Source organism: Halorubrum tebenquichense DSM 14210 (genome assembly GCF_000337415.1).
Lineage (GTDB): Archaea > Halobacteriota > Halobacteria > Halobacteriales > Haloferacaceae > Halorubrum > Halorubrum tebenquichense.
Map to the genome: position 1 here is coordinate 167,929 of NZ_AOJD01000027.1, position 55,219 is coordinate 223,147.

Consider the following 55,219-nt stretch of genomic DNA (forward strand, 5'->3'; position numbering starts at 1 on the left):
TTGCGGCCGCGATCCCGGACGTGTCCCCCTGCGGGCTGGCGACCGGACCGCTGCTCGACGAGGACCTGTCGCCGGACCCGTGCCCCGTCGCGGACGGGCGGATGCCGGTCCCGCCCGGTCCGGGGCTCGCCGGCGGCGCGTTCGACGAACTGCGGCGCTCGTAGCGGACGGTGCCGACGGCTTCGGCTAAACGGCAGGCCGGGGCCGGAGTGGCGAGAGGGGGAGTCGAGATCAGTCCTCGTCCGCCGAGACGACCTCGACGCTGCCGCGCATGCCGCGGGTCTGGTGGGGCGTACAGACGTACTCGTACGTCCCCGGCGCGTCGAACGCGCGTTCGTATGTGTGACCCGCCTCGGCGACGAGTTCGGACTCGAACGAGCCGTCGACCGCGTAGACGTTGTGACCGCCGCCGTTCCCGGTCCACTCCCACCTGACGGTCGTCCCGGCGTCTATCCGGACGTGAGCGGGCGCGTAGGAGAATCCGCCGTCCGCGCCGACGGCGACTTCGACGGTCGACTCGCCGGTCCGGTCGATCCGCTCGTCGGCCGGCGCGCCGGGGTCGTCGCCGCCGGAACCGGGGAGGAGCGCGCCGGCACAGCCCGCGAGGGCGGCCGCGCTCGCGGTTCCGGCGGCGGCGAGGAGGGCGCGGCGACTGCTGTCTCTCATGTCCGACCGGAGGGCGTCCGTCGTCTAAACTCCTCCGCGTCCGCTCTCGGCGCGGGAACCGACCGGCGGCGACGGGTCGAATCGGGGGGACGGACTTTTCACCGCGACCGTCGAACGGAGGCGCATGAGCGAGTGGACCGACGCCATCGTCGGCGAGCGGATGACCGTCGACAACCAGTTCAACGACCGCGTCGCGGCGTCCCGCTTCTCCAGCCAGGAGTGGGGCCTCATCATGACCGCGATCGACTTCGAGATCGAGAACGCCGACGACCCGGAGGACGCCCGCGTCGTGGCGGACACGTCGAGCCTCCCGGCGATCATGCCGGAACTGGAGAACCTCCGCTCGCAGATGGCGGGGATGGGCGGTGCCCCCGGCGGCGGAGAGGCGGGCGACTCTGGCGGCGGCCTCGTCGACTCGATCAAGGGCGCGCTCGGTCTCGGCGGGGGCGGTGGCGGTGGTCCCTCGGACGAGGAACTGGAGGCCGCGGAGCGGCTGGTACAGGAGTACGCCGACGAGCTACAGGCCCACTTGGAGGAGGTCGGCAAGTGGGAGCAGGTCCGGCTCGCGTATCAGGAGTGAGTCCGAGACCGGCGACCGGCCGGTCCGCGGACGTGTTTTCTCACTCGATGTCGCTGCCGCGGAACAGCGTCAGCTCCTCCGCCTCGTAGATGTTGATGAGCTCGGTGACGATCTCATCGTACTCCTCGTCGTCGACCCGGAGCGCGTCGAGCCGCTCGACCGTCTCCTCGCCGAGGTGTACCTGAGGCATACGCGGCGCTTCGTCGTCCGGGGAATAAAGAATGTCGGCCGGGGAGAATACGGTGCGGCGCGGGTCCCGTAGCGACGGACGGGTGCGTCGGATCAGTCGCGAAAGCACGACTCCGCGTCTGTACCCGTGGTTTCGCCGTCGTCGATGGAGTCGTCCGCGGTGAGCGCCCGCCGAGCGGACGCCTCGATCTTCTCGACGGTGAGTTCGTCGTTTTGGAGGTAGAACTCGTCTGACAGACGAATTACGGGCCCCTTCAGGTCGTGTAGCCGAAGAATTCCAGAGGGATCCGTTCGGCCGATATCGCGCTCGGTTCCGGCCAGAGACGGCGTCGGGTCGAACGGATCGGCAACCACCTGAAACTCTCTGCCAAGTAGCGCTTCCGACGAGAGGAACGACCGGCAGTGAACCCGGTGAGTATCCGGATCGAGGGGACGACACGAGTAGACCTGCGCTGTGAGTCCCCTGTCGACGGCGGCAACGGTTCCGGGGTCTCCGGCGAAGCGTGTCACCGAGTCCGTGGCGTCGGACACGAACCGAGCCGCGGCGACGATCGGACAGCCGGCCGCGAGCAACCCGATCAGCGTCCGAAGACGACTGGGTTCGATCGGGGTCTCGAAGACGGCGGCGGCCGATCCCCCTCGGTCGACTGCGGCGGCGGCAGCCGTGACGTCGCTTCCGTCCTCGAAGACGGACACCGCCGGCGCGCGGAGATCGGAGCCGGCGCTCACGTTCGTGACGTCGACGACCCCGTCCGCAGTCTCGATGACACCGTCTTCCGTCGGTAGTCCGCAGAAGACGACATCGAGCCCAGAGTCGGTGAGAATCTCTGAGACCGCGTCGCTGTTCGGGGCGGCGTACACCGACCACCGTCCGATCCCGTCCGGGACCTCAGGATTCGTCAGCGAGTTCCGTACGTCCCGGGCGCGTTCCTCCGTCTCGATAAGGAAAGCCACGGCCACGTCGCCGCGGTCGGCCATCTCGCGTCGGAGCCGGTTCTCGTACGTTGAAGGCGTTAGGACGGAACTCCAAGCCGGAATGAGGTCTGCCGCGGGGTTCGGTCTCCGACTCGTGACGCCGTCTTGCCATCCCGATGTCGCCAACGCGACCGGTTCGTCCGGGGACGTCGCGCCGTCGGTAGCTCGAACGTGGACGGGGGCGAAGGCGCGCGCGAGGTGAGGGAGTAGTTCCGCCGCCGCGGGTACGGGGCGTACGGTCGCCACGGTCGGCCACGAGGGGATGTACGGCTCGACAATCTTCGGCTCCACCTCCAGGTACTCCATGAGTCGCTCGCTCATCGAACTGTCCGCGAGGTTCGGGGGGTAGAAGGGAAGCTCCGCGCCGACCTGCTCGTACTCGTACCGGTCGGACGGGACGTACCCCTCGGTCCGCGCGAGCGTGTCGAGGAAGAACCACGTCCCGAACAGCTCCTTGACCCGCTGTTCGAGCGCTTCGCCCTCGGTGGGAAGTCGCTCCTCGTACCCGGTTTCGAGCCGGATCGCCGGCGCGTCCCCGACGGTCATCCGCGCGCCGAGGTAGTACGACAGCGTCGAGAGCCGGTAAACGTCGGCGTACGTCGGCCGAACGACGACCTCGACGCCCGTGTCGGGGACCGTCAGCGGGCTGGGGATGTCGAGTTCGTCGCCCCGCTCGATCCGCGGGGGGTATCCCCGGAGCGTCGGCCACGACCGCTCCGGCGAGAACTCCCGTATCGACGATCCGAGGACCGACACGGCCTCCGTCAGCGCGGCCGGGTCGTCCGGGACCGTGATCGTCGCTTCGGGGCGCGTGTGGAGCGAGCGCGCTCCGACCGTCACCGTGGTCGGGCGGTCGAACACCAGTTCGATGGGGCCGGAGCCGGCCATCCCACTGGCATCGATCTCCGCGTCCTCGACCCGCAGCAGCACCTTCGTCACGCCGTTTATCTCGACGCAGTAGTCGCCGCGCGGGAACTCCGACGGCTCGTCGAGCTGCGCGACGAAGTCGCCGTCCGCGCGGCGTACGTTCACGTTCGAGTACTCCGAGACCGACACGGACTCCGCCTCGAAGCTCACCGCCCGGTCGACCGGGAGCGGGAACAGCTCGGGGAGCGCCGGGGAGAGCTCCGGTTCGCGGTCCGTCCGCAGGTCGAGCCGGGTCCCCTCGATGCGGTCGCTGACGGCGAGCGTCTCGCCGTCGGCCTCGAATCCGATACGTCCGTCTGGTGACCCGTCGTTCACTGGACTATTTCTGGTTCGCCGACACGTATGAGCGTGTCGATGAAAATCTCAGTTCGTGAAACTGGGGCGTGTCGCGGGGTTTCACGGCACAGGAGTGAGAGACGATGACAGCAATCTTAACATCCAGCGAGACGGACAGAATCCCATGGATGTCGCCGACTCGGAGCCGATATCGCGGGCCCTCGACGCGGCGTTCCCGGGCCGGATCCCGGACCGGCTGACCGGCGTCGGTCCCTCGTGGAACGGGAGCAACGAGACGGTCGGCGTGACCTTCGCGGACGGCGGCCGGGCATTCCTCAAGGTCGCGCTCACGGACGACGGCAGTCGGATCGCTCGCGAGCGCGCCGTGCTCCGGTACGTCGACGCGCACGGCCCGCTCGCGGTCCCCGACGTGCTGGCCGCCGACCCCGGCGGCGACCCGGCGTACCTCGCGACGGCACCGGCGCGGGGCCGAGAGCTACTGGCCGTCTACGAGGCTGCGAGCGACGACGAGCGCGAACGCCTCCTCCGCCGCGTCGGCGGCGCGCTCGCTGCGCTCCACGCCCACCGATTCCCCCGGCACGGCGAGGTCGTGGGGGCGGGGACCGAAACCGGATCAGCCGCCGATGGCGACGCGGCCGGGAGCGACGAGACGGAGGGCGACGCGGTCGAGAGCGACGCGGCGGGAGACGGCGGCCCGCCGACCGGGCTCTCGGTCGGGTTCGCGCCGTGGACCGACGTCCTGCTCGCGACGATCGAACGGACTCGCGATATCGGGACCTCCGAACGCCTCGCTGACCACTACGACGCGGTCGTCGACTGCGTCCGCGCGAACCGCGACCTGCTCGACGGCGCGCCGGCGGCGCTGCTCCACGGCGACATCACGAAGCCGAACCTCTTCGTGACGACCGGAAGCGAGGGGACCGGTGGAACCGGCGCGGTCGGTGGGGGCGGTGCGGGCGTCTCGCCGATCGACTGGGAGCTGTCCCACGTCGGCGACCCGGCGCGGGACCTGGTGCGCGCGGAGGACCAACTGCTCAACGGCTTCGACTCGACCGGGCCGGAGCGGTTCGCCGCGGCGCTCCGAGATGGGTACCGCGAGCGGGCCGGCGGACTTCCGGCGGGGTTCGAGCGCCGGCGACCCGTCTACGAGGCGGTCAGGATGCTCGGGCGCTCGGGCTTTATCGACCAGTGGGCGACGTACCTGGACGAGCCGGTCGAGGGCCTGGTCGAGCGGGCGGACGAGGAGCTACGGGCGCGGCTCGACGCGGTCTGAGCGCGGGGACGCGAGGGAGCTGGCCGGCGAGGTGCGGACGCCAACCCCTCCGCGCGGGGTCAGTTCACCGGTTCCACGCCGCGTCGTCGGGATCGATCCGCCGTTCGCCGGAGTCGAGCGCGTCCACGGCGTCGAGGGCGGTCTCGGGCAGGTCGACCTCGGCCGCGCGCAGGTTCTCCCGGACGTGGTCGCCGCGCGCCTTCGGGATCGGGACGATCCCGCGGTCAAGCGCCCACGCGAGCGCGAGGACGGCGGGCGAGAGATCGTTCCGCTCCGCGATCGCGGCCACCTCCGGGTCGTCGAGGATCTCGCCGCGCCCGAGCGGGGAGTAGCCGACGAGCCGGTGGTCGAACTCGTCGGCGAGGTCGCGCAGCTCCCGCTGTTGGAACCGCGGGTGGCACTCGACTTGGTGGGCCGCGATGGGCCCGTCGAGGATCTCGTCGGCCTCGCGCAGGAGGTCGGGCGTGAAGTTCGAGACGCCGACGTGGTCGGTGACCCCCGCGTCGCGGAGGTCGTCGAACGCCGGCAGCGTCTCCGCCGGGTCGTACGTCCGGATCGGCCAGTGGACGTACAGGAGGTCCACGCGGTCGAGTCCGAGCCGGTCGAGGCTCTCGCGGGCCGTCTCGCGCACGTCCGCCGGCGCGAGGTTCTCCGGGTGGACTTTCGTGGCGACGACGACGTCGTCGCGGTCGACGTCGCTCTCGGCGATCCCCCTGCCGACGGCGGTCTCGTTGTCGTACATCTGCGCGGTGTCGACGTGGCGGTAGCCGGCGTCCAACGCCGCGGCGACGGTGTCGGTACAGGTCTCGGGATCGTCGAGCCCGGAGGTTCCGAGCCCGATCGAGAGGTCGAGCGGTGGCACGCGTTCCGCTTCCGAGCGCGGGGTGAAAAAGGCGCGCGAGCCGGCACGCCGGGCGTGCCTCCACAGGTTTAACACGCGGCCCCCGTAGGATCGCCCGATGGCCACCGGTCCCGCCCTCCCCTTGCTCCCGGAGCCGCTCCCGCTCCGAGCGCTCTCCGACCCGCTTCTCGTCGACCCGGGGCCCCGGCTGCTCCGCGCCGTCGCGGAGGCGTACCGCGAGGCCGCCCCGGCGCTCGTCGAACCGACCGTCTCGGACCTCGCGAGCGGGAGGGACGCGGAGAGTGGGGAGGGCCCTTCCGGCCCGGCGGAGAACCTCCCAACGCTGCGCGTGCTCGCGTGCGAGTCGGCGGTCGACGCCGCGACCGCGGGGTTCCGGTCGGCGAGCCGGCTCGCGGCGCTTCTGGACGCCGACGCGGTCAATCTCCGCGTCCTCGACGCGCCGCAGCCGAACGCGGTGCTGGCGGGCGGCGAGACCGGATTCGCGCTGGTCGAGGGCGAGCGCGGCAGCCCGGACGACGGGGGGACATCTCGATGGCACCGCGTCGGCGACGACGCCTCGCTCCGCGGACGCTACGGCTCGCGGTTCGCGGACGCCGAGCCGCATCGCCTTCGAACCCCGAGCCGACGCCGGGTGTACGAGGGGTTCGCGTCGCGGTGCGACGGGACAGTCGCGGCCGCGGTGCTCCGCGTGCTCGACGCGTCCTCCGACTCGGACGGCTCCGGAACCCCCGGCCCGAACCCGGAGGAGACTCGCATCCGGGCCTACGCGGTCGGGGTCCGCGAGGCGGCGCTTGACCGGACCCTCCGGCGTGCCTGCGAGGACGCGGGGCTCGGGAGTCCCTCGACGTTCACGCGGATAAAACGGCTCCTGGGCGAGGCGGGACTGGTCGAGACGGAGCCGGTGCCGCAGCCGGTGGGTCGCCCGCGGACGCGGCTCGTCGCTCGCGGCGCGCTCGCGGCGGCCGAGACGCCCGAGGAGACGGTCGCGGCGGTGCGGGGCGTCGCGGACTGATAAGGGAGAAGCGACGCCGAAACCGCGGCGTCAGTCGTTCTTCGTCTTGATGTCGGCCGAGAGCCCCTGTGCCATCTCGATCTCCTTCGAGTTGTTCAGGGTCCACGCGGTGCGGTCGGTGACGGCCTCGATCGCCTCGCGGGCGGAGGGGTAGCCGTTGCCGGACTTCTTCACGCCGCCGAAGGGGAGCTGGACTTCAGCGCCGATACACGGGAGGTTCCCGTACGCCAGCCCGAGTTCGGCGCGGTCGCGGTAGTAGTTGATCTGCCGGTAGTCCTCCGAGATGATCGCGCCCGCCAGCCCGTAGTCCACGTCGTTCTGGATCTCGACGGCGCGCTCGATGTCCCCGTCGTATTCGAGGAGCGCGACGTGGGGGCCGAACACCTCCTCGTGGGTACACCGCAGGTCGGCGTCCGGGTCCGCCTCGTAGACGAACGGGCCGATCCAGTGGCCGTCCTCGTGGCCGTCCGGGATCTCGTCCGGGTCCAGCTCCGTCCGGTCGACGAGGACGTTCACGCCCTCCTCGCGGGCGAGCTCGTTGTACTCGGTGACCTTCTCGTGGTGGTCCGCCTCGACGAGCGGCCCCATGAACGTGTCCTCGTCGAGGGGGTCGCCGACCGCGACCGACTCGGCGACCTCGACGAACCGCGATTTGAACTCGTCGTACACGTCGCTGTGGACGATCAGCCGCTCGGCGGAGACGCAGCGCTGGCCGGTCGTCTTGAACGAGGACATCACCGCGGAGTGGACGGCGACGTCGAGGTCGGCCTCGTCGGTGACGACGACGGCGTTCTTCCCGCCCATCTCGCAGGCCGCCCGTTTGCCGGGCACGCCGCCGAGCTTGTCCTGGATGTGGTGGCCGACCTCCGCGGAGCCGGTGAAGAGGACGGTCGGGACGTCGTCGTTCTCGACGATCGCGTTGCCCGCGTCGCCGAACCCCTGTACCATGTTGAACACGCCGTCGGGGATCCCCGCGTCGTCGAACATCTCCGCGACGATCTGCGCGCACCACGGGGTCTGCTCGGCCGGCTTGAACACGACGGTGTTCCCCTCGACCAGCGCGATGGCCATGTGCCAGTACGGGATCGCGACCGGGAAGTTCCACGGGGTGATACAGCCGGTGACGCCGCGCGGCTTCCGGCGCATGTACGCGTCCTTCGAGGGGATCTCAGAGGGGACGATGTCGCCCTTCGGGTGGCGGGCGTCGCCCGCGGCCCACTCGACCATGTGCGCGGCCTCGACCACGTCGGCTTTCCCCTCCGAGATCTCCTTGCCGCACTCCTTCGAGACGATCGCACCGAGTTCGTCCGTGCGCTCGCGAAGCTCGTGGTACACGTCCCAGAGGTACTCGGCCCGCTGAATCCGGGAGAGCTCTCGCCACTCCTCGAACGCCTCGTCGGCGGCGGCGACCGCGCGGTCGACGTCGTCGGGGGTCCCGCGCCGGAACTCCCCGAGCGACTCGCCCGTCGCCGGGTTCTCGCTCTCGAACGTCTCTGAGCCGTCGCCGTCGACCCACTCGCCGTCGATGTAGTGGTTGTAGGCGTCTGCCATAGTCGTCGTTTCGCTCCGCACGGCCAAATAACCCACCCGACCATGGTCGGAAGCGTTTTTGTCACACGATACCAAACTGTATTCCTCATGGCGATCTCAGACGCGGATCGGGACCGGGAGTGGTCGGGTACTCGGCTGACCTTGGACCTCTGGCATCCGAACTGTTGGGCTATCGAGGCGACGGAGCGGACCTCCGGCGGGGTGTTGGCTCACGCCATCTACAACACGCCGAAGGCGGACGGTGCCCCACCCAACTCGGTGAACGGGCTGTTCACCGCGTTCGCCGACACCAACGAGGGGGTCGAGGCGCTGCTGGACGCGATCCGCGAGTCGGACCGCGCGGGCGACCTGTTCGAACTGAAAGAGCGGTTCGGTCGCGCCCGGGACGCTCCCGGGAACGTCGTCCGCGAGTTCTTCCTGGAGTACGACCCGGCGGACATGGTGTGTCCGACGCTGCTCGAACACGGGTTCGTCCACAGCGCGCCGGTCAGGATCGAGGACGGCCGCGAGGAGTGGCAGGTGTGCTTCGTCGGCGAGCGGACGGAGATACGCGACGCGCTCGACGCGGTACAGGCGGACGCCGGAGCGGAGGTCTCCGTCGAGTCGATGTCCTCGACCGGCTACGCCGGACGGACCGCCCGCGAGCAGCGGCTCGACACGCTGACCCCGACCCAGCGGGACGTGTACGAACACGCTCGGGAGTCGGGGTACTACGAGTGGCCCCGAGAGGCGTCGACGCGCGAGCTCGCCGAGGACATGGACGTCTCGAAGACGACGCTGCTCGAACACCTCCGGAAGGCGGAATCGAAGCTCTTGGACCCGTGACCGCCCGCGACCGTCTGCGCGGTGCCCGCCGCTGCGCCCCCGAATCGAAAGGTCGGTCGGGTCAGCGTCCCACGACCGCGCGGAGCGCGAACAGCGCGTTCGATTTCCGCTCGCGGATCCGCCGGTAGAAGTAGGAGAACCACTTGGAGCCGTACGGGATGTACTGGTACACGTCGACGCCGTCGGCGGCGAGGTCGAACTGCGCCGACTCCCGGACCCCGGTCAGCATCTGGACCTCGTATGGCGTCCCGTGTTCGGCGTGGAGCTCTTCCGCGTACTCGATCATCGCCGGGTCGTGGCTCCCGACGGCGACCCCGTCGTCGAACGCCTCGAACATGTACGCGAGGCAGTCCCGGTACGACTCGTCGACGCGAGCCTTCTCCTTGTACGACAGCTCGGCCGGCTCGTCGTACGCCCCCTTGACGAGCCGGACCTTCCCCGGAAGCCCGGCGAGCCGTTCGAGGTCCTCGCGCGTCCGCTTCAGGTTCGCCTGTACGCAGACGCCGACGTTGCCGCCCGTCTCGACGGCGTGGCGCTCGAACGCGTCGAGCGTGACGTCCGTCGTCTCGTGGTCCTCCATGTCGATCCAGACGAAGGTGTCGGCGTCGTCGGGCGCGGTCTCGGCGGTCCCGTTCGCCGCCGCGACGATCCGGGCGAGGTTCTCCTCGAAGGCGTCGTCGCCGACGTCGAGCCCGATCTGGCTCGACTTCACCGAGACGCAGGCGTCGACCTCCCGCTCGGCGACCCGCTCGACGAGGTCGACGTACGCGTCGGCGTCCGCGTCGGCCGGCGACCGTTCCTCGTAGTGTTCGCCCAGGAGGTTCAGGATGCCGGCCACGCCGCGGTCGTTGAGCGACTCGACGTGAGCGAGCGCCGCCTCCGGCGTCTCTCCGGCGACGAAGTTGCTCGCGATTGGCGGTATCATGTGCGTACGGCGGGGCGGTATCGGTATATATGGGCACCCGACCAATTAGTCCGAGATATTCTGTCCGAAATGAACGCTGTCGCGAAAATGTCGCCGCGCCCGCCGCGGAGGAAAGTCGGATCCGACCATGGACGGGTCGGGGTTGAGATACTCTCCCAAACTGGACTCTACCGAGCGATATGTCACAAGATACCATGGACGTTACGGACCGGAGAACGCTGCTGAAACTGACCGGGGGAGCGGGCGTCCTCGCCCTGTCGGGCTGTCTCAGCACGACCGACGAGGGCGACGGAAGCGACGGCGGCGACGGAGGAGACTCGTCCGACCCGTACGAGATCGGGATGGTCGACTCGCAGACCGGCTCGCTGTCGGCGTTCGGCGAGCGCAACCAGCGCGGCGTCAACCTCGCGTTGAGCCGGGTCAACGAGGTCGGGATCGACGGGCGGGAGCTCGACATCGTCATCGAGGACTCCGAGAGCACGAACCAGGGCGGCATCGCGGCCGCACAGAAGCTCGTCAATCAGGACGGCGTCCCCTTCCTCATCGGCGCGGTCGGTTCGGGCGTCTCGCTGGCCATCTACGACAGCGTCGTCGAGGGGACCGACGTCGTCCAGCTGAGCCAGAACTCCACCGGGCTCAACCTCACGGACTTCCCGGGACTGCTCCGGATGTCGCCGTCTGGGCGCAGCCAGTCGCTCGCGCTGTCGAACATCGTCGCCGACGACGGCTACGACGAGGTGGCGATCACCTACGTCAACAACGACTACGGGCAGAGCCTCACCGACGCCTTCGTGAGCGCGTACGACGGCGAGGTGGCGTACAACAGCCCGCACGACCAGGAACAGCAGTCGTACTCCGGCGTCATCTCCGAGATGAACAACTCCGGCGCGGACGCGTGGCTGTTCATCACCTACCAGGCGGAGTTCGCGACGATGGTCAACGAGGTGTTCTCGTCCGGCTACGAGGCGCAGTTCTACGGGGCCGACTCCGTGTCCGGAGACGACGTGCTGGAGAACACGCCCGACGGGAGCATGGACGGAATGAAGATCGTCACCCCCTCGGCACCCGTCGAGGAGGAGAACTACCAGGCGTTCGCGTCCGACTTCGAGTCGGAGTACGGCCGGCAACCGACCTCGTGGGCGGCGTACGCGTACGACTGCGTGATCAACGCCGCGCTCGCGATCCAGGCCGCGGACGAGTTCACCGGCGCGGCGCTTCAGGACACCGTCCGGCGCGTCTCCGGCCCCGAGGGCGAGACGGTGACCTCCTTCGAGGCCGCGAGCGAGATTCTCGCCGACGGCGGCGGTCCGGACGACGTCGACTACCAGGGGGTCAGCGGCCCCATCGACTTCAACGAGGACGGTGACCCGGTCGGGTTCCTTCAGGTCTTGGAGGTCCAAGACCACGCGTACGAAGGCATCGACTTCATCGAAGGCTGATCCCCACAGATGACCGTTCTCGGATACCTGGCCAACGGGCTGGTCTTCAGCAGCATCATCGTCCTCGGGAGCATCGGGCTGTCGCTGGTGTACAGCATCGCCGACTTCGCCAACTTCGCGCACGGCGACACGATGACGATCGGCGCGTACACGTCGCTCGTGACCTTCGGTGCGGTCGGCGGACTGGGCGGCGCGGTGTTGGGGCTCCCGTACGGCTTCTTCGTCGCGCTCCTCGCCGGGATCGCCGTCGCGGCGGTTGTCGCGGTCGGTACCGAGAAGCTCGTCTACGAGCCGCTCGACGTCGACTCGATCGGCCTGCTGATCACCTCGATCGGGATCGCGTTCATCTACCGCGCGGTGATCCAGATCCGGTTCGGCTCCGACTTCACCCGGTTCGACATCCAGCCGCTGCGCCCGATCGAGGCGCTGCTCCCGTACGGGGTCCGGGTGACGCTCCACGACGTCGCGATCGTCGCCTCGGCGGTCGCCCTCGTCGTCGGACTCCACGTCCTGCTACAGTACACCGACCTCGGTCGGAAGATGCGCGCGATGGCCGACAACCCGGACCTCGCGCGCGTCAGCGGCATCCGAACGAGGCGGGTCAAGCTGTGGACGTGGGTCATCGGCGCGGGACTCGCCGGTGCCGGCGGCGTGTTCCTCGGGCTGTTCAACCAGCTCTCGCCGCGGATGGGGTTCAACCTCCTCTTGGTGATCTTCGCGGCCGTGATCCTCGGCGGTATCGGCTCCGTCTACGGCGCGATGGCGGGCGGCTTCCTCATCGGCATGATAAACCAACTGACACCGTTCTTCTCAGCCGTCGTCGAAGCGATACCGATCTGGCCCGGATGGCTCGCGGCGGTCGTTCGGAGCCTGGTCAGCATCGAGTACGCGAACGCCATCGCGTTCGTGATCATGGTTCTGGTCCTGTTGATCCGGCCCAACGGGATCGCCGGGGAGGACGCGACATGAGCGCGCTCGACGCCCCGAAGGCGGCGCTCGCGGGGCTGACCCGCCCGGAGGGGTGGGTGCTCGGCGTCAGCGTCGCGTTCGTGCTGTTCCTCCTCGCCGCGCTGCTCACCGGCGCGCTCGGCCCGACGTACTTCCTGTTCCTCGTCGGGCTGGCGGGGATGTACGCGCTGCTGTCGTTCGGGCTGAACGCCCAGTGGGGGTTCACCGGACTGATCAACTTCAGCGTCGCCGCGTTCTTCGGCATCGGCGCGTACGGCTCCGCGCTGATGACCGCGAGCGGCTCGCCGATCGCGGGCGGGTTCAACCCGCTCGTCGGGCTCGTCGTCGCCCTCGTCGTCGCGTTCGCGCTGGCGCTGCTCATCGGTATCCCGACGCTCCGGCTCCGGGCCGACTACCTCGCCATCGCCTCGCTCGGGCTGGCGGAGGTCGTCCGCCTGATCGTGCTCAACGAGCGCTGGCTGACGAACGGCAGCGCCGGTGTTCGGGGGATACCGGGGTTCTTCGAGGGGTGGCCCGTTCTCTCGACGTTCCCGGAGGCGATGCCGGGACTGCGGCTGGAGGTCGTCCCCGGATCGCCGATACTCCTCGAAACGGCGTTCTGGCAGGCGTCGCTGAACGTCCTGTTGGTGCTCGGGTTCGCCGGCGCGACGTTCTTCGTCCTCCGACGCGCCCACCGGTCCCCGTGGGGGCGGGTGCTACGGACGATCCGGTCCGACGAGGACCTCGCGCGGGCGCTGGGGAAGAACACCTACTCGTTCAAGATGCAGTCGTTCGTCCTCGGCAGCCTGATCATGGCGCTGGCGGGCGTGTTCTACACGCACCTCAACCTGTACGTGGGACCGGGCGACCTCGACCCCATCACGACGTTCTACGCGTGGGTCGCCGTGATCTTGGGCGGCAGCGGCTCCAACCGCGGGGCGCTGTTCGGCGGGATCGTCATCGTCACGATCCGCGAGGGGACGCGGTTCCTCAACGACGTGGCGCTGCCGATCGACCCCGCGCCGCTGCGCCTGCTGTTGATCGGCGTCGTGATCGTCGCCGTCATGCGCTACCGGCCGCAGGGGATCTTACCGCCGCAGCGGGAGCTGATCTGGCCGAGCGCGGTCGACGGGGGCGGCGCGCCGGAGACGCCGGACAGCGGCGTCCGCGAACGCAAGGGAGGTGGCGGCGATGAGTGACGCCGCCGCCGAGAACGTCGTCCTCCGGGTCGACGACCTCCAGAAGTCGTTCGGCGGGCTCACCGCGACGGACCACGCGACCTTCGACGTCGAGCGGGGGACGATCACCGGCCTCATCGGTCCGAACGGGGCCGGCAAGTCGACCATCTTCAACCTCATCTCCGGCTTCTACGAGCCGGACGGGGGGACCGTCGAGGTGAACGGGACCGACGTGACCGGCATGGAGCCGTACGAAGTCGCCGAGCGCGGGCTCGTCAGGACGTTCCAGACCCCCCGCAAACTGGAGGGGATGACGGTCCGCGAGGCCATGCTCGTCGGGCCGCGGAACCAGCCCGGCGAGTCGTTCGTCCGGCTGTTCACCTCGCCGGGAGCGGTCGCCGAGAGCGAGTCGGAGAACCTCGCCGACGCGGAGCGGATACTGGCGGAGTTCGAGATCGACCACCTCGCGGAACAGCCCGCGACGGATATCTCCGGCGGGCAGATGAAGCTCGTCGAACTCGCGCGGGCCATGCTCGCCGAGCCGGAGGTACTGCTCTTGGACGAGCCCGTCGCGGGGGTGAATCCGACGCTCGCGAAGAAGCTCAAATCGCAGATCCGCCGGCTCAACGACCGCGGGACGACGTTCCTGCTCATCGAACACGACATGGAGTTCGTGATGGACCTGGCGGACCCGATCGTCGTCTTGGATCAGGGGACCGTCCTGACCGAGGGGACGCCGCACTCGGTGCGCAACGACCAGCGCGTCATCGACGCCTACCTCGGAGGTGGCGCATGAGCGACGACGTGACCGGGGCCGCCAACGACCGTTCCGGGGCCGCGGACGGGCCGCGCGGCGGGACCGACCCCGTCCTCTCGCTGTCGGGCGTCGACAGCGGCTACGGCGAGGTACAGGTGCTCGACGACTGCTCGGTCCGACTCGACCCGGGCGAGATCGTCTGTCTCGTCGGTCCCAACGGGGCCGGCAAGTCGACGGTGCTCAAGACGGCGTTCGGGATGTTGACCCCGTGGACGGGGACCGTCGAGTACCACGGCCGCGACATCGGGGGAATGGCCCCCGAGGAGATCGTCCGCGAGGGGATCGGCTACGTCCCCCAGACCGACAACGTGTTCGGGTCGCTGACGATAGAGGAGAACCTGCGGATGGGCGGCGTCGCCCGCGACGGCGGCCTCGACGAGGTGATAGGGAAGCTGTACGACCGGTTCCCGATCGTCGAGGAGAAGCGGAACGCGAAGGCCCGCACGCTCTCGGGCGGACAGCGGCAGGTGTTGGCGTTCGCCAGAGCGCTCGTGATGGAGCCGGACGTGCTGCTCATCGACGAGCCGTCCGCGGGGCTCGCGCCGAACACCGCCGACGGCGTGTTCGAGGACGTTCGGGCCGTCAACGACATGGACACGGCGATCCTGATGGTCGAACAGAACGTGACCAAGGGGCTGGGCATCTCCGACCGCGGCTACGTCCTCGATCAGGGGACCGTCAGGTTCGAGGGGACTCCCGAGGAACTCCTGAACGACGAGGAGGTCTCGGAGCTGTACCTCGGCGGGTGAGTCCCCACCGGACCGCCGGCCCCGGACGCGAGGTTCCGCCGACGAGACCGCGGGGGGACCGAAGCGAGTACCCACGATCCGCGGCGGGACGAACGTCCGCGGCTCGGGGCGACGCGACCGCGGTCCGCGGGGCTACGTCACTCCCTTCTCGAGTTCGCCTTTCAGCTCCGCGCCGTCGAACTCGTGGTCGGGCCGGATGGCGACGAAGTCGAGGAACCGCTCGGCCGCGAGCAGCTCGTCGACGTCGTAACTGCCCAGCCCCGCGTCGACGGCCGCGGCCGCGCCGATCAGCGGTTCGAGCGCCGCGAGCGCGCTCGCGAGGTCGTACGCGCGTGCCGCCTCTCGGCCGTCCTCGCTCACGCGGGTGGCGTCGATGACGTAGAGCTCGCCGTCGGCCACGAGGACGTTCTCGGCGCGGAGGTCGCCGTGCGCGAGGCCGGCGTCGTGGACCGTCCGCAGCGTCGCGAACAGCTCGGGAGCGAGCTGGGTGACGGTCTCCCGGTCGAGCTCGCCCAGCGTGCGGAACTCGGGGAGGTACTCCAACACGAGGACGCCGAGGTCGCCGACCTCGAACGCCTCGACCGGCTCCGGCGCGTGGACCCCCAGCTCGCGGACCCGCCGGGTCGCCTCCAGCTCGTGACGCGCCATCTCGTAGGGGGTCTCGTGGCGCTCGAAGAACCCCTCGGTGCCGGCCGAGAACGCGCCGAGGTTCCGGCCGGTGGTGAACAGCGCGTGGACGAGCGTGTTCTGTCGGGTTATCACCTTCACGAAGAGGTCGTCGTCGACGACCATCGGGGTCGACAGCCAGTTGTCGGCGTCGAGGAACCGGACCCGCATCCCGTCGCGGTCGTACCGCTCCGCCAGCTCGCGCGCGACCCGCTCGATGTCGGGCCAGTCGACGCGACCGCGGACGAGCTGCCGGAACTCCATACCGGCGGAACGCGGCGACGCCCCATAAGTCGTCGGCTCGCGGGCGGAGTCGGTCGGAACGTGGGGCGGTCTTTCACGGTCGTTCGCATCGTTTATGTCCGCGGGTCGCAATTCTTGCCCATGGACTTCGAGGTACCCGCCGAGCACCGGATGATGCGCGACACCGTCCGGGACTTTTGCGAGTCGGAGATCGCCCCCATCGCACAGGAGATCGAGGACGAACACCGGTTCCCCGAGGAGGTGTTCGACTCCCTCGCCGATCTCGACGTGATGGGCGTCCCGGTCTCCGAGGAGTACGGCGGACTCGGCGGCGACCAGCTGATGTACGCCCTGATCACGGAGGAGATCGGCCGCGTCTCCGGCGGGATCGGACTCTCGTACGCCGCGCACACCTCGCTGGGCGCGAAGCCGATCGACCTGTTCGGCACCGACGAGCAGAAGGAGGAGTGGCTCCGCCCGCTCGCGGAGGGCGAGGGGATCGGGGCGTGGGCGCTCACCGAGCCGGGCAGCGGTTCCGACGCCTCCGACATGGACACCACCGCCGAGTACGACGCCGACGCGGGCGAGTACGTGCTCAACGGCACCAAGCAGTTCATCACGAACGCGAACGTGGCGAACTCGATCCTCGTCAAGGCCGTCACCGACCCCGAGGCGGGCTACGACGGCATCTCGACGTTCATCGTCGACCCCGACGAGGACGACGGGTTCGAGGTGACGACGGTCTGGGACAAGATGGGACTCAACAGTTCGCCGACCTGCGAGATCGCCTTCGACGACGTGCGGCTCCCGGAAGACCGGCTGCTCGGCGAGGAGGGCGAGGGCTGGACGCAGACGATGAAGACGCTCGACGGCGGCCGTATCTCCATCGCCGCGCTCTCCGTCGGGCTGGCGCAGGGGGCCTACGAGGCCGCCGAGGAGTACGCGGGCGAGCGCGAGCAGTTCGGGAAGCCGATCGCGAAGTTCGACGCGGTCCGGGACAAGATCGTTCACATGCACCGCCAGATTGAGCGGGCGCGGCTGCTCACGCACAAGGCGGCGACGAGGTACGACGCCGGGGAGTCGGTCACGAAGGAGTCGGCGCTGGCGAAGCTCGACGCCAGCGAGGCGGCCCGCGAGGTCGCCGAGGAGGCCGTCCAGACGCTCGGCGGCTACGGCTACACGACCGACTTCGCCCCGCAGCGCTTCTACCGCGACGCGAAGCTGATGGAGATCGGCGAGGGGACCAGCGAGATCCAACACGTCGTCATCGGACGCGAACTCGGGCTGTAATCGGGTTCGGTGCGGTCAGCGCGGGCGGCGGCGTCCCTGCCGCCCCCGCCGCGACGTCCGTCACGGGAACGCCACGAGGTCGTCGTCGACCCCGCGCAGGCTCTCCGCGAGCCGAGACCCCTCGGGCACCGCCCGGAGGAACGGCTCCGACCCGAACCTGACCTCGCCGTTGACGGACACGAGACCGAGGTCCGCGGGGTCGCCGTCGAGTCCGGTGAGGAACGCGACGGTGCGGACCGCGGGCACGTCGCCGGCCCGCGACTCGGGGTCGACGGAGCCGTACAGGGTGCGGTTGACGGCGACGTGGTGGACGCAGGTCGGCGTCGGCGCGAAACACAGCAGGTAGCGAGCGCCCGGCTCGCTGCGCCCCAGCTTCGGCCGGAGGGCGTGGCGGTCGTCGGCGTGGAAGTATCGCTCCATCCGGCGGTACTGGCGAAGGATCTCGTTCGCGCCGGTGGCGCGGCGGACCGCGGCGTCCGCCTTGAGTTCGACCACGCGGTCGACCGGCTCGGGCGTCCGCGTCCGGACGAAGAGGTCCACTACCCCCTCACGTCCGTCGGCGTCGTACGGCTCTTCGAGCCGGATCGCCGGGTCGTCGACCGTCGCCTCGTAGTGTTCGACGAGCCGGGTCGCCAGCGCGTCCTCGCGCATGGATCTCGGGACGGGACGGAGGGCGATAAACCCCGCTCTCGGCGGCGCGCGACCGACCGTGTGCCGCGGGCCGGGGCGGTCCCGCCGCACGTCGCGGCACGTTCCCACGAGCCGGGAGCCATCACGGGGTTTGTATGGCCTCGGACCGTACCATCGACGATGTCTGACAAACTGTCCAGACGGCGGTATCTCGCCGGAACCGGAGCCGCGTTGACCATCGGGACGCTCGCCGGCTGTTCCGGCGGCGGCGACGGCGGAGACGGGTCCGACGGCTCGGACGGCGACGACGGGATGGACGGGTCTGACGGCGGCGACGGCGGCGACGTGCCGAGCGAGATCGACGACTACCTCGCCGACGCCAACCAGTACGACGGGTCCATCGAGGACCTCACCGGGCAGGACGAGGTCACGATCGAGGTCGGCACGGGTGACGTCGGATACGGCTTCTCGCCGGCGGCGATCCGGATCGACTCCGGCACCACCGTCGTCTGGGAGTGGACCGGGAACGGCGGCGGGCACAACGTGGCCTCGGTCGAGGACTCAGAGTCCGACTTCGACAACGGTGAGATCATCGGCGAGGAAGGGTACACCTTCGAGCAGTCGTTCGACAACACCGGTATCCAGCTCTACGAGTGCACCCCGCACTCGGCGAACGGGATGCTCGGCGCGATCGAAGTCGTCGAGGCCTGAACGGCTCGCCGCGGACCGCCTCGGGACGCGAACGCGACTTTTTCAGACGGTGCGAGAGACTCACGAGAGGAACGACCAGCGAACGTCGACGAGCCGGTCGTGTTCGCCCGTGACCGTCGGCCGCGCGAGGTGGTCGTTGGCGTTGACGCCGGCGTCCGCCAGTCGAGAGAGCGCCTCGTCGAGCGTGCGGTCCGAGCGCTCCACGCTGGCGTCGCGCACGTAGGGTGCGTCGAACGGGTTCGCCCGGGAGTTCGAGATCTCGATCGCGTCGGTGAGGTCGCTGCCGATCGCGTGCGGCGGCTGGTGGAAGTGCCAGTCGCCGACCGTGAGGAACAGCCACACGTCGCCGTTGATGGCATGGTACTCGCCAGCGACCCGGTCGGCGTCGTACGCGACGATGCGGGAGAGGACGGCCGTCTTGAGCCGGTAGAGCGCGTCCTTTCGCGCCGAGCGGACGTTGCTCTCGGTGACGTCGCCGCGCTCGTAGGCGGCGGTCGCCTCGTCGGCGAACTGCTTCGCGACCTTGTTGACGACGTACAGCGATTCGAGCAGGTCGTCCGTCGGTTCGAGCGGAGTCACGGCGGGATACCGGTCGTGTACTGCGACCGCCCGGACCTCCGGCCGTCGCGGCCATATGCGTTTCGGGACTCGAACACCCGGGTGACTACCGGGGGCGGGTGCGGGGGACCGCCGGACATCGACCCGGCGGGTCCGGCCGTCGGCGCGGGGTCCCCGGATGGTTAATTCTTTAAGCGCAGGGACGAAGGAGAAGGCAAGATGGCGCACGACTCCGTGAAGCTGTACTCGGCGATATACGTCGCCCTCCTCGTGGCGGCGACGCTGAACTTCCTCCTCTTCGAGTCGTCTTTCGTCGAGTTCAGCTACGCGCAGGCGATCGTTGGCACGTTGGTGATCGCGACGGTCAAGACGCTGCTCATCGTCGCGTACTTCATGCACCTCCGGTGGGAGAACCGCTCGCTGACCTACCTGATGGGGATGGCGCTCGCGCTCACCATGCTGCTGATGGCGGCCGCGACGTACTCCATCTCGTAAACCGCTCCCGCGCTCCGAACGCGCCCCCGTCGTTTCGCTCCGTTTTCGCCGTCGCCCTCAACGTCCGTCCTACCCCGCCGCCCGTTGTATTAATGGATAATATTAGTTAGTTATATCACGGTCGCTCCGCGATCGTGAGTCGTCAATGTCGTTCAGCGACCGACTCCTCGACGCCGGATCGGAGATCTGGGACGCGCAGAAGGAACACCCGTTCGTCGTCGAACTCGCGGACGGCAGCCTCGACGAGGGGGCGTTCCGCCACTGGGTGAAGCAGGACTACCGGTACCTGCTCGACTACGCTCGCGTCTTCGCGCTCGCGGGGGCGGCGGCCGACGACGAGGAGACGACCCGGCGGCTGACGGGGACCGCGCACGCCACCCTCGCGGACGAGATGGACCTCCACCGGTCGTTCGCGGCCGAGTACGGGCTCTCGCCCGGGGACCTCGAAGCCGTCGAGAAGGCCCCCACCTGCGCCGCGTACACGGACTTCCTCGTGCGGACGGCCCACGAGGGATCGGTCGCCGAGATCGCGGCCGCCGTCTACCCGTGCGGACAGGGATACCTCGACGTGGCCGACCACATGGCCGACCTCGCGACCGGAGAGCACCGGTACACGCCGTTCATCGAGAAGTACACGAGCGACGAGTTCCGCGAGACGGTGGCGTGGATGCGCGACCTCGTCGACCGGTACGGCGAGGAGTACCCCGGCGAGCGCGACGCCATGCGTGCGGCGTTCCTGCGGAGCGCCCGGCTCGAACACGCGTTCTGGGAGATGTGCTACACCCGAGAGGAGTGGTCCGTCTGAGCCGGTCGCCGAACGGGAGGGGGGCCTCAGGAGCCTTCGGCGGGAGCAACGACTTCCGGATCCCCGCGCCGGGAGCAGCGACCGCCGGTTGCCGAAGGGCCTAATGGACGCTCGGCCAACTGGCGGACCGAAATGGACGTGTTACTCTTGGGCGCGAGCGGGCGCATCGGACGGCGAGTCGCGACGGAACTGCTCTCCCGCGGCCACTCGGTCACCGGGGTCTCGCGGAGCGGGACCGCGGAGGGGATCGACGACGACGGGTTCGTCGCCGTCGCGGGCGACGCGACCGACGCCGATCAGGTGGCGCGGCTCGCGGCCGGTCAGGACGCGGTCGCGTCCGCGCTCGGTCCGGGCGAGGACGACGACCCGGCGGTCCTCACCGAGATGATCGGGGCGACCGTCGAGGGGCTGCGCCGCGCCGGGGTCGACCGACTCGTGTGGACGGGCGGCGCGGGCGGCCTGTCCGTCGGCCCGGACACGCGCCTCGTCGAGACGGAGGAGTTCCCCGACGAGTGGGAGCCGGTCGCGCGCGCCGCCATCGACGCGTACGGGATCCTCGAAGCCGCCGACGACCTGCGGTGGACCTACCTCGCGCCGGCCGCGCTCATCGAGCCCGGCGAGCGGACCGGCGAGTACCGGACCGCCGAGGGCGAGCTGGTGGCCGACGAGGACGGCGACAGCTACATCTCGATGGAGGACTTCGCCGTCGCGCTCGTCGACGAACTTGAGTCGGGCGACGGGATCGGCAGCTACCTCGCCACCGGATACTGAGGCGGTCCTCCGGGAGCGACTACTGAGGCGGTCCTCCGGGAGCGACTACTGAGGCGGTCCTCCGGGAGCGACTACTGAGGCGGTCCCCGCGGACCGGCTACCGCGAGTCAGTCAGAAGAATCGACCGCAGCGAATCCGTCACGCGGAACCGTCGCAGCGAGTCGGTCGAAAACGACTCAGTCGCCGCGAGCCGCCGCGGCGACGACGGTACGCGTTCAGAACGGGTACTCGCGCGGCTCGTGCTGGATCGAGATCCACTTCGTCTCGGTGATCTCGTCGAGGAACGCGTCGCTGTTGTAGTGGCCGACGCCGGACGCGCCGATCCCGCTGAACGGGACGTGCGCCTCGTCGTTGATCGGCTGGTCGTTGATGTGGACGTTACCGGTCTCCATGCGGTCGGCGATCTCCTTCGCCGTGCCGAGGTCGCCGGAGTGGACCGCGCCGGAGAGTCCGTACTCGGTGTCGTTGGCGATCTGGACCGCCTCGTCCACGTCGGAGAACGGAATTACGGGTGCGATCGGGCCGAAGTGCTCGTTCGCCGCGGCGGGCATGTCGTTCGTCACGCCCGAGAGGACGGTCGGGGCGACCACGAGCGAGTCGTCGACGCCGTCGACGTCGACGGCGTGGCCGCCCGTTTCGAGGGTCGCCCCGGCCTCGACCGTCTCGTCGACGTAGCCGAGCATCTCGTCGCGCTGCGACTCGTCGATGATCGGCCCGACGATCGTCTCCGGGTCGTGGACGCTACCGGTCGGCAGCGACTCGGCGCGGTCGACGAGCCCCGCGACGTACTCGTCGTACACGTCCTCGTGGACGACGTGGCGGTTGATCGAGATACACACCTGTCCCTGGTGGACGAAGGAGCCGAACGCGGCCGCGTCGAGCGCGCGGTCGAGGTCGGCGTCCGCGGTGACGACGTGCGCGTTGTTCCCGCCGAGCTCCATCGCCGGGACGGCGAGGTTCTCGCCGGCGAGGCCGGCGACGCGCTTGCCGATCTCGGTCGAGCCGGTGAACGCGACGACGTCGCTCTCGGGGTGGCTCGCGACGCGGTCGCCGATCGACGAGCCGCGACCGGTGACGACGTTGATCACGCCCTCGGGGAGGTCGGTCTCCTCGAACAGCTTCGCGAACAGCAGCCCGCCGGTGATCGGGGAGTTCGTCGACGGCTTGAGCACCACGGAGTTACCCGCCGCGATGGCGGGCGCGACCGCCCGCATCGAGAGGTTCAGCGGGAAGTTCCACGGCGATATCACCGTGACGACGCCCTTGGGCCCGACCTGAAGCTGGCTCTCCTTGCCGGGGATGTTGGAGGCGGCGTGTTCGCCCTTCATCCGGCGGGGCAGCGTCGCGGCCTCGCCCGCGTGGTCGGCCGCGATCTGGATCGACGTCTCGCCCATGATCGCCGAGCCGCCGACCTCGTACTCCAGCAGCTCGATGATCTCCTCGCTGTGCGCGTCGAGCGCCCGATGGAACTGCTCGATGACCGCCTGTCGGCGGGCGGGCGGCTGCTCACCCCACGACTCCTGCGCCTTCGCGGCGGCCTCGTAGGCCGCGTCCACGTCGGCCTCGGTGCCCGCCGCGACTTCGGTCACCGTCTCGCGCGTCGAGGGGTCCTCGACGGCGATGGTCTCGCCGCTCTCGCTGGCGCGCCACTCCCCGTCGACGTAGAGTTCGTCCCAGTCCGCGTCGATCGATAGGTCACTCATTGCGTTTTACCAAACGGTAGAAACAGCAAAGAGTGAAGAGATAGCGGATATTGCGTCCGGTTCGGTGGGTCGTTCGCCGGAAGAGAGCGCCGGGGCCCCGCCCGCTCCAACAGACTTTACCGCTCGGTAAACGAGGATGGCGTATGAGTCAGTTCGACCGATCCGGCGGCGTCGCCTCCGACGGCGAGCGCGCGGATCGCATCGACGGAACCGACGGCGCGGCCGCGGCCGCCCGAACGGAGTCGCGGGTCCCGCCCGCGGAGGTGTTCGCCGTCCTCGGCAACGAGACGCGGGTCGAGGTCCTCCACGCGCTGCTCGAACTCGGCGGCGACGAGTCGCCCGTGAGCTTCACGGACCTCTTCGATCGCGTCGACGCGACGGACAGCGCGAACTTCAGCTACCACCTCGACCAGCTCACCGGCCACTTCGTCCGGCGGCGTGAGGAGGGGTACGAGCTCCGCGCGCCCGGACGGAAGGTCGTGAGCTCCATCTTCACCGGCACGCTGACCGAGCGGGCGCAGCTCGGCTTCTTCCCGGCGGAGGGGTCGTGTCACGCCTGCGGCGGCGACCTCCACGGATGGTACGTCGACGACACACTCTCCATCGGCTGCACCGACTGCGGCGCGATACAGGTGAGCTACCCCTTCCCGGCGGGCGCGCTCGACGGCCGGTCGACGGACGACCTGTTGGAGGCGTTCCACCACTACGTCCGACACCACTACTGTCTGGCCGCCGACGGCGTCTGCCCCGAGTGTACCGGAACCGTCGAGACCGACCTCGTGCGGACGCCCGACGAGGAGGGGCAGGCGGTCGCGGTCGAACACGCCTGTCGGCGGTGTAGCTACGACCTCCGGTCGACGGTCGGCCTCCTGCTGCTCGACGACCCCGACGTCCTCCGGTTCCACGCCGACCGCGGCGTCGACCTGAGTTCGACCCCGTTCTGGGAGTTCGACTGGTGCGTGAGCGACGCCGCGACGACGGTCGTCTCCGAGGAGCCGCTCCGCGTGCGGCTGACGGCCGCCTGCGCGGGCGACGAGATGCGAGTCGGCGTCGACGAGTCCGGGAGGGTCGTCGAGACGGACGGCCCCGAACTCGACGCGCAGTAGCTCACGCCGCAGTAGTTCCCGTCGCAATAGCTCACGTCGGCTGAGCGCCGCCGCTCGTCGATCAGATCAGTCACATCGGATCGAAAACCGCAGAGAGAGGAGGCCGCCGCGAACGCCCACAGTCTCGCTCCGTCGCGGGCGGCCGAGACGACGGAGCGGAAACGGCGCGTCCGACGCGTTGGGCGCGCCGGGTTACGCCGCAGTTACTCGAACAGTTCGACGGCCTGCTCGTAGCGGTCCGACGGTTCGTCCCAGTCGACGACCTCGAAGAAGTTGTCGACGAACTCGCCNACTCGAACAGTTCGACGGCCTGCTCGTAGCGGTCCGACGGTTCGTCCCAGTCGACGACCTCGAAGAAGTTGTCGACGAACTCGCCGCGAGCCGGACCGTAGTCGTGGTAGTAGGAGTGCTCCCAGACGTCGAGCGCGAGGACCGGGTGGCCGCCCCAGACAGCGCCCTGGTCGTGCTTGTCGACCACGACGTTACGAAGCCGGTTCGAGAACGTGTCGTACACCAGGAGCGCCCAGCCGCCGGCCGCGGAGGCCGCCGCCTCGAACTCGCCCTTCCAAGCCTCGTACGAGCCGAAGTCCTCCTCGATGCGGTCGGCGAGGGCACCTTCCGGCTCCGCGCCGCCCTCGGGGGACATGCTCTGCCAGAACAGGTCGTGGAGGATGTGACCCGAGGAGTTGTGGGTCACGTTGCGGATGGCTCCGCCGGACGAGGAGAAGTCGCCCGCGTCGCGGTTCGCTTCGAGCGTCTCCTCGGCGGCGTTCCAACCGTTGACGTAGCCCTGATGGTGGGTGTCGTGATGCCATTCGAGCACCTGCTCGGAGATGTGCGGTTCCAGTGCGTCGTAGTCGTACGGCAGCGGATCGAGTTCGTAGCTCATTGTTGCGTTCCACCGTACTCGCGGCACGGGTAAGAAGGTTCTCTGTAACGCGTTCCAGTAAACTTCCTGCTACTATTGGAACTGCTTTCAAATGTCTGTAAAACCTCTATTCTGGGTTTCAGAATATATTACCACTGTATTCTGTCAATTTCTCGGTTCCGTAATCGTGATGCTTATCGGCTGTGGTCGGCTCGGTTCGGACATGACTTCCAGCCAGCCGAGCGCGGACCGATCGGCTCCGGTCTCCGGCGAGCCGGTCCGCCACGGCACAGGCGTGAACTCGAACCGAGCGTTCCCGACGGGGGCGCACCCGCAGCACCTCGACCCGTTCGTCCTCTTCGAGCGGTTCTACATCGAGCCGGACCAGGGGTTCCCGATGCACCCGCACCGCGGGTTCGAGATCGTCTCGTACATGATCGAGGGCGGCATGGACCACGAGGACAGCCTCGGGGTGACGAACACCGCCCGCGAGAACGAGGCGATGCACATCACGACCGGCGGTGGGATCCGTCACTCCGAGTTCCCCGCCGACGGAGCGGGCTGTAACGGCCTCCAACTCTGGGTCAACCTGCCCCGGGAGGACAAGGAGATGGAGCCTGACTACTCGGACGCCGCGGCCGACGAACTGCCGACCGAGACGCTCGATGGCGCGACCGTCACCACGGTCGTCGGCGAGGGGTCGCCGCTCTCGACGCACACGGCGGTGGAGTACCTCGACGTCGAGGTGACGGGCTCGTGGGCGTGGTCCGTCCCCGACGGGTGGAGCGGCTTCCTCTACGCCGTGGACGGCGCGGGGACGGTCGACGGCGCGGCGATCGCCGAGGGCGACGTGCTTCCGGTGACGGAGGCGGCGACGGTCGACGTCCGCGGCGAGGACTCGCTGCGCGCGGTCGCGGTCTCTGGACGCCCCCACGGCGAGCCGATCGACCAGCGCGGCCCGTTCGTGCTCTGAGACTCACCGGGTGCGGTGAGAACGGCGACCGAGTTTTTTGTATTCGGAGTGAGACCAACCCGCATGGACCTGCGCGCCGCAACCGCCACCGATATCGACGCGGTCCGGTCGGTCGCCCGCGAATCGCTCGTGGCGTCCTACGGACACGCCGTCGACGAGGAACTGCTGGACGAGGCCGTCGAAGAGTGGTACGACGCCGGCGACCTCGGGGACGACGTCAACGACGACGACGCGGTGTTCCCCGTCGCCCTCGTGGACGGGGTCGTCGTCGGCTTCGCGGAGAGCTACGTCGTCGGTCGCCGGGAACGCGTCGGCGAGATCGACTGGCTCCACGTCCACCCCGACCACCGGGGCTCCGGGATCGGCTCCGCGCTGCTCGAACACGTCGAGTCCGGCCTCCGCTCGGCGGAGGTCGACCGGATCGAGGCCCGCGTCCTCGTCGACAACGAGGCGGGCACGGAGTTCTACGAGCGAGAGGGGTACGAACTCACGGGCGAACGCGACGTCGACATCGGCGGGGAAACGTTCGCGGAACGGGAGTACCGCAAGCAGGTCGGCCGACTCACCGGCATCTCCGAGGCCGTCTACGAGACCGAGGCGGGAGACACGGTCCACGTCGCGTTCGACGAGAGCGACCGCGGGTCGCGAGCGCCCTTCTACGTCGCGTACGCCGACCCCGACCACGGGCAGCGGTACGGCTACCTCTGTGGCAACTGCGAGGGGACCGACGTCGCGATCGACACGATGGACCGGATGGAGTGCCGCGACTGCGGGAACCGCCGGAAGCCGACGCGCTGGGACGCGGCGTACTGACTCCGGCGCGTTCCCCGGGACGATCCGGTCGCCTCAGAGCGTGTCCATGACGCCGAGGACGCGCTCCTCAGCCTCGCGGCCGGGATCCCACTCGCTCCCGTCGCGGTCGGACGCGCGGTGTTCCTCGACGGTCCGTTCCATCGCCTCGTCGACCGGCGTCGACTCCCAGCCGAGGTCCGCGAGCGCACAGGTGTCGAGCAGGTGCGGGTACTCGCGGTAGAGCGTGAAGTCGTCGGGTTCGAGACCGCCGGCCGCGAGGGCGTCGTCGCTCGCGGCGACGATTTCGCAGTCGACCTCGGCGGCGTCGGCGACCGTCTCCAGGGTCTCGCGGAGCGTGAGCGCGCGTCGGTCGCCGACGTTGTACGCCGCGCCCGGCTCCCCGCGCTCGGCGACGATCCGGAGCGCGCTCGCGACGTCCTCGACGTACGCCCGGTGCCAGAGGTTCTGTCCGTCGCCGGGGACCACCAGGCGGTCGTGCGTGAGCACGCGGTCGATCCAGTAGTCGAGCCGCTCCGTGTAGTCGTGCGGCCCGTAGACGATACACGGGCGGACGGCCATCGCCGCCACGCCCTCCTCGGCGGCCGCGAACACGGCGCGGTCGCCCTCGGCCTTCCGGTTGCCGTACGTCTCGTGAGAGTCGTCGGTCGCCTGCTCGTCGGTACAGGGCTCCAGCGGCGTCTCGCCCTCCCGTTTGGGAATCTCCTCGGCGGCGTAGCTGGAACCCGACGAGATGTACACGTACCCGTCGACGTCGGCGAATATCTCCGTGGCGGCCTCAACGTCTGCCGGCTGGTAGGCGACGCAGTCGATCACGACGTCCGGCTCGACCGACAGCTTCGCGGCGCGCAGCGCGGTGTCGTCCTTCCGGTCGCCCTCGACGTGGGTCACGCGGTCGTCCGCCGCGAAGGGGTTCTCGTGGGTGCCCCGGTTGAATATCGCGACCTCGTAGTCGTGTGCCAGCAGTTCGTCGACCGTGTGACGGCCGATGAATCGGGTCCCGCCGACGACGAGCGCGGTATCGGTCATACCCGACATCGGACGAGCGAGGTGAAAAGCGTGGCCGAATCGGAAGGCGAGTCGGCCGGAGGCCGGGGCCTACTCGTCGCCTCGGGGGCCGTCGCCGCGCCATCGGCGGTACAGGAGGTACGCGACGCCGAGGCCGATACCCCAGGTCCCGACGCCGAACACCGCGACCGCGACCCCGGAGAGGAACTCGCCGAGCGGAACGCCGAACATACCCGAGTTCGGCGCGTCCGCCACATAAACGCTCCGAGAGGAGCGGCGACGACGCGCCGAGAGAGAGATAGCTTCTCGGGGCGGGAGCGTGTAGGGCGGCACATGTCCGACCGCTCGCTGCGGCGACCGTGGCTCGCCGCCCTGCTCGCGCTCCTCGTCACCGGACTCGGCCACGCGTACCTCCGCCGGTGGGCCCGCGCGCTCGGCTGGTATCTGGCGGTGGCCGCGGCCGTCTTCCTGTTCGTCCCCGACGGCACGGTCACCGCGGCGTTCTCCGGGAACCCGCCGCCGGTCCGCGACGTCGCGCCCGCCGCGGCGGTCGTCGGAGCCAGCGTGATCGACGCGTACGTCGCGGCTCACAGGAACAACCGCGAGTACGAGCGGGAGCGCGACGCGGCCCGCCCGGCCGGCGCTCCGGGGGCGTCGGTCGGCGTCGGCGGCGACCCCGACGAGGCGTCGGCGGACGCAACCGCGGACGCCGAGGCCGATGGAACCGTGCGCTGTCCGGAGTGCGGGAGAGAGACGGATCCGACGGTCGACTTCTGTCAGTGGTGCGCGGAGCCGCTGGGCGGAGAAGGCGGGTCGTGACGCGGAAGACGGCAAAGTACGAAGCGGAAACGGCGACGGGAAAACGGGACCGCTGATCCCCTCAGAAGAGGTAGAACAGCGGGAAGATGAACACCCAGACGATGTCGACGAAGTGCCAGTAGAGGCCGAAGTACTCAATCGGCCGCTCGTCGTCGAGGTAGTGACCTTGGTACACCCTGACGAACAGGAAGATGGCGATCACTAAGCCGAGCAGGACGTGGATCCCGTGGAGCCCGGTCGTGACGTAGTAGATCGACGCCTGGATCGGGTCACCGTGGGCGTTCGCGCCGATGGTGACGCCGCGGTCGAATATCTCGTGGTTCCACTCCCACAGCTTGATCGCCATGAAGGTGAACCCGAGCAGGATGGTCGTGCCGAGCGTCGCGAGGACTCCCTGCCTGCTCTTCCGGCGCGCCGCGACCAGCGCGAGGATGACGGTGAACGAGGACGTGATCAGGACGAACGTGTTGATCAGCCCCGGCAGCGACTCGGTCAGCGGCTCCCACGTCATCCAGCCCGCGTTGTAGCGGACGAAGACGGCCGCGGAGATGAACGCGCCGAAGACGATCACGTCGGACGCCAGGAAGAACCACATCCCCAGCTTCACCTTCTCGACGCCGTTGAACGGCCAGCGCTCGGCGAACTCGGTCGGCGGGGCGTAGAAGTCTTCTAGGCCCCACTTGACGCCGGTGTAGAGGAGTCCGACGAGCCCGACCACGATCGCCGTCGGGTAGATCGGGTTCGAGATGTTGATCTCGCTCTGCATGGCGCTCTCGCCCAGCACGACGGTGACCGCGTCGGCGAAGCCGGAGAAGCCGAACAGCGTGACCAGAAGCGCCAGCGAGAGCGCGAACGGCCAGATGCTCGCGTGGCTGGCGTGCTTGTCCCAGTAGGGGTAGTCGGAGATGTGCGCGGAGTGGCTGTCGCCGCCGTCGGTGGCGACGTCGCCGTTGTCGTCGGTCTTCATCGCGGGACCGCCGTCCGGCACGTAGTCTTTCACGAACTCCAGCTTCCCGGAGGCGTACGACGGCCGGTTCGGCCAGTTCTCGAGCGGCGGGGGCGACGAGACCGCCCACTCCGCCGTGCGCGAGTAGTCCCACGGGTTGTCGCCGGCCGGGTCACCGGAGACGTAGGACTTCGCGAAGTTGTAGAACATGATAAAGAACGACAGTCCGAGCACGAACGCCCCGATCGTCCCGAACTGGTGGTAGATCTGGAACTCGGGGTTGTACTCGAACACCCGCCGGGGGGTCTCCCAGCCGAGGAACATCGAGAAGTAGACGGCGTTGAACCCGATGAAGAACACCACGAAGTGGAGCTTTCCGAGGAACTCGTCGTACATCTTCCCCGTTATCTTCGGGAACCAGTAGTAGGCCCCGCCGAACAGCGCCGTGGCCCCGCCGAACATCACGTAGTGGAAGTGCGCGACCACCCAGTAGGTGCCGCGGAACTCGTAGTCGAGCACGATGGCACCGAGGAAGACGCCCGTGATGCCGCCGAGGATGAACAGCAGCAGCGCGCCGAACGCGAAGAGGAACGGCGTCGTGAACTGTATCCGCCCCTTGATCAGCGTGTAGATCAGCGCGAAGACGACCAGGTCGAAGGGGAGTGAGATCCCGATGGTCGTCGCCATCATCAGCGTCTTGATCTCCAGGTTGATCGTCGTCAGGAACATGTGGTGCATCCACACGAGGAACGACTGGACGGCGATCAGACAGATGGCGATGATGACCCACTTCCGGCCGACCAGCCGCCGCCCGGAGAACGTCTGGAACAGTTCCAACATGACGCCGAGCGCCGGGAAGAACACGATGTACACCTCGGGGTGACCGAAGAACCAGAACAGGTGGCCCCACAGCAGGGAGCCGCCTTCGGTCGCCGAGAAGTAGACGCTGCCGAGGACGCGGTCGGCCGAAAGGATGAGTCCGACCGCGAGCAGGGCGGCGAACGCGAACAGCATCATCCACACGGTCGTGAGCATCGACCAGGTGAACATCGGCATGTCCATGATCCCCATCCCCTCGGCGCGGGAGTGGTGGATGGACGTGAGGAAGTTCACCGTCGACGCCGTCGTGCCGGTGACGAACATCGCGAGCGCGAGCACCGCGCCGGTCGACCCGATGCTCGGCGTGTACATGGGCACGTTGAGCGGGGCGTATATCGTCCACCCCGCGGAGAGCGTGCCGCCCTGGAAGAAGCTGATCGCGAGCAGGACGCCCGAGAACAGGTACAGCCAGTAGGACACCGCGTTGAGCCGCGGGAACGCGAGGTCGTCCGCCCCGATCTGGAGCGGCACGAAGTAGTTCGCGAACCCGAACGCGAACGGCGAGAGGAACCAGAACACCATGATCAGCCCGTGGGCGGTGACGGCCTCGTTGTACGCCAGCCCGGAGAGGATCTGGCTCGTCGGGTCCCACAGCTGGAGGCGGATTAAAAGCGCCATCACGCCGCCGAACAGCAGGAAGAACAGCGCGGTGATCGTGTACAGGATACCGATGTCCTTGTGATTGGTCGTGACGAGCCACCGCTTGACGGAGGTCGTCGGCGGGAGTTCGCTCATGCGCTCACCCCGCTGGCGGCGGACGCGTCGAACGTCACGCCGGCGCTCTCGATGCTCTCGCTCTCGGAGTCCTCACCGGTGTCCGCGTACCACTCCTCCCACTCGTCTTGCGGGATGACCGTGATCTGACCCTTCATCGCGGAGTGGCCCGGACCGCACAGCTCGAAGCACTCGACGGTGTACGTCGCCTCGCCGCCCTGCGCCTCGACTTCCTCGGAGCTCACCGAGAACCAGTTCTCGTTGTACTCTCCGGGGATCGCGTCCGACTTTATCCGCAACTCAGACGAACCGAAGTTGTGCCAGACGTCTTGTGATGTCACGTTGATGTCGATCCGCTGATCGGCCGGGACGATCAGTTCACCCCGTTCGGTGTGGCCGTTCGGGTACTCGTACACCCAGCCGTACTGCTGTCCCTCGACGAGTATCTCGATGTCGCCGTCGTCCTGGACGCTCGGTCCGTCCTCGACGTAGAGGAGGAGCCCGTACGCGTACACGACGAGGCTGATGACGACGATGGCGCTCAACCCGAACGAGAGGAAGAGCTTCTTGGCTTTCGGACCGCCCTGTCCCGTCGGGAGCTCGCCGACAGTCGGCGCGTCGAACTTCTCGTCCGACCGGTTCCCGTCGTCGCGGTACTTGTACACGTTCCACAGCGTGTACGCCACGACGATGGTGCCGACGAGAGTGCCGAGCGCGAGGAAGACGAAGAAGATCTCGTCGAAGACCTCCGCCTGTGCGCGCCAGTCGCTCCCCTGTTGTAGGATAACTGGATCTATCATGTTCGTCTGTCTGCTCTTGTATCTCCCTTAGCGATGGTACACTTATCTCTTGTGTAGCAGACCGGAGGATCGGCGGCGAAGGTGCCGGTTTCGCGCGGGGATCTGCCCCTCGAACCGGTCCGCCGGAGCCCCGGCGCGGGCCGTCGAGGAGAGGGCGGAACGCGCGCCGGTCGGCGACGACGAAGACGGCGGTCCGACGGGGTGGAATCCGGGGGGTCGAGCGGGACGGAGACGCCGGGATGACGGGGGAGAGGAGGACGCGTCGAAGGGTATTTGTACGCGCGAACGGAGGTCCCAATAACGGATATCCATGACATCACTCACCCTCTTGAGTACGGGTCTGATGGGCCTACTCGTCGTCGCCACGTTCGTCGCAGTCGCCGAGATCGGAGGGAAGCGGTCCGCTCCCGGCCGCGGCGAGAGCGGCGGACGCTACGAGGCCGTCGTCGCGACGCTCGCCGAGTTCGTCCGGACGCCGGTCGTGTGGGCGGTCTCGTTCGTCGGCGTCACCGTTCTCATCGGCGGGAGCATCCTCCTCGGCGTCGGGAGCTTCGGCATCCCCGAGGGGCTCGCCGGCACGCTGGTGACCGTCGCGTACCTCCTCGTCGCCCTGCTTCTCGTCGGCTTCGTCTTCCTCGGTGCCTACTTCGCGACCCGGAGCCGCGGGCTCGGGAACGCGCACGGCGTCGCCGCCGGGACCCTCGCCACCGGTGCGGCCTTCCTCGTTCTCGTCACCGTCCAACTGGTCGTCGGCGTCGTCGGCTGACCGGCCCGCCGAACCGCTCAGCCGACGGCGATCGAATTCCGAAACGAACACCCCGTCAGCGCCCGCCCTCGACGCTCGACTCCCGAAGTCCGCCGTCGAGACCGAGTCCGACGACCCCGCCGTACCGGCCCCATACGACGACGAGCGACGGGACGAGCAGGATCGAACAGAGGTACGCGTAGAACACGCCCAGCGCGAGCAGGATCCCGAAGTCGCGCAGCAGGGGAATCACCGCGAGCCACAGGACGCCCAGCCCGGAGACGGTGGTGAGCATGCTGCCGGTGAGCGCCCCGCCGGTCCCGGCGATGGTGACGTCGAGCGCCTCGTCGACGGGGAGCCCCGACTTGTACTCGTCGACGAACCGGTGGACGAAGTGGACGGTGTAGTCGACGCCGAGCCCGATAGAGACGGAGAGGATCGGCGCGTTGATCGGCGTCAGCGGAATGTCGAGCAGCCGCATCGACCCGATGAGCAGCCCGACCGTCACGAGAACAGGGACGAGGTTCAACAGGCCGTACACCGCCTTCCCTTCGAGGTACGCGTACGACAGCGCCAGGAACAGCGCCGTGAGGCCGAAGGCCGCGAACAGGCTCCGGATAGCCGACTCCGTCAACAGGTCGATCACCGCCTCATTGACGACGAGGGAACCGGTCGGGACGGCTTCGAGCGGGGTGCGCTCGGCGAGGGCGCGCACGTCCGCGACCGCCTCGGAGTTGTCGACGCCGGGCCGGATCGTGTAGTCGATCCGCGCGCTGCCGCGGTCGGCGGCCAGGTAGCCGCGTGCCTGCGTCTCGGCGGGGGAGTCGAGGAGCGCGTCGTACACCTCGTCGACGTTCCGGTCCGGGACGCCCGTGCCGAGGCGGTCGTTTCGCTCGACGAGCGACGCGAACTCGGGGTCCTGTGCCGCCCGATCGTCGATCACGGTGACGACGCTCGTCGCTGCCGCGCGGCGCTCGTCGGTGGTCTCGAAGGTGTCCGGCGGGTTCCGCGTCGTCCGGTCGATCAGTTCCAGGGCGTCGTCGTCTCTGACCGACTGGTCGACGTACAACGTCACGGACCCGCCGAAGTTCTGTTCGAACTCCTCCTCGAACAGGTCCAACACGTCGAGGAACGTGTACTCGGTCGGCGCGAACGGCTCCGGCAGGTCGGCGTACGTCTCCAGCCGGTCCTGGTCGGGGAAGAACGCCTCCTCCGAGAACTCCGTGTTCACCCCCGTGCCGTACGCGCCGCCGGCCGCGCCGCCGACGAGGAGCAGGACGACGACGGCGACCGGAGCGATCCGGGAGAGGTCGACGCCGACGCGGAGGACGCGCGCGAGCCGCGACCCGCCCGAGCCGAGCGCGGTCGTCCCGAACTCCGGGATCGGCAGCCGCTCGCGCCACCGGTCGGCCAACACCTTCGCCGCCGGGAGGTAGACGCTGAATATCAGGAGCGTGAAGATGATCCCGGCGGCCGCGACGATCCCGAAGTCGCGGTTGGGGTCGAAGGGACTCACCACGTTGGAGACGAGCCCGAACACCGTGGTGATCGTCACAAGCAGGAAGGCGACAACAAGCTGGTCGGTCGTGGTCCGCATCGACGCCCCGATCCCGGTCCCGGTCTCCCGCTCCTCGCGGTAGCGGTTGACGATGTGGATCCCGAAGTCGATCCCGACCGCGAGCAACAGCGGGAAGACGGTCACGAGCGAGTCCGAGAACGGGATCCCGGCGTAGCCCATGAAGCCGAACGTCCAGAGTAGCGACAGCAGGAGCGCGGAGATGCCGATCGCCATGTCGATCGGGTCGCGGTACGCGAAGATCAGGAACCCGACGATCAGGATGAGCGCCGCCGGGAAGACGATGATCGCGGTGTCGATCAGCAGCGCGCTGATCTCCGACTGGAGGACGCCGTCGCCGAAGAGGATCGCGTTCTCGCCGGCCTCGTTGCCCGGAACCGAGTCGACGACGTCGACGCTGCGGGTCTGAAGCTCCGTCACCCGCGCCGTCGTCGCCGCGTCCGGCAGGTCGTAGGTGATCCCCACGATGGCGGTCCCGGCCCGCTGCGCGGTGGGGTTGTAGTCGACGGACACCTGCGGCGCGACCGCGCCGGCCGCGTCCGCGTCGGCGACGGCGGTCCGGAGGTCGGCCGGCGTCGCCTCCGCCACGGCGTCGCGTCGCTCCGCCGCGCTCTCGGCCGCCGGGTCCAACTGTCGCGCGATCGCGTCCGCGTGACTCGACGTCGACGCGACCCGGAGCGTCGAACGCGATTCAAGCCGCGACTGCGTCTCCAGCGTCCGGACGAGCGCGTCGCGGGAGAGGACGTTGTCGTCGGAGACGATCACCTGCGCGGAGGTCGCGGACCCCCCGATCGAAGTCTCGAACTCCTCGTCGATCTCGTCGAGCGCCCGCTGGGCGGGGATGTCCTGCGTGAACTGGTCCGCGCCCGCGCTGGTCTCGATGCCGGTCAGGCCGCCGGCGAAGACGACGGTGACGAGGAGGAAGGCCGCGATGACCGCCAGCGGCCGCTCCGTGACGAGGCGGTCGACCCGCTCGATGAGGCGGTCGACCGCGGTCACCGACGCCCCGCTGTCCGGCGGGTCGCCGGTCGCCGTCCGATGGTGGTCACTGACCGTCGGAGGTGGATCGGTTCCCTCGCGCGGCCGGTAGTGCGTTCCGTCATCCGATCACCGCCGTCGGTACCAGACAGCGCCGCCGGCCGCGGCGACGACGACCAGGACGACGACGGCGATCAGTCCGGTCGGGGTCCCGCCGTCGTCGACGGGTTCGGTCACCGACACCGGGACCTGCGTCACGTCCGAGATGCGGTCGTTGCCACGCTCGTCGTCGTACCGGAAGTCGAGTTCGATCGGGTGGTCCTCCACGCTCGCGCCCGGGGCGGCGGACACCTCGAACCAGACGTTCGTGGACTCGCCGGGCTCCAACTCGTCGACGAACGCCTCGTCGTTGACCGTCGACAGCGGGCTGTCGGCGTAGAGGCCGGCGTTGATCGACGACAGCGTCTCCGGCCGCCGGTTCGTGATCTCCACGTCGATCCGCTGGGTCCCGCCCGCCGGGACCGTGGCGTTCTCGACGTCGAGCTCGAACTCCGGCTGTCGCGGCGCGACCTCGACGCGGCGGGTCTCCTCGACGGCGACCGTGGCGTCGCCGCTGTCGTACTCGGTGGTGAACCGGAACTGCCGCGGCCCGGGGTCGGCGCTCCCGCTCACGTCGGCGTCGAACGAGAACTCCGCGGACTCGCCCGCCGGAATGGTCGGGAGCGCGTACCGGCTCTCGCCGAGGCTCACGCGGTTACTCCCGGAGTCGGCCACGAGGACCGCGTCCTCAACGTCGACCGGCCCCTCGTTCGTCAGCGTGCCGGAGACCGTCCCGGAGTACCCGACTTCGAGCGTCCCGGAGACGTTGCGCAGCGAGAACGACTGCTCCGGGATCGGAACGACGCCGGCGCGCGCGGCGGCCGCGGTCGCGTCGACCCCGTTCGGGTCGCGGTAGTCGACCGTCGAGGAGAGCGCGTACGCTCCGTCGCCGAACGCCTCGCCGACGGTCGAGTCGAACGTCACCGTCCGGTTCTCGCCGGGGGCCCAGTCGCCGACGAACGACTGGCCGCCGCCCTCGCCGAGTTGGACGCCGGGCGCGGTCGTGGACCCGGAGACGACGGCGTCGCGGGCGGTCTCGTCGCCCACGTTCGCCATCGTGACCGTCACGTCGCCGCTGCCGCCGACCTGCGCGTCGGTGTCGGTCTCGATGACCGCGAATCGCGCGCCGTCGTCGACGACGATCGTCAGGTCGAAGTCGTCGATCCCGCGCCGGTCCTTGTGGTCGTTGAACTCGGGAATGACCTCGAAGGTGTACCGGTAGCGGGCCGTCGCCTCCACCTCGTACGTTCCGTCCGGCACGTCGTCGGGCACGGTCACGTCGAGCGGGACGGAGACCGGGCTCGCGGAGGTCGGCACGTCGCCGACCGGAATCTTCCCGTCCTCGACGTCGATCGGCACGTCGCCGTCGTCGACCTCAAGGGTGAGTCCGCGGGCCGTCGTCACCCGGGAGTCGAGCTGGTTGCCGATGGTCATCTCGCCGGTGTTGACGATGTCGACCGTGACCGTCGACTCCGCGCCGCTCGGCACCGACCGCTGCGAGACGAAGAGGTCGAGCACGGGCGACCCCCGGACCTGTCTGTCCGTCGGGTCCGACGCGGTGCCCGCCTGCGCGACGGTGCCGTCCGCGGCCGGGCCGCCGACGCCCGAGAGCGCGGCGTGACCGTCTGCGGGGGACGTGTCCGCGTTCGCCGCCGCCGCGCCGGCGAGCGAGACGCCGACGAGGAGCGCGGCCGCGGCGGCGACGGCGAGCGCGACCGTCGCGAGCCGCGTCGGTCGGCTCATCGATCGCCTCCGCCGTCCTTTCGGGAGGGTCTGATCGCGCGCGGCGACCGGGCGTGCCGTGACGCGTCGGATCGAGTCATACAGTCCGCTCGGAGCCCCGGGGAATAAGCCTGTTGAATGAACGTTCAATCAGGAGTGGTATATAATACACCCGCCTACGGGTCCGTATGGACGACCCGTTCGCGGAGCCGTCGGACACCCGGCAGGCGATCCTCGGCGCGGCGTTCCGCGCGCTCTGCGAGCACGGGTACGCGAACGTCACGATCAAGCGGATCGGCGACGAGTTCGACAAGAGCCAGTCGCTCGTGTATCACCACTACGACGGGAAAGACGACCTGCTGCTCGACCTGCTTGAGTTCCTGCTCGACCAGTTCGAGGCGTCCATCGCGGACGGGAGCGCCACGGACCCGCCGGAAGCGAAGGAGGCGTCGGAGGGGGACGGACCGTCGTGGCGCGGCGAGGCGGCCGCGGGCGGGCCGACCGAGATGCCCCCCGAAGCGGCCTTCGACCGCTCGGCGCGCGAACAGCTCGACGGGTACCTCGCGGCCGCGGTCGATCCGGACTCGCTCGACGAGGCGTACGCGCCGGACGCGCGGTTCGTCACGGTGATGACGGAGCTCCGGTCGCAGGCCGCCAACGACGAGGCGTACCGCGAACACTTCGACCGCAGCGACCGCGTCTTCGGCGCGTACCTCGAACGGATCGTCCGCGAGGCGGCGGCCGAGGCGTCTCGCGAGGACGCCGCGCCGTCTCCGGGAGGTCCCGAGGCCGCGGACGCCGACCGGTCCGTCGCCGCGTCGGACGTCGCGTCGACGCTCCAGACGTTCGCCACCGGCGGGATGTTCCGGTGGGCGACGACGAACGACCGGGCGTGGGTCGCGGAGTCGCGGGCCGGGATCGACCGCTACCTGGAGGCGGTGCTGCCGCTCGTGGAGACGGACGAGCGGTCCTGAAACGGGGGCCGCCGCGCGCGTGCCGCGCGGTTCGCGGTGCGCGCCGTCAGCGGTCGGTGACGCCGTCGGCGTCCATCCGCGAGACCTCCTCTTCGAGCCACTCGCGGAGCCACTTCACGCGCTTGATGCGCTGGTGGGCGATGCTTTCAGCGGTGTCGGAGACGACGCGGTCCGTGTGGTCGTACGCGCGCTGAAGCACGCGGTCGACCATCTTCGCGGAGTCCATGTGGGTCCGCGACTCGTAGCCCATCCGCAACAGCATGAGGACCGCGCCGTTCGCGCCGACCTTGTCGAGCACGTCGGCCTCGATCAGGCATCGGCTCTCCAAGGGCACGGCCGACAGGTCGCCGGTGTACGAGTGGTCGACGACCGCCCCGCACACCTCCTCGATGAACGACTCGGGGTAGTTGCCGCGGCTCTGGAGGTACTCGCGGGTGACGCGCGCGCCGGCCTCCGCGTGAACGTCCTGTTCGGCCTCGAGCTTGGCGACGTCGTGGAAGACGGCGGCGACACGGACCACGTCGACGTCCGCGCCCTCGGCCTCGGCGATCTCGGTCGCGAGGTCGACGACGTTGAGGATGTGGTTGAACCGGTACGACGACGAGTGCCACGGGTACCAGCGCATGCGGCCGCCGTCGTCCTCGCTCTCGACGCTGGCCGCGAGGTAGTCGCGGACGAACCCCTTCATCTCCTCGAAATCCTCGTCGCTCACCTCCGTTTCCTTAATTTCGACGCCCACCGGGACCACCTCGGGCGAAAAGATCGTGATTCATTACCGTCACGGAGGAGCGTTTCGGTCTTAGGCGTTACGACGGAGCCTTCGGCCGGAGACGGCCTCGACGACGAAGCGCGCGGATGGCCTCCGGGGACGGGCTCTCGGCTGTGCCGCGGCGCGGGACCGCAGAGGGCGCGACGATGCGGGACCGCAGGAGCCGGCGCGACGCGGGACGCTTAACAGGGGCGCGGCCGCATCGGCTGGTATGTTGAGCCCCTTCGGGAGCGATGACCGCGCTCGGTTCCAGCGGGCGGCGGCGGTCAACGTCGTCGGCAACGCGGTGAAGATCGCGGTCGTCGGGGGAACGGGGATCGCGTTCGGCAGCATCGCGCTCTTGGCCGACGCGGCCCACTCGGTGGCGGACCTCGTCGCCAGCGCGGTGGTGTTCGTCTGGGGGGGCTCGCGGTACGAGAGCGCGGACGAGACCCACCCGCACGGCCACCAGCGGATCGAACCGCTGACGGCGCTGTTCGTCGGCGCGACGATCGCGGTCCTCGGACTGCTCCTGTTGCGCGAGTCGGTGCTCGGGTTCGTCGGTCCGGTGGAGGTGCGGCCGAGCCCCCTCCTCGTCGGAGCGCTGCTGTTCGCGACGGCCGACATGTACCTGCTGTACCGGTACACGGAACTGGTGAACGCCGAGCTCGGGTCGACCGCGCTCGAGGCCCTCGCGGTGGACTGTCTCAACGACATCTACACCACGCTCGCCGCCTTGGTCGGCGTGTTCGGCGTGCTGCTGAACGTCCCGATCCTCGATCCGGTCGCCGGGGCGCTCGTCAGCGTCCTCGTCGTGTATCAGGGGATCGAGATCGGCCGCGAGAACGTCACGTACCTCGTCGGGGGAGCGCCCCCGCCGGGCGACCGCGACCGGATCGTCGCCGCCCTCCGCGACCACGCCGCCGTCGAGGGGGTCCACGACCTCACCGTGTTCTACGACGGGACCGACCTGGAGGTCGAGGTCCACGTCGAGGTCGACGGGACGATGACCCTCCGGGAGGCCCACGACGTGGAGACGGAACTCGTCACGAGCCTCCGCGCGCTGGAGGATGTCGGCGACGTGCACGTCCACCTCGACCCCTCCGGGCTCGGCGAGTGGAAGGACGCACCGGAGGCGGTCGACGCGCCGCCGGAGTAAACGCGGCCACCGCGACCGAGCGACCGCACGGGCCGGCCCGGAACCGCCGGCGGCGTGCGGGTTATGCCGACGCAAGCCCTACGATCGGACATGCTCGGCCGCCGCTGGTTGGAGATGACGTGGCGGGACGGACTGTTCGCGCACTGGCCCGTCGACCCGGAGGTCGTCGCTGCGGCGCTCCCCGACGGTCTCTCGGTCGCGACCCACGACGGCGACGCGTACCTCGGGGTCGTCCCGTTCGTGATGGACGACATCCGCCCCCGAGGCGTGCCGATGGGGCTGTCGTTCCCCGAACTCAACCTCCGGACGTACGTCGAGGGACCGAACGGTCCGGGCGTCTACTTCCACAGCCTCGACGCCGACGACCGGCTCGGCGTGGCGGTCGCCCGAGGGCTGTTCCGGCTCCCGTACTACCGGGCCGAGACCGACGTTCGACGCGGGGGCGGGAGCCTCGGTGACGCCGGCGACGGAACCCCCAGCGACGCCGGCGACGCGGACCCGGCGAACGGCCGCTCCGTCCGGTTCGCGAGCCGTCGCGTCCACCGCGGCGTCCCGCACGCCCGGTTCGACGCGACCTACGCGCCGGTCGGCGAGGCGTTCACGCCGGAGGCGGGGTCGCTGCCGGCGTTCCTGCTGGAGAACTACCGCTTCTACACCGCGGGGTCTGGCGGGCGGCTGTACGTCGGCGAGATAGAGCACGAGCCGTGGACGCTGCGGCCGGCGGAGGCGGAGATACGGTCGAACACCCTGTTCGCCGCGAACGGGTTCGACCGCCCCGACGGCGATCCGATACTCCACTACTCGGAGCCGATCGCGGTCACGGCCGACCGGATCAGGCGGGCCTGACGCCGGGCGGGCCGGACGTGGCGGCGGCGAACGGCCGGGGTACGGCGACTGCCAGCGAACGACCGGGTTACGGGAACAGCCCGCGGTACTCGTGGGCCTTCGCCGTGCGCTCCAAGGCGAGCGTGTACGCGGCGGTCCGCAGGTCGGGCAGTTCCTTGGTGTCGTACTGCTCGATCGTCTTGTCGAACGCGTCGCCGATGCGGCGCTCCAACTCGGCGTTGACCGTCTCCAGCGGCCACGAGAACTCCTGTGCGTTCTGGACCCACTCCAAGTAGGAGACGATGACGCCGCCGGCGTTCGCGAGGATGTCGGGCACGACCTGGATGTCGCGCTCCGTGAGCACCTCGTCGGCGGCGACGGTCGTCGGACCGTTCGCGGCCTCGACGATCGCAGACGCCCGCAGGTCGTCGACGTTGTCGGCGGTGATCACGCCCTCGACGGCGGCCGGGATGAGCACGTCGACGTCGAGGGTGAGAAGCTCCGCGTTGGTGATCTGGTCCGGATTATCCCAGGTGGAGCCGTCCGCGTTCCCGCGGTACTCGCCCGCGACGTACTCGGAGATTAGGCCGCCGGCGTCGACGTGCGCGCCGAGCGCCGCCACGTCGAGCCCGTCGGGGTCGTAGGCGGCCCCCGACACGTCCGAGGTCGCGACCACGTTGGCACCCGCCTCGTCGAGGAGCCGGGCGGCGTTGGACCCGACGTTGCCGAACCCTTGGAGGGCGATCGTGGCGTCCGAGAGGTCGCGGTCGAGGTACTCGAAGAGCCGCTCGGTCACGAGCGAGACGCCGCGGCCGGTCGCCTCGACGCGGCCGGGCGTCCCGCCGATCTCGAGCGGTTTCCCGGTGACGGCCTGCGGGACGGAGTGCCCCTCGTACATCGAGTAGGTGTCCATCATCCACGCCATCGTCTGCGGGTTCGTGTTCATGTCCGGCGCGGGCACGTCGACCTCGGGGCCGATCATCCGGCGGATTCCCTCGGTGTACCGCCGGGTCAGGCTCTCCAAGTCGTTCTGCGTCAGCTCCTTCGGCTCGCAGATCACGCCGCCCTTCGCGCCGCCGTACGGGAGGTCGACCAGCGCGGTCTTCCACGTCATCCACCCGGCGAGCGCCTCGACCTCGCGCTGGGTCACCGACGGGTGGAACCGCACGCCGCCCTTGAACGGCCCGCGCGCGCTGTCGAACTGACAGCGGTACCCCTCGAACACCTCGACCTCGCCCGAGTCCAGTTCGACGGGGAGCGTGACCTTGAGGGTCCGTTCCGGGTGTTTGAGCCGCTCGAAGATCCCGTGGTCCACGTCTGCGTACTCCTCGGCACGGTCCATCTGCGCGAGCATGTTCTCGAACGGGTCGTCGGTCATGGCCGGCACGACTCGACCCCGGGTCATATCGGTTTCGGCAAGTATCGCCTTCGAGAGAGAGTGTCTATCATGATTGTCGCGTCCGAGTCCCGTCAGTCGCTTCCGGCCGGACTTATACGTCGGGCGCGTCAACCGCCGGCCATGACACGCGGACACGCGACGGGGGACCGTCGATGACGGCACAGACGCTCCACCCCCGAGTCCAGATCGTGTGGGTCCTCCGTGCGGTGCTCCTGTCGGCGCTCGTCACCGCCCCGTTCGCCGGCGGCGCGTACCTCGGGTACCTCCCGGAGTGGGCACCGGTGGGGGTCGGAGCCGCGATGCTGACGCTCACCGTCGCGCACGCGCTGCTCCGGTACCGTCGCTGGAGCTACGAGATCCGCGAGGACGCGATCTACCTCGACCGCGGCGTGATCACGCAGGTGCGGACCACGGTGCCGCTGGTGCGGATCCAGCACGTCGACTCCCGGCGCGGCCCGATCGAGCGGACCGCCGGGCTCGCCTCGTGCGTGGTGTACACCGCCGGATCGCGGGGCGCTGACGTGCGGATCCCCGGACTCACGCCGGACGGCGCGAGCGACCTCCGCGAGGAACTGAAACGGCTGGCCATCCGCGCCGACGGGGAGGACGCGGTGTGAAGCTAGCGCCGCAGTCGGTCCCGTACCGCGCGCTCCAGAAGGCGGCCGGGACCGCCCTCGCCCTGTTCGTGATCGTCAACAGCGGCGGGTTCGGAATCCCGCTGGCGGTCGCCGGCGGCGCGGCGATCCTCCTCGCGATGCTCGCCTACGAGGTCGCGTACTACCGCCGGTTCGAGTACGTCCTCACGGAAGACACGCTCGACATCTCCTCCGGCGTCATCTCTCGGCGCGAGCGCGAGATCCCGTACCGCCGGATCCAGAACGTCGACGTGAGCCGGTCCGTGATCCAGCGCGCGATCGGTGTCGCCGCGGTCGATCTGGAGACCGCCGGCGGCTCCAGCACAGAGGGGTCGATCCGGTTCGTCACGCCCGAGGAGGCGACCCGCCTCCGGCGCGAGGTCCAGCGCCGGAAGTCCGACGCGGGCCGGGCGGGCGGTGCCGGCGACGGGACCGACGCCGTCGACGACGCGGTCGAGGGCGGGCGCGACGACGCGTTCGCGCCGGACGAGGAGGTCCTGTTCGCCATCTCGCCCGGAGAACTCGCCCTCGTCGGGGCGCTGTCGTTCGACGGACGCCTCATCGGGCTGTTGGCGTTCCTCAGCTCCGGGTCGTTCCCGGTGCTGTCGGGCTTCCTGCCGGAGACATCCGCCGCCGCGCTCACCGCGACGGCGTTCGTCGGCGTGGCGGCGCTGTTCCTCGCGTCGTGGCTCATCGGCGCGGGCGTCGCCTTCTCGAACTACTATGGATTCCGGCTCTCGCGCGCCGGCGACGAACTGCGCTACGAGCGCGGGCTGTTCCGGCGGTACAGCGGGTCGATCCCGACCGAGAAGGTCCAGACGCTGCGTATCACGGACAACCCCGCGAAGCGGGCGCTGGGCTACGCGAGTCTCTCGATCGAGACCGCGGGGTACGCGCCCGGACAGGGGTCCGAGTCCGGCAACCAGTCCGCCGTGCCGATCGCGACGACCGACCGCGTCTACCGGCTCGCACACGAGATCGAGTCGTTCGGCACGCCCGAGTTCAACCGGCCGCCGAAGCGGATCCGCTGGCGGTACGTCGTCCGGTACGCGATGACTGTCGGGGTGCTCACGGGGGTCGCGTACGGCGCGAACTGGTACGTCGCGGCGTCGCTCCCGTGGTACGGGGTCGCCGCGCTCTTCCTCGCCGTGCCGCCCGCGGCGCACCTCAAGTGGAAGCACCGCGGCTACTGGCTCGGGGAGGACCACCTGCTCACCCGCAACGGGTTCTGGAGCCGGACCGTCGCGGTTGTCCCGTACTACCGGATACAGAACGTGATCGACAGCCGAACCGTGTTCCAGCGCCGGTGGGGCGTGGCGACGGTCGTCGCCGACACCGCGGGGACCGGGTCGCTGACCGGGAGCGACGCCGCCGCGGTCGACTTCGAGATCGACGAGGCCGAGGCGCTGAAGGAGACGCTCACCGAACGGCTCGCGACCGCCGTCGCGGAGCGGCGGTCGAGCGGGAGCGACCGCTTCGAGTGGGTCGCCGAGGGCGACGGCATCGCCGCGGAACCGGACGCGACGGGTACCGGGTCGGCCGCGGAACCGGACGCAACGACGGGGGAACCGGGATCCGCCGCGGAATCGAGGTCAGCGTCGACGGCCGGCGAGACCGATCGCAGCGACGCGTCGACCCGTCAGGAGACGACGGGCGACGACGCGCCCGACGACGAGGTCGACATCCCGGACGACGGCGTCGTCCGGCCGGACTTCTCGTCAAGCGAGCGCGACTACTCGGAGCCGGCGGAGCGGATCGACACGGGCGGGTACGCCGTCGACCAGAACCCCTCGGACGCCGACGTCGCTCACGGCCCCGGCAGCGCCGGGAGTGACGACGCCGAGAACGACGACGCGGAGGGGGAGAGATCGGAGGGCAGCGAGACGGAGGGCAGTGGGACAGACCGTGACGGGGCTACGGACGACGGCGGAGACGGCGACGCCCCGGGTTCGAGGGAGTGACGGCCGCCGGCGGCGTCACTCGTCGAGCAGCTGTTGGGCGATCGTGTTCCGCAGGACTTCGCTGGTTCCCTCGTAGATCTCCGAGAGCTTCGCGTCGCGGTAGAACCGCTCGGCTGGGAAGTCCTTGGTGTAGCCGTAGCCGCCGTGGATCTGGATCCCCTCGTTGGCGACCTCGCGGGCGATCTCGGAGGCGTACAGCTTCGCCTGCGCGGCCTCCTTGATGTAGTCGTCGTCGCGCATCTTCAGGTCGGCCGCCTCGTGCATCAACAGCTCCGCGGCGCGGGCTTTCGTGTCCATGTCCGCGAGCTTGTGCTGGATCGCCTGGAAGTCGGAGATCGGGCGTTCGAACTGCTCGCGCTCCTGAGCGTACGACTTCGCCTCGTCGAGGGCCGCGCGCGCGATGCCCACCGACCGCGCCGCGATCGTGATCCGGCCGCCGTTGAGCGTCTTCAGCGCGTGGACGAACCCCTCACCCTCCTCGCCGAGCAGCCGGTCCTCGGGGATCCACATGTCGTCGAACCGCAGTTCGGCGGTCGGACACCCCTTGTCGCCGAGCTTGTCCTCCGTCCCCTCGACGACGAACCCGTCGTCCTCCTCGGGGCGCACGACGAACGACGAGATGCCCTTCCGGCCCGCGTCGGGGTCGGTCTTGGCGAACAGCGTGACCGTGTCGGCGACGGAGCCGTTGGAGATCCAGAGCTTCCCGCCGTTGACGAGGTAGCCGTCGCCGTCACGCTCCGCGGTGGTCGACATGGCGGGCACGTCCGAGCCGGCCTCGGCCTCCGAGAGCGCGAACGCGCCGATGTCCTCGGCGGTGTTCAGGGCCGTGAGGTACTCCTGCTTCTGTTCCTCGTCGCCGAACTCGTAGAGCATGTTGCCGGCCAGCGAGGTGTGGGCCGCGACGACCGTCCCGAGCCCCCCGGAGCCCCGGGAGATCTCTTCGAGGCCGATCGCGTAGCTGTGGTAGTCGAGGCCCGCGCCCTCGTACTCGACCGGGAACGGCATCCCCATGAGACCGAGGTCGGCCATCTCGTCGATCAGCTCGGCCGGGAACTCGTCGTTCTCGTCGATCTCGGCCGCCCGCGGCACGACCTCTTCGTCGACGAACTCCGCGACGGTGTCGCGGATCTGACGCTGCTCTTCGGTGAGCGTGAACTCCATGTCGTGACGTTCGGCCGGGCCGACTTAGCCGTTTCCACACGATTGTACACGGGCCGCCGGTTCGTCGGCGCGAACGGCGGCGGAGTCCTCCGATTTCGCGGTTCCGTGCGACGAGCGGCGACCGGCCGCCGTTCCACGAGGCTTTTTATGCGTTGTGCCGTAAGGACTGGCAACTGAATGAGCGGACGAGAACACGGCCCCGGCGAGGCCGACCTCGCGTGGTGTCACGAGGCGGTCCAAGGGGTCTCGCGGACCTTCGCGCTGACCGTCGACGTGCTAGAGGAGCCGATGGCCTCGCAGATCTGCGTCGGCTACCTCCTCTGCCGGGTCGCCGACACCGTCGAGGACGCCGGCCACATCCCCCCGGAAGCCCAGAGCGACGTGCTGCGGACGTACCGACGAGCGATCGACCCGGACGACGAGACCGAGATCGGCGCGTTCCGCGAGGCGGTCGACGAGTGGCTGCCCGCCGAGCGCGACGACGACTGGACCGTCGTCGCGGAGGCACCGACGATCGCCGCCACGTTCGAGGAGTTGGACCCGGAGGCGCAGGAGGCCATCGTCCCGCCGGTGTTGGAGATGGTCGACGGGATGGCGATGTTCGTCGACCGCCACGCCACCGAGGGCGGCCTCCGCATCGACGACCGCGACGAGTTGGAACAGTACTGCTACTACGCGGCCGGCACCGTCGGCAACCTCATCACGAACCTGCTCACCCGCGGCGACGTCGCCGAGGAGCGCGCCGACCGGCTGCGCGAGACCGCCGAGGAGTTCGGGCTCCTCTTGCAGCTGGTGAACGTCTCGAAGGACGTGTACGACGACTACACCGAGGAGAACAACGTCTACCTCCCGGCCGAGTGGCTCGAAGCGGAGGGCGTCGAACAGGAGCGGGTCGTCCACCCGGAGAACCGGGAGTCGTCCGCCCGCGTCGTCGACCGGACCGCCGACTACGCCCGCTCGTTCCTCGACGACGCGCAGGCGTACCTGGAGACGATGCCGCTCTCGAACGGCAACACGATGGAGGCGTGGACCGTCCCGTATCTGCTCGCGGTCGGCACCCTCCGCGAACTCGGGAGCCGCCCGGAGGACGCGCTCACCGAGACCGGCGTGAAGGTGTCCAGACAGGAGGTGTTCGCGGTGATGTCGGCCGCGAGCGACGTCGGCCGCGACTCGCTGGCGGAGCTGCGGCAGACGATCGCCCGGACCCCCTTCCACCGGGCGGTCGGGTCAGCCGACTGAGCCCGGATCGGACGCGCCGATCGCCTTTTCCACTCTCTCACAGCCGCGACCGCGCACGCGACACCGCCGGGACCCGCACTCCGATCGTCTCGCCGAGCGCCTCGGCGGCGCTCAGCAGCCACTCCGCGCGCTCGACCCGAGAGTCGAGGTCCCCCGGCCCGATCCGGTAGCGCTCCACCAGCTCCTCGACGGTCGCGCCGCCGATCCACTCGTCTAAGATGCGGGCCGTCTTCACCGACTCCAGCCACCCCTCGAAGTCGTCCGGCTCGGTCATGTCCGTGGTGAGATGCGCGGAGTTCGTCCGGGCGAACCGGTAGATGTCCGCGCGCTCGGCGTTCCCGAGGTAGGTGTCTTGCATGTCCGGCGTGTCGCAGATGACTTCGAACGCGGTGAGCGTCGTCGCGTCGGAGAGGCCGGCCGCGGCGCGGAGCCCGGCGACGATCCGCTCGCCCGTCTCGGGGCGGACGTACTGCTTCGAGGTGGTCTCGCCGACGGCCGTCGCGACGAGCCGGTAGTCCTCGACGCCGCCGGTCTCCCGGGCGACCATGCCGGCCGCGACGAGGTCGTCGACCGCGACGGCGACCGCGTCGGCGAGGCCGCCGGCCCCGGTCTCCCGCGCGTAGAACGTCCCCTCGAACACGTCGAGGATCTCGGTCTCGGTCGCGGCGAACCCCGTCGCGATCGCCGCGAGGACGTGGGTCCGGAGCGCCCCGGGATCGGCCAACTGCGACTCGACGGCCTCCGGCTCCCCCTCGACGTACCGCTCTCGAACCGCGGCGCGCGTGTCGGCGTCGGCGACGAGGACGGCCTCCCCGTGCGGGTCGAGCCCCGGACGCCCCGCTCGGCCGCACATCTGGTGGACTTCGAGCGTGGGGATCCACTCCATGCCGGCCTCGCCGTACCGGCGCTGGTCGCGGACGACGACGCGGCGCGCGGGGACGTTGACGCCGGCGGCCAGCGTGGGCGTCGCGCAGATACACGCCACGTCGCGGTCGCGGAACGCCGACTCGACGACCGACCGGTGGCCCGACCGGAGCCCGGCGTGATGGAACGCGACGCCGGCGCGCAGGCAGTCGGCGAGCTGCCGGCCGGTGAGCGTCCCGTCCACGTCGGTGGCCTCGTCCGCCGCCGCGTCCGCCGCGTCCTCGATCCCGAGCGTCTCGGCGAGCCCCTCGTCCGCGAGCCGCTCCGCGAGATCGACCGCCTCGCGGCGGGAGCGGACGAACGCGAGACACTGGCCGCCGTCCGCGACCGCGTCGGCGACCAGGGCGGCGGTGACCTCGGTGGCGTCCGGCTCGTCGTCCTCCGCGTCGGTCCCGCCTCTAGTGTCGGTGTCGACCTCGGCGTCGGTATCGCCCCCTCGGTCGGCTCCGCCCCCGTCGTCCCCGTCAGGGTCCGTTTCACCCCCGGACGCGACGTCGACCGACAGGCTCGTCCCGTCGTCGAAGGCGACGTCGCCGCCGACGGCGACGCCGGTCCGCAGCTCGACGGGCCGCCAGTCGGACTCGACGAGGGCGGCGTCGAGCCAGTCCGCGATCGCGTCCGGGTTGTCGACGGTCGCCGACAGCGCCACGGTCTGGAGGTCCGGGTTCCGCCGTCGGAGCGTCGCCAGCGTCACTTCGAGGGTCGGCCCGCGCCGCTTTGCGCCCAGCAGGTGGACCTCGTCGACGACGACGCAGGCCAGCTCGTCGACCCACGAGGCCCCATTGCGGATCGCGGAGTCGACCTTCTCGCTGGTGGCGACCACGACGTCGTTGCCCGCCAGTTCCTCGCCGGTCGCGTCGAAGTCGCCCGTCGAGATGCCAACGTCGACGCCGGGTAGCGCGGCGAACGTCTCGTACTTCTCACGGGCGAGCGCGCGGAGCGGACAGACGTACAGCCCGGGACCGTCGGCGGTCAGGAGCGCGAGCTGGGCGACGAACGTCTTCCCCGAGGCGGTCGGCACCGCCGCGACCACGTCCGCGCCGCCGCAGACGCCCGCCTCGACCGCCGCGCGCTGCGGCGGGTACAGCTCGCGAACGCCGCGGTCGGCGAAGTGGTCGACGACGGACGACGAGAGCGGCAGTTCCCGGACGCGCATACGATCACGCGTTCGGTCGGATCGGTGATAAAGAGTCGGCGGCGTCCCCCTCGACCGGTCGCGGGCGTCGGCTCGATCCCCGGTTACGCGTCGGTGTCGAAGTCCTGAAAGAGCTTCTCGTAGTCTTCATCGTCGGTCGCGACCGCGTCGCGCGACTCGTCGGCCCGCTCGCGGAGCTCGGCGATCCGGTCGGTGAGCTCCTGGTACTCCTCGTTGTCCGCCAGGTCGCTCGCGCTCTTCTCGGACTCGAGCATTGCCTTCTTCGAGGTCAGCGAGAACAGCTCCTGGACCTCCGTGTCGTACTCGCCGCGCCGCAGTAGCCCCTCGACGGTGTCCCGGAGCGTGTCGCTGGTGACGGGCTTGACGAGGTAGTCGTCGAAGCCCATCTCCAGAATGTCGAAGTCCGGCTCGACGGCGGTGACCATCGCGACCCGGCAGTTGATGCCGCGGTCGCGGACGGACGTGAGGACCTCGTCGCCGGAGAGGCCGGGCATCCGGCGATCGAGGAGGATGGCGTCGACCTCGTCTTCGGCCTCGTCGAGCTGATCGAGGGCCTCGTGGCCGCCGTACGCGGTTCGAACGCGGTACTCGTCGCCGAGCCAGGCGGCGTACAGGTCGGCCAGATCGGGTTCGTCCTCGACCACGAGGACCAGCGGCGGTTGCTCACTCATGGGTGACGGGAGCGAGGGGGTGTTCGCTCACACGTTTCGTCTCTCCGCTGGCTATATTAAAATACCTCTTCGGCGCTCCGGCCGGCTCGGGTCGCTCCGGCGCTATTCGCCGGGGCTGTAGTTGGGGGCCTCGTCCGTGATCATCACGTCGTGCGGGTGGCTCTCGCTCTGTCCCGCGGACGAGACGCGGACGAACTCCGCGCGCTCGTGGAGGTCGGGAACGGTCTCAGCGCCGACGTAGCCCATCCCCGAGCGCATCCCGCCCGTGAGCTGGTGGAGCTCGGAGGCGAGGCTCCCCTTGTACGGGGTCGCGGCCTCGACGCCCTCGGGGACGAACTCCTCGTCTTCGTCCTCCTCCTTGAGGTAGCGGTCGCCGCCGCCGGACTTCATCGCGCCGACCGAGCCCATGCCGCGGTACTGCTTGTACTTCTTGCCGTTCATCGTGATGACGCGGCCGGGGGCCTCGTCGGTGCCGGCGAAGTACGAGCCGAGCATCACCGCGTCCGCGCCCGCGGCGAGCGCCTTGATCGCGTCGCCGGAGTACCGGATGCCGCCGTCGGCGATCACGGGGACGCCGTGTTCGACGGCGACGTCGGCGACCTCCGCGACGGCGGTCATCTGGGGCATCCCCGCGCCGCTGACGACGCGAGTGGTACAGATCGACCCCGGCCCGATGCCGACTTTGAGGCCGTCGGCGAAATCGACCGCGGCCTCGGCCGCCTCGCGCGTGCCGACGTTGCCGACGACGACGTCCGCGTCGACGGTCGCTTTGATAGCCTCCGCGGAGTCGAGGACGTTGAGGTTGTGAGCGTGCGCGCAGTCGATGAATATCACGTCGACGCCGGCCTCGTCGGCCGCCACGGCGCGCTCCTCCTCGAAGGGCCCGACCGCGACGCCGGCCAGCAGGCGACCGTCCTCGTCGCGGGCGGCCTCCTCGTGTTCGCGGCGCTGGAGGATTCCCTGCATCGTCACCAGCCCGACCAGCCGCTCGGCCCCGTCGACGATGGGGACGCGCTCGATCTTGTGGTCGTACATCAGTTCGAGCGCTTCCCGCGCGCCGACGTCCTCGGGCGCGGTGATGACCTCGTCGGTCATCGCCTCGCGGACCGCGTCCTCCTCGCCGACCTCCAGGTACGGGCGGATGTCCGTCCCGGAGATGATCCCGAGGACGGTGTCGTCGTCGTCGACGACGGGGGCACCGGAGACGCCCTGCTGTTCCATCAGCGCGTCGGCCTCGCGGACGGTGTCGTCGGGGGAGACGGTGACGACGTTCTCGCGTCGGATGACGAGTTCGTGCGCCCGCTTCACGCGCTCGACCTCGGCGGCCGTCTCCTCGACAGTCATGTTGCGGTGGAGGACGCCGAGACCGCCCTCGCGGGCCATCGCGATGGCGAGGTCGCTCTCGGTGACGGTGTCCATCGCCGCGGACAGCACCGGCACGGTCAGTTCGACGTTCTTCGACACCCGAGTGCTCAGGTCCGCGTCGTCGGGCTCGACGCGGCTCTCCTTGGGACGGAGGAGCACGTCGTCGAACGTCAGCGCTTCCGGAACCTCGAACTTCGCCGAGAATCGGCCAGAATCTGTCGCCATATAATCCGTCACGAACGGCCGATGAAAAGCGTTGCGAGACGGCACGGACGTGGCGGTTGGTCACGATCGAACCACTTCGATATACACGATTGTGCGGTTCGCGGGGCGGACGCGCCGGAGCGCCAGTGGGCTTCGCCGCGCCGGCGCTCGCGGTCGCCGCGCCGTCTCTCGCGGCGGCCCCGCCCCCGACCTACCGTCCGAATCCGAGCGCGGTCGGGTCCCGTCCGCGACGGTCCCGAGGCGGCGTGGGATGTTCGGTGAACTCCGGAATGAATCGAGGTATCGTCGTCGGCCAGCGGGTTTCGCCGTGGATCCTTCGTGTCGTGCGGACACGTCTCACACAACCTTTAACGCGACCGAAACACGTATATCTGGTATGGACTCCGACAGTCCCGTGAACGCGCGTATCGCCGGCAAGTCGAACGTCGACCTCGGCGTCCGCTTCACAGCCGGCAATCCGCGCAAACCCTTTACATGGGCTCGTCGGACCCTTCGCGGTGCGGACTCCGCGTGGTGGTCCCCACACCATCGCGAGTCGCACGCGTCCCACCGCCACCCCGTCGGTCAGGGCTATCGTCCCTGAATGAGCACTTCACGTCACCCCGTCGCCCTGCGACTAGAACAGCAGGTCGGGAACGCGACGAAGCTGCTCGCGACCGTGATGGTCCTGCCGCTCGTCGACGGCATCTTCCCCGCGCTCGTCGTCGCGGGGGTCCTCGGATCGGCCGCGGGCGTCGTCGAGACCGGCATCCTGATCTTCGGCGGCTCCGCGACCGCCGCGGTGATCCTCGCGGAGATGGACGGCACCCGGCGCGAGATGGTCGGGTCCGTGCTGTTGATCGGAGCGGTCATCATCCCGCTCGCCGCGGTCGAGGCCGCCCTCGCGCCGGCGCTGGCCGGACTCTTGGACCTCGACGTGTTCGGCCGCTTCGCCGGGCTCGTCATCCTGACCATCGCCGCCAAGACCGCCAGCTCCGAGATCGGCGAGTTCCTGCCGAGCCCCGGCGTGATCATCGGGCTCGGGCTCGCCGGGAGCTTTGACCCGTCAGGGTTCGCGCTGGAGACCTCGACCGAGTACGTGATCAACGGGACCGCGGCCGCCGCCGTCGGCGTTTCGTTCGCCCTGGCGATCGCGCTCCTGTCGCCGCACCTCCGCGGTCGCGTCGACATCGACCGGTTCCGGTTCGGGTCGGCGGTCGCGCTGGGCGTGCTCGCGCTGCCGATCCTGCTCGAACCCTTCGACCTCATGCAGACCGAGGTCCCGATCGCGCTCGCCGTCCTCGCGGTGACGACGCTGTTCGCGTACGACCCGAACGCGGACGGACTGGGAGACGCCGGCGACGACGACGCGCCGGACGACGACGGCACCTCCGACGCCGATAGCCCCGACGCCGACGGCGCGGACGACGGCGACGAACCGGCGGACGCCGCCGACGATCCCGCGGAGGACGTCCCGACCGATCCCCCGCTCGACGCCCCGCCGGAGGGGCCGTCACCGATCGTCGACGACGACGTCGCCGTCCTCGCGAACGGCGGGGAGGAACCCAAGAGCGACGGCGACGGGTCGGACCCGTTCACCGACGACGACTCCCGGGCCCCGTGGCTGTGACCTGAAGGTTGGCGCTCGCGAGGTCGCCGCGTCGCACGGCCCGGGCCGGCTCGCTCGGCATCCGCGCGCCGTGCGTGTCGCCGGGGTTTAGGTACTCGACGCCGAACGACGGGTATGTCGAACCGCGTCGTTCAGGGGCGGATGGTGACGCCAGAAAAGCTCGCGGAGCTGGTCGAGGGCGAGTCGGTGCTGGAGGCGGAGTCGATCGCCGACGCCGACCGCGACTGCCCGGACTGCGGCGGAGACGTCATCTCCGTCGGCTACATGCCGAGTGTGACCGAGTTCGTCACCGGCTACAAGTGCCAGGACTGCGACTGGAGCGACGACGATCGGGGGGACTGACCCGCGTAACGTCTCCCTCCGCGCCGCCTCGCTCCGCCGTCCCGTCTCCCGATCGGGCGCGATCGAAACCCCTTTATCCGCGTTTCGGTAACGATTCGATGCGAGATCACGCGGGGCTGTGGCCAAGCCAGGCATGGCGACTGACTCCAGAGGCTCGCGCCCGGGACGACACTCCAGACTGATATACCGAGCGGCCGACTGATCATCGGTCGTGTTGACGACCCTCTGGAGTTCCGAGGCGCACCGGAGATATCAGTCGATCGGGGGTTCAAATCCCTCCGGCCCCACTTTCTACCGTCGCGAGCAACGTCGCGAGCGACGGTGACGTGCCGAGGAGGGGTTTGAATCAGGGAGCGACAGCGACCGAGGTTCAAATCCCTCCCGCCCCATAGCGGTCTTCACTCTAACGTATCACGTCTTAGTAATAGGTATTCGAGGAAAAACAGGTCCACGACTGGAGGTGTTCCGGCGTGAGCCTCGGACACTCCGGTACCTTCACCGCCGGGAAGGACCGCGAGTTCTTCTGTGACTCCTGCGGCGCGCGCTGTACTCGGAGCATCAACGGCGATCTCGAATACGGTCACCTCGTCGGGTGCCCGCAGCGCCCCGACCAGTTCACGATCGGCACCGCTGACGGCTCGTACAAGTACACGCCCGAGGAGACGGACGCGGACACTGACGGGGGTGCGTCCGCGTGACCGACGACGATCCCGGCCACGCGAACACCCTCGCGGAACAGCTCCGACTCGCCGAGGAGAACGGGAACCTCCCCGACGAACTCGCCGACGAGGACGACCCCGAGGAGAGCGACGAGGAGGTGGACGATGTCGAGTGAGAGCCGCTCGGCTCCCGGCGTCGGTCACGTTGGGCCGCTCCTCTCGGCGAAGTGTACGAGCTGCGGAAAGACCTCGGAGAAGCGGACCGCCGAGATCGTCGGCGATCCGTCGGGCGGATCGTTCCGCCACGTTTGTCACAGCTGCCAGCGCGTCATCTGGTGGAACGTCCTTGAGGTCCTCAGTGACGGAGGTCGATCCGCGTGAGCGTCGACGCGTCCTCGACGCCCGACGCGTCGATGGGCTCGCTCCCCGATCCCCGTATTCAGGACCGACACGGTCCCGAGCCGGTCGCTCACAGCGCGGCGGTTCAATACGTGTTCAACGACGCCGACCGAGAACTCTCGGTCTACTCCGTCGTCCACCAGCTGTGGTACGACGTCGTCGCCGACCGCGACCAGGAGCCGGGGACCGTCGGCGAGCTCGACGAGCGCGATCACTCGTGGCTCGACGCTCCGACGCCCGGCCGCGAGTGGGTCGTGAAGCTCATCCCGTCGCGGTGGAAGGCCGGAACCGGGACCGGCGACGACTACTCCGCGTACTACAAGTACGACCTCACGCTCCGCGAGCGCGACGAGGACGGCGACCTGTACAAGACCGGTCGCGCGTGCTCGCTCCGAGTCCTCCCGCAGTTCGCGGATCTCAACTACAAGGACGAGAGCGATCTCACGTACCGGTACGGAGAGGGCTCGCTGGTCCGCTGTTCCACGACGTGGGCCGACGAGTCCGAGAAGGTCGGGGGGGATGTTCGATCTCGTTGAAGCCGCCCGCAACGTCGATCGCGGCGCTACGGCTCGGCGCGCGGATGGCGAGCCGCGAGGGACTATCGGCGATCCCGGCGCGGCTCGTTGAGGACGCGGTCGCC

Annotated in this window: 54 protein-coding genes, 1 tRNA gene and 1 pseudogene (2 of these 56 running past the window's edge); 33 read left to right on the top strand and 23 right to left on the bottom strand. The window is 69.5% G+C overall.

Going from position 1 to position 55,219, the window contains the following annotated elements; translation table 11 throughout:
- A protein-coding gene (locus tag C472_RS04435; protein WP_006628602.1) for a mandelate racemase/muconate lactonizing enzyme family protein crosses the window boundary here: on the top strand, positions 1-164 show its 3' portion. It extends 964 nt beyond the left edge of the window; 164 of the gene's 1,128 nt are visible here — the last part of the coding sequence; its start codon lies off the left edge, out of view; its stop codon occupies positions 162-164.
- A gap of 67 nt (positions 165-231) precedes the next feature.
- Here the strand turns inward: C472_RS04435 and C472_RS04440 are convergent, their stop codons facing one another.
- The gene (locus tag C472_RS04440) at positions 232-666 is read right to left on the bottom strand and encodes a halocyanin domain-containing protein (protein ID WP_006628603.1); all 435 of its coding nucleotides are present in this window, start codon (positions 664-666) and stop codon (positions 232-234) included.
- A gap of 124 nt (positions 667-790) precedes the next feature.
- Between C472_RS04440 and C472_RS04445 the strand changes: the two genes are divergently transcribed.
- Entirely contained in the window at positions 791-1,246 is a 456-nt protein-coding gene (locus C472_RS04445) for a DUF5799 family protein (RefSeq protein WP_006628604.1), read from the top strand.
- Positions 1,247-1,286: 40 nt separating this feature from the next.
- Here the strand turns inward: C472_RS04445 and C472_RS17445 are convergent, their stop codons facing one another.
- On the bottom strand, positions 1,287-1,436 hold the full coding sequence (locus C472_RS17445) for a DUF7557 family protein (protein WP_006628605.1): 150 nt from the start codon (positions 1,434-1,436) through the stop codon (positions 1,287-1,289).
- Between the two features lie 92 nt (positions 1,437-1,528).
- Entirely contained in the window at positions 1,529-3,652 is a 2,124-nt protein-coding gene (locus tag C472_RS04450) for a hypothetical protein (protein ID WP_006628606.1), read from the bottom strand.
- Positions 3,653-3,797: 145 nt separating this feature from the next.
- On the opposite strand from C472_RS04450, the gene C472_RS04455 reads away from it, so the two are divergent.
- Complete coding sequence (locus C472_RS04455; RefSeq protein ID WP_006628607.1) at positions 3,798-4,907, top strand: phosphotransferase family protein; 1,110 nt, start codon at positions 3,798-3,800, stop codon at positions 4,905-4,907.
- Positions 4,908-4,971: 64 nt separating this feature from the next.
- Here the strand turns inward: C472_RS04455 and C472_RS04460 are convergent, their stop codons facing one another.
- On the bottom strand, positions 4,972-5,769 hold the full coding sequence (locus C472_RS04460) for an aldo/keto reductase (protein ID WP_006628608.1): 798 nt from the start codon (positions 5,767-5,769) through the stop codon (positions 4,972-4,974).
- A gap of 97 nt (positions 5,770-5,866) precedes the next feature.
- On the opposite strand from C472_RS04460, the gene C472_RS04465 reads away from it, so the two are divergent.
- Entirely contained in the window at positions 5,867-6,781 is a 915-nt protein-coding gene (locus C472_RS04465; protein ID WP_006628609.1) for a transcriptional regulator TbsP domain-containing protein, read from the top strand.
- Between the two features lie 30 nt (positions 6,782-6,811).
- Here the strand turns inward: C472_RS04465 and C472_RS04470 are convergent, their stop codons facing one another.
- Positions 6,812-8,332 carry an aldehyde dehydrogenase family protein gene (locus C472_RS04470; protein ID WP_006628610.1) on the bottom strand — a complete coding sequence of 507 codons (1,521 nt, stop codon included), beginning with the start codon at positions 8,330-8,332 and terminating at the stop codon, positions 6,812-6,814.
- 87 nt (positions 8,333-8,419) lie between these two features.
- Between C472_RS04470 and C472_RS04475 the strand changes: the two genes are divergently transcribed.
- Positions 8,420-9,157 carry a helix-turn-helix domain-containing protein gene (locus C472_RS04475; RefSeq protein WP_006628611.1) on the top strand — a complete coding sequence of 246 codons (738 nt, stop codon included), beginning with the start codon at positions 8,420-8,422 and terminating at the stop codon, positions 9,155-9,157.
- A 61-nt stretch (positions 9,158-9,218) separates the two neighbouring features.
- Here the strand turns inward: C472_RS04475 and C472_RS04480 are convergent, their stop codons facing one another.
- On the bottom strand, positions 9,219-10,082 hold the full coding sequence (locus C472_RS04480; protein WP_006628612.1) for a proline dehydrogenase family protein: 864 nt from the start codon (positions 10,080-10,082) through the stop codon (positions 9,219-9,221).
- Positions 10,083-10,261: 179 nt separating this feature from the next.
- Here C472_RS04480 and C472_RS04485 point away from each other — a divergent pair, with 179 nt between their 5' ends.
- Genes C472_RS04485 through C472_RS04505 form a run of 5 tightly spaced genes read left to right on the top strand, consistent with a single transcriptional unit; the run spans position 10,262 to position 15,213 of the window.
- Positions 10,262-11,521 (top strand): ABC transporter substrate-binding protein, encoded by a 1,260-nt coding sequence (locus C472_RS04485; protein WP_049906310.1) that lies wholly within the window; start codon positions 10,262-10,264, stop codon positions 11,519-11,521.
- 9 nt (positions 11,522-11,530) lie between these two features.
- Entirely contained in the window at positions 11,531-12,490 is a 960-nt protein-coding gene (locus tag C472_RS04490) for a branched-chain amino acid ABC transporter permease (RefSeq protein ID WP_006628614.1), read from the top strand.
- Entirely contained in the window at positions 12,487-13,668 is a 1,182-nt protein-coding gene (locus C472_RS04495; protein ID WP_006628615.1) for a branched-chain amino acid ABC transporter permease, read from the top strand. The genes C472_RS04490 and C472_RS04495 overlap by 4 nt, the downstream gene beginning before the upstream one ends.
- Positions 13,661-14,443, top strand: a complete 783-nt coding sequence (locus tag C472_RS04500) for an ABC transporter ATP-binding protein (RefSeq protein WP_006628616.1) — start codon at positions 13,661-13,663, stop codon at positions 14,441-14,443. The genes C472_RS04495 and C472_RS04500 overlap by 8 nt, the downstream gene beginning before the upstream one ends.
- Positions 14,440-15,213: an ABC transporter ATP-binding protein gene (locus tag C472_RS04505; RefSeq protein ID WP_006628617.1), complete on the top strand. Its 774-nt coding sequence runs from the start codon at positions 14,440-14,442 to the stop codon at positions 15,211-15,213. The genes C472_RS04500 and C472_RS04505 overlap by 4 nt, the downstream gene beginning before the upstream one ends.
- A 132-nt stretch (positions 15,214-15,345) precedes the next feature.
- Here the strand turns inward: C472_RS04505 and C472_RS04510 are convergent, their stop codons facing one another.
- The gene (locus C472_RS04510; RefSeq protein WP_006628618.1) at positions 15,346-16,143 is read right to left on the bottom strand and encodes an RIO1 family regulatory kinase/ATPase domain-containing protein; all 798 of its coding nucleotides are present in this window, start codon (positions 16,141-16,143) and stop codon (positions 15,346-15,348) included.
- Positions 16,144-16,263: 120 nt separating this feature from the next.
- Here C472_RS04510 and C472_RS04515 point away from each other — a divergent pair, with 120 nt between their 5' ends.
- The gene (locus tag C472_RS04515; RefSeq protein WP_006628619.1) at positions 16,264-17,412 is read left to right on the top strand and encodes an acyl-CoA dehydrogenase family protein; all 1,149 of its coding nucleotides are present in this window, start codon (positions 16,264-16,266) and stop codon (positions 17,410-17,412) included.
- A 60-nt stretch (positions 17,413-17,472) separates the two neighbouring features.
- Here the strand turns inward: C472_RS04515 and C472_RS04520 are convergent, their stop codons facing one another.
- A complete protein-coding gene (locus C472_RS04520) occupies positions 17,473-18,063 on the bottom strand; it encodes a hypothetical protein (RefSeq protein ID WP_006628620.1) in 591 nt (196 codons plus the stop codon).
- 159 nt (positions 18,064-18,222) lie between these two features.
- Here C472_RS04520 and C472_RS04525 point away from each other — a divergent pair, with 159 nt between their 5' ends.
- The gene (locus C472_RS04525; protein WP_006628621.1) at positions 18,223-18,753 is read left to right on the top strand and encodes a halocyanin domain-containing protein; all 531 of its coding nucleotides are present in this window, start codon (positions 18,223-18,225) and stop codon (positions 18,751-18,753) included.
- Between the two features lie 60 nt (positions 18,754-18,813).
- Here C472_RS04525 and C472_RS04530 read toward each other — a convergent pair whose 3' ends face one another.
- Positions 18,814-19,332, bottom strand: a complete 519-nt coding sequence (locus tag C472_RS04530) for a hypothetical protein (protein WP_006628622.1) — start codon at positions 19,330-19,332, stop codon at positions 18,814-18,816.
- A 198-nt stretch (positions 19,333-19,530) separates the two neighbouring features.
- Here C472_RS04530 and C472_RS04535 point away from each other — a divergent pair, with 198 nt between their 5' ends.
- The 3 genes from C472_RS04535 (at position 19,531) to C472_RS04545 (ending at position 21,382) form a co-directional block, all read left to right on the top strand.
- Entirely contained in the window at positions 19,531-19,806 is a 276-nt protein-coding gene (locus tag C472_RS04535; RefSeq protein WP_006628623.1) for a cytochrome C oxidase subunit IV family protein, read from the top strand.
- A gap of 145 nt (positions 19,807-19,951) precedes the next feature.
- Complete coding sequence (tenA, locus tag C472_RS04540; RefSeq protein WP_006628624.1) at positions 19,952-20,611, top strand: thiaminase II; 660 nt, start codon at positions 19,952-19,954, stop codon at positions 20,609-20,611.
- 132 nt (positions 20,612-20,743) lie between these two features.
- Positions 20,744-21,382, top strand: a complete 639-nt coding sequence (locus tag C472_RS04545; RefSeq protein ID WP_006628625.1) for an NAD(P)-dependent oxidoreductase — start codon at positions 20,744-20,746, stop codon at positions 21,380-21,382.
- A 215-nt stretch (positions 21,383-21,597) separates the two neighbouring features.
- On the opposite strand, the gene C472_RS04550 is transcribed toward C472_RS04545, so the two are convergent.
- Positions 21,598-23,085: an aldehyde dehydrogenase family protein gene (locus C472_RS04550; protein WP_006628626.1), complete on the bottom strand. Its 1,488-nt coding sequence runs from the start codon at positions 23,083-23,085 to the stop codon at positions 21,598-21,600.
- Positions 23,086-23,228: 143 nt separating this feature from the next.
- On the opposite strand from C472_RS04550, the gene C472_RS04555 reads away from it, so the two are divergent.
- Entirely contained in the window at positions 23,229-24,191 is a 963-nt protein-coding gene (locus C472_RS04555; protein WP_006628627.1) for an ArsR/SmtB family transcription factor, read from the top strand.
- A 292-nt stretch (positions 24,192-24,483) separates the two neighbouring features.
- Here C472_RS04555 and sod read toward each other — a convergent pair.
- A pseudogene (gene sod / locus C472_RS04560) lies at positions 24,484-25,080 on the bottom strand (superoxide dismutase); the annotation flags it as partial.
- A 202-nt stretch (positions 25,081-25,282) separates the two neighbouring features.
- Here sod and C472_RS04565 point away from each other — a divergent pair.
- Both C472_RS04565 and C472_RS04570 read left to right on the top strand, forming a co-directional pair.
- Positions 25,283-26,032: a pirin family protein gene (locus C472_RS04565; RefSeq protein WP_006628629.1), complete on the top strand. Its 750-nt coding sequence runs from the start codon at positions 25,283-25,285 to the stop codon at positions 26,030-26,032.
- A gap of 63 nt (positions 26,033-26,095) precedes the next feature.
- The gene (locus tag C472_RS04570) at positions 26,096-26,845 is read left to right on the top strand and encodes a GNAT family N-acetyltransferase (protein WP_006628630.1); all 750 of its coding nucleotides are present in this window, start codon (positions 26,096-26,098) and stop codon (positions 26,843-26,845) included.
- A 33-nt stretch (positions 26,846-26,878) separates the two neighbouring features.
- Here C472_RS04570 and C472_RS04575 read toward each other — a convergent pair whose 3' ends face one another.
- Together C472_RS04575 and C472_RS17450 are read right to left on the bottom strand one after the other, a co-directional pair.
- The gene (locus tag C472_RS04575; protein WP_006628631.1) at positions 26,879-27,871 is read right to left on the bottom strand and encodes an NAD-dependent epimerase/dehydratase family protein; all 993 of its coding nucleotides are present in this window, start codon (positions 27,869-27,871) and stop codon (positions 26,879-26,881) included.
- Positions 27,872-27,940: 69 nt separating this feature from the next.
- Complete coding sequence (locus C472_RS17450) at positions 27,941-28,081, bottom strand: hypothetical protein (RefSeq protein WP_162832660.1); 141 nt, start codon at positions 28,079-28,081, stop codon at positions 27,941-27,943.
- A gap of 102 nt (positions 28,082-28,183) precedes the next feature.
- On the opposite strand from C472_RS17450, the gene C472_RS04580 reads away from it, so the two are divergent.
- On the top strand, positions 28,184-28,669 hold the full coding sequence (locus tag C472_RS04580; protein ID WP_006628632.1) for a zinc ribbon domain-containing protein: 486 nt from the start codon (positions 28,184-28,186) through the stop codon (positions 28,667-28,669).
- 61 nt (positions 28,670-28,730) lie between these two features.
- Here the strand turns inward: C472_RS04580 and C472_RS04585 are convergent, their stop codons facing one another.
- Both C472_RS04585 and coxB read right to left on the bottom strand, forming a co-directional pair.
- Positions 28,731-31,229: a cbb3-type cytochrome c oxidase subunit I gene (locus C472_RS04585; RefSeq protein ID WP_006628633.1), complete on the bottom strand. Its 2,499-nt coding sequence runs from the start codon at positions 31,227-31,229 to the stop codon at positions 28,731-28,733.
- Positions 31,226-32,008 (bottom strand): cytochrome c oxidase subunit II, encoded by a 783-nt coding sequence (coxB, locus tag C472_RS04590; RefSeq protein ID WP_006628634.1) that lies wholly within the window; start codon positions 32,006-32,008, stop codon positions 31,226-31,228. Before coxB ends, C472_RS04585 begins: the two co-directional genes overlap by 4 nt.
- Before the next feature lie 343 nt (positions 32,009-32,351).
- Here coxB and C472_RS04595 point away from each other — a divergent pair, with 343 nt between their 5' ends.
- Positions 32,352-32,774: a hypothetical protein gene (locus tag C472_RS04595; protein WP_006628635.1), complete on the top strand. Its 423-nt coding sequence runs from the start codon at positions 32,352-32,354 to the stop codon at positions 32,772-32,774.
- A gap of 55 nt (positions 32,775-32,829) precedes the next feature.
- Here the strand turns inward: C472_RS04595 and C472_RS04600 are convergent, their stop codons facing one another.
- On the bottom strand, positions 32,830-35,328 hold the full coding sequence (locus tag C472_RS04600) for an efflux RND transporter permease subunit (protein ID WP_006628636.1): 2,499 nt from the start codon (positions 35,326-35,328) through the stop codon (positions 32,830-32,832).
- A gap of 108 nt (positions 35,329-35,436) precedes the next feature.
- A complete protein-coding gene (locus C472_RS04605) occupies positions 35,437-37,149 on the bottom strand; it encodes a COG1361 S-layer family protein (protein WP_006628637.1) in 1,713 nt (570 codons plus the stop codon).
- A 167-nt stretch (positions 37,150-37,316) separates the two neighbouring features.
- Here C472_RS04605 and C472_RS04610 point away from each other — a divergent pair, with 167 nt between their 5' ends.
- A complete protein-coding gene (locus tag C472_RS04610; RefSeq protein WP_006628638.1) occupies positions 37,317-38,102 on the top strand; it encodes a TetR/AcrR family transcriptional regulator in 786 nt (261 codons plus the stop codon).
- 46 nt (positions 38,103-38,148) lie between these two features.
- Here C472_RS04610 and C472_RS04615 read toward each other — a convergent pair whose 3' ends face one another.
- Positions 38,149-38,850 carry an HD domain-containing protein gene (locus tag C472_RS04615; RefSeq protein WP_006628639.1) on the bottom strand — a complete coding sequence of 234 codons (702 nt, stop codon included), beginning with the start codon at positions 38,848-38,850 and terminating at the stop codon, positions 38,149-38,151.
- 232 nt (positions 38,851-39,082) lie between these two features.
- On the opposite strand from C472_RS04615, the gene C472_RS04620 reads away from it, so the two are divergent.
- Entirely contained in the window at positions 39,083-40,009 is a 927-nt protein-coding gene (locus tag C472_RS04620; RefSeq protein WP_006628640.1) for a cation diffusion facilitator family transporter, read from the top strand.
- 90 nt (positions 40,010-40,099) lie between these two features.
- A complete protein-coding gene (locus tag C472_RS04625; RefSeq protein ID WP_006628641.1) occupies positions 40,100-40,855 on the top strand; it encodes a YqjF family protein in 756 nt (251 codons plus the stop codon).
- A gap of 67 nt (positions 40,856-40,922) precedes the next feature.
- Here C472_RS04625 and C472_RS04630 read toward each other — a convergent pair whose 3' ends face one another.
- The gene (locus C472_RS04630) at positions 40,923-42,212 is read right to left on the bottom strand and encodes a Glu/Leu/Phe/Val family dehydrogenase (RefSeq protein ID WP_006628642.1); all 1,290 of its coding nucleotides are present in this window, start codon (positions 42,210-42,212) and stop codon (positions 40,923-40,925) included.
- Between the two features lie 173 nt (positions 42,213-42,385).
- Between C472_RS04630 and C472_RS04635 the strand changes: the two genes are divergently transcribed.
- Positions 42,386-42,850 (top strand): PH domain-containing protein, encoded by a 465-nt coding sequence (locus C472_RS04635; protein WP_006628643.1) that lies wholly within the window; start codon positions 42,386-42,388, stop codon positions 42,848-42,850.
- The gene (locus tag C472_RS04640) at positions 42,847-44,829 is read left to right on the top strand and encodes a PH domain-containing protein (protein ID WP_006628644.1); all 1,983 of its coding nucleotides are present in this window, start codon (positions 42,847-42,849) and stop codon (positions 44,827-44,829) included. The genes C472_RS04635 and C472_RS04640 overlap by 4 nt, the downstream gene beginning before the upstream one ends.
- A 15-nt stretch (positions 44,830-44,844) precedes the next feature.
- On the opposite strand, the gene C472_RS04645 is transcribed toward C472_RS04640, so the two are convergent.
- Positions 44,845-45,990: an acyl-CoA dehydrogenase gene (locus C472_RS04645; RefSeq protein ID WP_006628645.1), complete on the bottom strand. Its 1,146-nt coding sequence runs from the start codon at positions 45,988-45,990 to the stop codon at positions 44,845-44,847.
- 177 nt (positions 45,991-46,167) lie between these two features.
- Between C472_RS04645 and C472_RS04650 the strand changes: the two genes are divergently transcribed.
- Positions 46,168-47,229, top strand: coding sequence for a phytoene/squalene synthase family protein (locus tag C472_RS04650; protein ID WP_006628646.1), 1,062 nt, complete (start codon positions 46,168-46,170; stop codon positions 47,227-47,229).
- A gap of 37 nt (positions 47,230-47,266) precedes the next feature.
- Here C472_RS04650 and C472_RS04655 read toward each other — a convergent pair whose 3' ends face one another.
- The 3 genes from C472_RS04655 to guaB all read right to left on the bottom strand — a co-directional run bounded on the left by C472_RS04655 (position 47,267) and on the right by guaB (position 51,570).
- Positions 47,267-49,309: a DEAD/DEAH box helicase gene (locus C472_RS04655; protein WP_006628647.1), complete on the bottom strand. Its 2,043-nt coding sequence runs from the start codon at positions 49,307-49,309 to the stop codon at positions 47,267-47,269.
- A gap of 83 nt (positions 49,310-49,392) precedes the next feature.
- Positions 49,393-49,980 carry a response regulator transcription factor gene (locus C472_RS04660; protein WP_006628648.1) on the bottom strand — a complete coding sequence of 196 codons (588 nt, stop codon included), beginning with the start codon at positions 49,978-49,980 and terminating at the stop codon, positions 49,393-49,395.
- A gap of 102 nt (positions 49,981-50,082) precedes the next feature.
- Complete coding sequence (gene guaB, locus C472_RS04665; protein WP_006628649.1) at positions 50,083-51,570, bottom strand: IMP dehydrogenase; 1,488 nt, start codon at positions 51,568-51,570, stop codon at positions 50,083-50,085.
- 583 nt (positions 51,571-52,153) lie between these two features.
- On the opposite strand from guaB, the gene C472_RS04670 reads away from it, so the two are divergent.
- The 7 genes from C472_RS04670 to C472_RS04690 form a co-directional block, all read left to right on the top strand.
- On the top strand, positions 52,154-53,179 hold the full coding sequence (locus C472_RS04670; RefSeq protein ID WP_006628650.1) for a DUF5794 domain-containing protein: 1,026 nt from the start codon (positions 52,154-52,156) through the stop codon (positions 53,177-53,179).
- A gap of 114 nt (positions 53,180-53,293) precedes the next feature.
- Entirely contained in the window at positions 53,294-53,521 is a 228-nt protein-coding gene (locus tag C472_RS04675) for a DUF5795 family protein (protein WP_006628651.1), read from the top strand.
- Between the two features lie 112 nt (positions 53,522-53,633).
- A tRNA-Trp gene (locus C472_RS16875) sits at positions 53,634-53,808 on the top strand.
- A gap of 183 nt (positions 53,809-53,991) precedes the next feature.
- The gene (locus C472_RS04680; protein ID WP_006628652.1) at positions 53,992-54,219 is read left to right on the top strand and encodes a hypothetical protein; all 228 of its coding nucleotides are present in this window, start codon (positions 53,992-53,994) and stop codon (positions 54,217-54,219) included.
- On the top strand, positions 54,216-54,356 hold the full coding sequence (locus C472_RS17455; protein WP_162832661.1) for a hypothetical protein: 141 nt from the start codon (positions 54,216-54,218) through the stop codon (positions 54,354-54,356). Before C472_RS04680 ends, C472_RS17455 begins: the two co-directional genes overlap by 4 nt.
- 201 nt (positions 54,357-54,557) lie before the next feature.
- Positions 54,558-55,115, top strand: coding sequence for a hypothetical protein (locus tag C472_RS04685; RefSeq protein WP_006628654.1), 558 nt, complete (start codon positions 54,558-54,560; stop codon positions 55,113-55,115).
- 44 nt (positions 55,116-55,159) lie between these two features.
- On the top strand, positions 55,160-55,219 hold the start of the coding sequence (locus C472_RS04690) for a hypothetical protein (protein ID WP_006628655.1). Its footprint extends 282 nt past the window's final position; the window shows 60 of its 342 coding nt (coding positions 1-60); its start codon is at positions 55,160-55,162; its stop codon lies off the right edge, out of view.

Excerpts from the sequence above, each read along its gene's own strand:
- C472_RS04555 (WP_006628627.1), top strand. The coding sequence starts at position 23,229 with ATGAGTCAGTTCGACCGATCCGGCGGCGTCGCCTCCGACGGCGAGCGC.
- C472_RS04500 (WP_006628616.1), top strand. The coding sequence starts at position 13,661 with ATGAGTGACGCCGCCGCCGAGAACGTCGTCCTCCGGGTCGACGACCTC.
- C472_RS04605 (WP_006628637.1), bottom strand. The coding sequence starts at position 37,149 with ATGAGCCGACCGACGCGGCTCGCGACGGTCGCGCTCGCCGTCGCCGCC.
- C472_RS04490 (WP_006628614.1), top strand. The coding sequence starts at position 11,531 with ATGACCGTTCTCGGATACCTGGCCAACGGGCTGGTCTTCAGCAGCATC.
- C472_RS04480 (WP_006628612.1), bottom strand. The coding sequence starts at position 10,082 with ATGATACCGCCAATCGCGAGCAACTTCGTCGCCGGAGAGACGCCGGAG.
- C472_RS04520 (WP_006628620.1), bottom strand. The coding sequence starts at position 18,063 with ATGCGCGAGGACGCGCTGGCGACCCGGCTCGTCGAACACTACGAGGCG.
- C472_RS04610 (WP_006628638.1), top strand. The coding sequence starts at position 37,317 with ATGGACGACCCGTTCGCGGAGCCGTCGGACACCCGGCAGGCGATCCTC.
- tenA (WP_006628624.1), top strand. The coding sequence starts at position 19,952 with ATGTCGTTCAGCGACCGACTCCTCGACGCCGGATCGGAGATCTGGGAC.
- C472_RS17445 (WP_006628605.1), bottom strand. The coding sequence starts at position 1,436 with ATGCCTCAGGTACACCTCGGCGAGGAGACGGTCGAGCGGCTCGACGCG.
- C472_RS04455 (WP_006628607.1), top strand. The coding sequence starts at position 3,798 with ATGGATGTCGCCGACTCGGAGCCGATATCGCGGGCCCTCGACGCGGCG.
- C472_RS04655 (WP_006628647.1), bottom strand. The coding sequence starts at position 49,309 with ATGCGCGTCCGGGAACTGCCGCTCTCGTCGTCCGTCGTCGACCACTTC.
- C472_RS04465 (WP_006628609.1), top strand. The coding sequence starts at position 5,867 with ATGGCCACCGGTCCCGCCCTCCCCTTGCTCCCGGAGCCGCTCCCGCTC.
- C472_RS04585 (WP_006628633.1), bottom strand. The coding sequence starts at position 31,229 with ATGAGCGAACTCCCGCCGACGACCTCCGTCAAGCGGTGGCTCGTCACG.
- C472_RS04575 (WP_006628631.1), bottom strand. The coding sequence starts at position 27,871 with ATGACCGATACCGCGCTCGTCGTCGGCGGGACCCGATTCATCGGCCGT.
- C472_RS04645 (WP_006628645.1), bottom strand. The coding sequence starts at position 45,990 with ATGGAGTTCACGCTCACCGAAGAGCAGCGTCAGATCCGCGACACCGTC.
- C472_RS04570 (WP_006628630.1), top strand. The coding sequence starts at position 26,096 with ATGGACCTGCGCGCCGCAACCGCCACCGATATCGACGCGGTCCGGTCG.
- guaB (WP_006628649.1), bottom strand. The coding sequence starts at position 51,570 with ATGGCGACAGATTCTGGCCGATTCTCGGCGAAGTTCGAGGTTCCGGAA.
- C472_RS04595 (WP_006628635.1), top strand. The coding sequence starts at position 32,352 with ATGGGCCTACTCGTCGTCGCCACGTTCGTCGCAGTCGCCGAGATCGGA.
- C472_RS04475 (WP_006628611.1), top strand. The coding sequence starts at position 8,420 with ATGGCGATCTCAGACGCGGATCGGGACCGGGAGTGGTCGGGTACTCGG.
- C472_RS04675 (WP_006628651.1), top strand. The coding sequence starts at position 53,294 with ATGTCGAACCGCGTCGTTCAGGGGCGGATGGTGACGCCAGAAAAGCTC.
- coxB (WP_006628634.1), bottom strand. The coding sequence starts at position 32,008 with ATGATAGATCCAGTTATCCTACAACAGGGGAGCGACTGGCGCGCACAG.
- C472_RS04440 (WP_006628603.1), bottom strand. The coding sequence starts at position 666 with ATGAGAGACAGCAGTCGCCGCGCCCTCCTCGCCGCCGCCGGAACCGCG.
- C472_RS04625 (WP_006628641.1), top strand. The coding sequence starts at position 40,100 with ATGCTCGGCCGCCGCTGGTTGGAGATGACGTGGCGGGACGGACTGTTC.
- C472_RS04660 (WP_006628648.1), bottom strand. The coding sequence starts at position 49,980 with ATGAGTGAGCAACCGCCGCTGGTCCTCGTGGTCGAGGACGAACCCGAT.
- C472_RS04545 (WP_006628625.1), top strand. The coding sequence starts at position 20,744 with ATGGACGTGTTACTCTTGGGCGCGAGCGGGCGCATCGGACGGCGAGTC.
- C472_RS04535 (WP_006628623.1), top strand. The coding sequence starts at position 19,531 with ATGGCGCACGACTCCGTGAAGCTGTACTCGGCGATATACGTCGCCCTC.
- C472_RS04505 (WP_006628617.1), top strand. The coding sequence starts at position 14,440 with ATGAGCGACGACGTGACCGGGGCCGCCAACGACCGTTCCGGGGCCGCG.
- C472_RS04630 (WP_006628642.1), bottom strand. The coding sequence starts at position 42,212 with ATGACCGACGACCCGTTCGAGAACATGCTCGCGCAGATGGACCGTGCC.
- C472_RS04565 (WP_006628629.1), top strand. The coding sequence starts at position 25,283 with ATGACTTCCAGCCAGCCGAGCGCGGACCGATCGGCTCCGGTCTCCGGC.
- C472_RS04495 (WP_006628615.1), top strand. The coding sequence starts at position 12,487 with ATGAGCGCGCTCGACGCCCCGAAGGCGGCGCTCGCGGGGCTGACCCGC.
- C472_RS04470 (WP_006628610.1), bottom strand. The coding sequence starts at position 8,332 with ATGGCAGACGCCTACAACCACTACATCGACGGCGAGTGGGTCGACGGC.
- C472_RS04525 (WP_006628621.1), top strand. The coding sequence starts at position 18,223 with ATGTCTGACAAACTGTCCAGACGGCGGTATCTCGCCGGAACCGGAGCC.
- C472_RS04510 (WP_006628618.1), bottom strand. The coding sequence starts at position 16,143 with ATGGAGTTCCGGCAGCTCGTCCGCGGTCGCGTCGACTGGCCCGACATC.
- C472_RS04620 (WP_006628640.1), top strand. The coding sequence starts at position 39,083 with ATGTTGAGCCCCTTCGGGAGCGATGACCGCGCTCGGTTCCAGCGGGCG.
- C472_RS04485 (WP_049906310.1), top strand. The coding sequence starts at position 10,262 with ATGTCACAAGATACCATGGACGTTACGGACCGGAGAACGCTGCTGAAA.
- C472_RS04445 (WP_006628604.1), top strand. The coding sequence starts at position 791 with ATGAGCGAGTGGACCGACGCCATCGTCGGCGAGCGGATGACCGTCGAC.
- C472_RS04550 (WP_006628626.1), bottom strand. The coding sequence starts at position 23,085 with ATGAGTGACCTATCGATCGACGCGGACTGGGACGAACTCTACGTCGAC.
- C472_RS17450 (WP_162832660.1), bottom strand. The coding sequence starts at position 28,081 with ATGTTCGGCGTTCCGCTCGGCGAGTTCCTCTCCGGGGTCGCGGTCGCG.
- C472_RS04650 (WP_006628646.1), top strand. The coding sequence starts at position 46,168 with ATGAGCGGACGAGAACACGGCCCCGGCGAGGCCGACCTCGCGTGGTGT.
- C472_RS04580 (WP_006628632.1), top strand. The coding sequence starts at position 28,184 with ATGTCCGACCGCTCGCTGCGGCGACCGTGGCTCGCCGCCCTGCTCGCG.
- C472_RS04635 (WP_006628643.1), top strand. The coding sequence starts at position 42,386 with ATGACGGCACAGACGCTCCACCCCCGAGTCCAGATCGTGTGGGTCCTC.
- C472_RS04670 (WP_006628650.1), top strand. The coding sequence starts at position 52,154 with ATGAGCACTTCACGTCACCCCGTCGCCCTGCGACTAGAACAGCAGGTC.
- C472_RS04515 (WP_006628619.1), top strand. The coding sequence starts at position 16,264 with ATGGACTTCGAGGTACCCGCCGAGCACCGGATGATGCGCGACACCGTC.